Origin of the sequence: Hyphomonas sp. GM-8P, assembly GCF_003263315.1 — a bacterium.
GTDB lineage: Bacteria > Pseudomonadota > Alphaproteobacteria > Caulobacterales > Hyphomonadaceae > Hyphomonas.
Genome location: NZ_AWFE01000065.1, coordinates 1 through 57,671, shown reverse-complemented (window position 1 = coordinate 57,671; position 57,671 = coordinate 1). Strand labels below are relative to the sequence as shown.

General features: G+C 60.6%; 51 protein-coding genes (1 of these 51 running past the window's edge). 33 read left to right on the top strand and 18 right to left on the bottom strand.

Annotation, left to right across the window (positions count from 1 at the left end):
• Positions 1-761 carry the 5' portion of a cyclopropane-fatty-acyl-phospholipid synthase family protein gene (locus tag HY26_RS08500; protein ID WP_051597321.1) on the bottom strand. The gene continues 511 nt to the left of window position 1, outside the view, so only the first 761 of its 1,272 coding nucleotides appear in the window; its start codon is at positions 759-761; the stop codon falls past the left edge of the window.
• Between the two features lie 186 nt (positions 762-947).
• Between HY26_RS08500 and HY26_RS08495 the strand changes: the two genes are divergently transcribed.
• From HY26_RS08495 to HY26_RS08480, 4 genes are all read left to right on the top strand, one after another.
• A complete protein-coding gene (locus tag HY26_RS08495; RefSeq protein WP_158531454.1) occupies positions 948-1,532 on the top strand; it encodes a sigma-70 family RNA polymerase sigma factor in 585 nt (194 codons plus the stop codon).
• 265 nt (positions 1,533-1,797) lie between these two features.
• On the top strand, positions 1,798-3,864 hold the full coding sequence (locus tag HY26_RS08490) for a copper-translocating P-type ATPase (RefSeq protein ID WP_034767306.1): 2,067 nt from the start codon (positions 1,798-1,800) through the stop codon (positions 3,862-3,864).
• An 80-nt stretch (positions 3,865-3,944) separates the two neighbouring features.
• Complete coding sequence (locus HY26_RS19410; RefSeq protein ID WP_081814501.1) at positions 3,945-4,223, top strand: DUF2933 domain-containing protein; 279 nt, start codon at positions 3,945-3,947, stop codon at positions 4,221-4,223.
• On the top strand, positions 4,220-4,891 hold the full coding sequence (locus HY26_RS08480) for an isoprenylcysteine carboxylmethyltransferase family protein (RefSeq protein WP_233351577.1): 672 nt from the start codon (positions 4,220-4,222) through the stop codon (positions 4,889-4,891). The genes HY26_RS19410 and HY26_RS08480 overlap by 4 nt, the downstream gene beginning before the upstream one ends.
• Before the next feature lie 51 nt (positions 4,892-4,942).
• Here HY26_RS08480 and petA read toward each other — a convergent pair whose 3' ends face one another.
• Positions 4,943-5,497: a ubiquinol-cytochrome c reductase iron-sulfur subunit gene (gene petA / locus HY26_RS08475; RefSeq protein WP_112073390.1), complete on the bottom strand. Its 555-nt coding sequence runs from the start codon at positions 5,495-5,497 to the stop codon at positions 4,943-4,945.
• A 267-nt stretch (positions 5,498-5,764) separates the two neighbouring features.
• On the bottom strand, positions 5,765-6,205 hold the full coding sequence (locus HY26_RS08470; protein ID WP_112073389.1) for a hypothetical protein: 441 nt from the start codon (positions 6,203-6,205) through the stop codon (positions 5,765-5,767).
• Positions 6,206-6,342: 137 nt separating this feature from the next.
• Here HY26_RS08470 and HY26_RS08465 point away from each other — a divergent pair, with 137 nt between their 5' ends.
• Positions 6,343-7,245, top strand: coding sequence for a DMT family transporter (locus tag HY26_RS08465; RefSeq protein WP_112073388.1), 903 nt, complete (start codon positions 6,343-6,345; stop codon positions 7,243-7,245).
• Here the strand turns inward: HY26_RS08465 and HY26_RS08460 are convergent.
• The 3 genes from HY26_RS08460 to HY26_RS08450 are packed head-to-tail and all read right to left on the bottom strand — an operon-like array spanning position 7,239 to position 8,576.
• Entirely contained in the window at positions 7,239-7,811 is a 573-nt protein-coding gene (locus HY26_RS08460; RefSeq protein ID WP_112073387.1) for an RNA polymerase sigma factor, read from the bottom strand. The genes HY26_RS08465 and HY26_RS08460 overlap by 7 nt on opposite strands.
• 10 nt (positions 7,812-7,821) lie before the next feature.
• Complete coding sequence (locus HY26_RS08455) at positions 7,822-8,256, bottom strand: Spy/CpxP family protein refolding chaperone (protein ID WP_112073386.1); 435 nt, start codon at positions 8,254-8,256, stop codon at positions 7,822-7,824.
• Positions 8,257-8,264: 8 nt separating this feature from the next.
• Positions 8,265-8,576: a hypothetical protein gene (locus HY26_RS08450; RefSeq protein WP_112073385.1), complete on the bottom strand. Its 312-nt coding sequence runs from the start codon at positions 8,574-8,576 to the stop codon at positions 8,265-8,267.
• A gap of 209 nt (positions 8,577-8,785) precedes the next feature.
• Between HY26_RS08450 and HY26_RS08445 the strand changes: the two genes are divergently transcribed.
• From HY26_RS08445 to hutC, 16 genes are all read left to right on the top strand, one after another.
• Positions 8,786-9,253, top strand: a complete 468-nt coding sequence (locus HY26_RS08445; protein WP_112073384.1) for a hypothetical protein — start codon at positions 8,786-8,788, stop codon at positions 9,251-9,253.
• A gap of 179 nt (positions 9,254-9,432) precedes the next feature.
• Positions 9,433-11,820, top strand: coding sequence for a xylulose 5-phosphate 3-epimerase (locus tag HY26_RS08440; protein WP_112073383.1), 2,388 nt, complete (start codon positions 9,433-9,435; stop codon positions 11,818-11,820).
• Positions 11,817-13,190 (top strand): MBL fold metallo-hydrolase RNA specificity domain-containing protein, encoded by a 1,374-nt coding sequence (locus HY26_RS08435; RefSeq protein WP_112073382.1) that lies wholly within the window; start codon positions 11,817-11,819, stop codon positions 13,188-13,190. The genes HY26_RS08440 and HY26_RS08435 overlap by 4 nt, the downstream gene beginning before the upstream one ends.
• A gap of 2 nt (positions 13,191-13,192) precedes the next feature.
• Positions 13,193-14,719, top strand: coding sequence for a thymidine phosphorylase family protein (locus tag HY26_RS08430; protein WP_112073396.1), 1,527 nt, complete (start codon positions 13,193-13,195; stop codon positions 14,717-14,719).
• Positions 14,716-15,612: a ribose-phosphate pyrophosphokinase gene (locus HY26_RS08425; protein ID WP_112073381.1), complete on the top strand. Its 897-nt coding sequence runs from the start codon at positions 14,716-14,718 to the stop codon at positions 15,610-15,612. The genes HY26_RS08430 and HY26_RS08425 overlap by 4 nt, the downstream gene beginning before the upstream one ends.
• Positions 15,613-15,854: 242 nt before the next feature.
• A complete protein-coding gene (locus HY26_RS08420) occupies positions 15,855-17,198 on the top strand; it encodes a hypothetical protein (protein ID WP_112073380.1) in 1,344 nt (447 codons plus the stop codon).
• Between the two features lie 18 nt (positions 17,199-17,216).
• Positions 17,217-17,546: a cytochrome c gene (locus HY26_RS08415; RefSeq protein WP_112073379.1), complete on the top strand. Its 330-nt coding sequence runs from the start codon at positions 17,217-17,219 to the stop codon at positions 17,544-17,546.
• A 25-nt stretch (positions 17,547-17,571) separates the two neighbouring features.
• A complete protein-coding gene (locus HY26_RS08410; RefSeq protein WP_158531453.1) occupies positions 17,572-17,940 on the top strand; it encodes a cytochrome c5 family protein in 369 nt (122 codons plus the stop codon).
• Positions 17,941-18,085: 145 nt separating this feature from the next.
• Positions 18,086-19,333: a TolC family protein gene (locus HY26_RS08405; RefSeq protein ID WP_112073378.1), complete on the top strand. Its 1,248-nt coding sequence runs from the start codon at positions 18,086-18,088 to the stop codon at positions 19,331-19,333.
• A gap of 1 nt (position 19,334) precedes the next feature.
• Entirely contained in the window at positions 19,335-20,903 is a 1,569-nt protein-coding gene (locus HY26_RS08400) for an efflux RND transporter periplasmic adaptor subunit (protein ID WP_112073377.1), read from the top strand.
• Positions 20,900-24,043 carry an efflux RND transporter permease subunit gene (locus tag HY26_RS08395; RefSeq protein WP_112073376.1) on the top strand — a complete coding sequence of 1,048 codons (3,144 nt, stop codon included), beginning with the start codon at positions 20,900-20,902 and terminating at the stop codon, positions 24,041-24,043. The genes HY26_RS08400 and HY26_RS08395 overlap by 4 nt, the downstream gene beginning before the upstream one ends.
• Positions 24,040-24,171, top strand: a complete 132-nt coding sequence (locus tag HY26_RS19355) for a hypothetical protein (protein ID WP_255567032.1) — start codon at positions 24,040-24,042, stop codon at positions 24,169-24,171. The genes HY26_RS08395 and HY26_RS19355 overlap by 4 nt, the downstream gene beginning before the upstream one ends.
• Before the next feature lie 332 nt (positions 24,172-24,503).
• Positions 24,504-27,239, top strand: a complete 2,736-nt coding sequence (locus tag HY26_RS08390) for a TonB-dependent receptor (protein WP_081813149.1) — start codon at positions 24,504-24,506, stop codon at positions 27,237-27,239.
• Positions 27,240-27,330: 91 nt separating this feature from the next.
• Positions 27,331-28,044 (top strand): PepSY domain-containing protein, encoded by a 714-nt coding sequence (locus HY26_RS08385; protein WP_034767330.1) that lies wholly within the window; start codon positions 27,331-27,333, stop codon positions 28,042-28,044.
• 3 nt (positions 28,045-28,047) lie between these two features.
• Positions 28,048-29,886, top strand: a complete 1,839-nt coding sequence (locus HY26_RS08380; RefSeq protein ID WP_112073375.1) for a PepSY domain-containing protein — start codon at positions 28,048-28,050, stop codon at positions 29,884-29,886.
• A gap of 310 nt (positions 29,887-30,196) precedes the next feature.
• Positions 30,197-30,904: a histidine utilization repressor gene (hutC, locus tag HY26_RS08375; RefSeq protein WP_034767335.1), complete on the top strand. Its 708-nt coding sequence runs from the start codon at positions 30,197-30,199 to the stop codon at positions 30,902-30,904.
• A 115-nt stretch (positions 30,905-31,019) separates the two neighbouring features.
• Here the strand turns inward: hutC and hutU are convergent, their stop codons facing one another.
• The 4 genes from hutU to hutI are packed head-to-tail and all read right to left on the bottom strand — an operon-like array spanning position 31,020 to position 36,208.
• Positions 31,020-32,684: a urocanate hydratase gene (gene hutU, locus HY26_RS08370; RefSeq protein WP_112073374.1), complete on the bottom strand. Its 1,665-nt coding sequence runs from the start codon at positions 32,682-32,684 to the stop codon at positions 31,020-31,022.
• On the bottom strand, positions 32,677-33,480 hold the full coding sequence (hutG, locus tag HY26_RS08365) for an N-formylglutamate deformylase (protein ID WP_112073373.1): 804 nt from the start codon (positions 33,478-33,480) through the stop codon (positions 32,677-32,679). Before hutG ends, hutU begins: the two co-directional genes overlap by 8 nt.
• The gene (gene hutH / locus HY26_RS08360) at positions 33,477-35,015 is read right to left on the bottom strand and encodes a histidine ammonia-lyase (protein WP_112073372.1); all 1,539 of its coding nucleotides are present in this window, start codon (positions 35,013-35,015) and stop codon (positions 33,477-33,479) included. The genes hutG and hutH overlap by 4 nt, the downstream gene beginning before the upstream one ends.
• A complete protein-coding gene (gene hutI / locus HY26_RS08355) occupies positions 35,012-36,208 on the bottom strand; it encodes an imidazolonepropionase (RefSeq protein WP_112073371.1) in 1,197 nt (398 codons plus the stop codon). Before hutI ends, hutH begins: the two co-directional genes overlap by 4 nt.
• A gap of 70 nt (positions 36,209-36,278) precedes the next feature.
• On the opposite strand from hutI, the gene HY26_RS08350 reads away from it, so the two are divergent.
• Together HY26_RS08350 and HY26_RS08345 are read left to right on the top strand one after the other, a co-directional pair.
• Positions 36,279-37,643 (top strand): formimidoylglutamate deiminase, encoded by a 1,365-nt coding sequence (locus tag HY26_RS08350; protein WP_112073370.1) that lies wholly within the window; start codon positions 36,279-36,281, stop codon positions 37,641-37,643.
• On the top strand, positions 37,640-38,341 hold the full coding sequence (locus tag HY26_RS08345; RefSeq protein WP_112073369.1) for a GntR family transcriptional regulator: 702 nt from the start codon (positions 37,640-37,642) through the stop codon (positions 38,339-38,341). The genes HY26_RS08350 and HY26_RS08345 overlap by 4 nt, the downstream gene beginning before the upstream one ends.
• Positions 38,342-38,497: 156 nt before the next feature.
• Here the strand turns inward: HY26_RS08345 and HY26_RS08340 are convergent, their stop codons facing one another.
• Both HY26_RS08340 and HY26_RS08335 read right to left on the bottom strand, forming a co-directional pair.
• On the bottom strand, positions 38,498-41,617 hold the full coding sequence (locus tag HY26_RS08340; protein ID WP_112073368.1) for an efflux RND transporter permease subunit: 3,120 nt from the start codon (positions 41,615-41,617) through the stop codon (positions 38,498-38,500).
• 12 nt (positions 41,618-41,629) lie between these two features.
• On the bottom strand, positions 41,630-42,616 hold the full coding sequence (locus tag HY26_RS08335) for an efflux RND transporter periplasmic adaptor subunit (RefSeq protein ID WP_255567031.1): 987 nt from the start codon (positions 42,614-42,616) through the stop codon (positions 41,630-41,632).
• 174 nt (positions 42,617-42,790) lie between these two features.
• Here HY26_RS08335 and cueR point away from each other — a divergent pair, with 174 nt between their 5' ends.
• Positions 42,791-43,246, top strand: a complete 456-nt coding sequence (cueR, locus tag HY26_RS08330) for a Cu(I)-responsive transcriptional regulator (RefSeq protein WP_034767368.1) — start codon at positions 42,791-42,793, stop codon at positions 43,244-43,246.
• Between the two features lie 35 nt (positions 43,247-43,281).
• Here the strand turns inward: cueR and HY26_RS08325 are convergent, their stop codons facing one another.
• Together HY26_RS08325 and HY26_RS08320 are read right to left on the bottom strand one after the other, a co-directional pair.
• The gene (locus HY26_RS08325) at positions 43,282-43,542 is read right to left on the bottom strand and encodes a glutaredoxin (RefSeq protein WP_034767370.1); all 261 of its coding nucleotides are present in this window, start codon (positions 43,540-43,542) and stop codon (positions 43,282-43,284) included.
• A 68-nt stretch (positions 43,543-43,610) separates the two neighbouring features.
• Positions 43,611-45,896: a heavy metal translocating P-type ATPase gene (locus tag HY26_RS08320; RefSeq protein ID WP_112073366.1), complete on the bottom strand. Its 2,286-nt coding sequence runs from the start codon at positions 45,894-45,896 to the stop codon at positions 43,611-43,613.
• Here HY26_RS08320 and HY26_RS19405 point away from each other — a divergent pair.
• Entirely contained in the window at positions 45,874-46,338 is a 465-nt protein-coding gene (locus HY26_RS19405) for a heavy-metal-associated domain-containing protein (protein WP_370453440.1), read from the top strand. The two genes, HY26_RS08320 and HY26_RS19405, sit on opposite strands and share 23 nt — an antisense overlap.
• A gap of 5 nt (positions 46,339-46,343) precedes the next feature.
• Positions 46,344-47,132 (top strand): TylF/MycF/NovP-related O-methyltransferase, encoded by a 789-nt coding sequence (locus HY26_RS08310; RefSeq protein ID WP_112073364.1) that lies wholly within the window; start codon positions 46,344-46,346, stop codon positions 47,130-47,132.
• Here the strand turns inward: HY26_RS08310 and HY26_RS19400 are convergent.
• Together HY26_RS19400 and HY26_RS08300 are read right to left on the bottom strand one after the other, a co-directional pair.
• Positions 47,067-47,276 carry a hypothetical protein gene (locus HY26_RS19400; RefSeq protein WP_370453439.1) on the bottom strand — a complete coding sequence of 70 codons (210 nt, stop codon included), beginning with the start codon at positions 47,274-47,276 and terminating at the stop codon, positions 47,067-47,069. The genes HY26_RS08310 and HY26_RS19400 overlap by 66 nt on opposite strands.
• On the bottom strand, positions 47,273-47,686 hold the full coding sequence (locus HY26_RS08300) for a helix-turn-helix domain-containing protein (protein ID WP_035578277.1): 414 nt from the start codon (positions 47,684-47,686) through the stop codon (positions 47,273-47,275). Before HY26_RS08300 ends, HY26_RS19400 begins: the two co-directional genes overlap by 4 nt.
• A gap of 107 nt (positions 47,687-47,793) precedes the next feature.
• On the opposite strand from HY26_RS08300, the gene HY26_RS08295 reads away from it, so the two are divergent.
• From HY26_RS08295 to HY26_RS08265, 7 genes are all read left to right on the top strand, one after another.
• Complete coding sequence (locus HY26_RS08295; RefSeq protein ID WP_035578848.1) at positions 47,794-48,162, top strand: mercuric transporter MerT family protein; 369 nt, start codon at positions 47,794-47,796, stop codon at positions 48,160-48,162.
• 23 nt (positions 48,163-48,185) lie between these two features.
• Positions 48,186-48,518 carry a heavy-metal-associated domain-containing protein gene (locus tag HY26_RS08290; protein ID WP_035578274.1) on the top strand — a complete coding sequence of 111 codons (333 nt, stop codon included), beginning with the start codon at positions 48,186-48,188 and terminating at the stop codon, positions 48,516-48,518.
• A gap of 66 nt (positions 48,519-48,584) precedes the next feature.
• Positions 48,585-48,761, top strand: a complete 177-nt coding sequence (locus tag HY26_RS08285; RefSeq protein ID WP_112062212.1) for a mercury resistance system transport protein MerF — start codon at positions 48,585-48,587, stop codon at positions 48,759-48,761.
• Between the two features lies 1 nt (position 48,762).
• The gene (gene merA, locus HY26_RS08280; RefSeq protein WP_035578271.1) at positions 48,763-50,193 is read left to right on the top strand and encodes a mercury(II) reductase; all 1,431 of its coding nucleotides are present in this window, start codon (positions 48,763-48,765) and stop codon (positions 50,191-50,193) included.
• A 209-nt stretch (positions 50,194-50,402) separates the two neighbouring features.
• Entirely contained in the window at positions 50,403-52,532 is a 2,130-nt protein-coding gene (locus HY26_RS08275; protein WP_112073393.1) for a TonB-dependent receptor, read from the top strand.
• A gap of 17 nt (positions 52,533-52,549) precedes the next feature.
• Positions 52,550-53,686, top strand: a complete 1,137-nt coding sequence (locus HY26_RS08270) for a PepSY domain-containing protein (RefSeq protein WP_112073394.1) — start codon at positions 52,550-52,552, stop codon at positions 53,684-53,686.
• Positions 53,683-53,883 carry a hypothetical protein gene (locus HY26_RS08265; protein ID WP_112062215.1) on the top strand — a complete coding sequence of 67 codons (201 nt, stop codon included), beginning with the start codon at positions 53,683-53,685 and terminating at the stop codon, positions 53,881-53,883. The genes HY26_RS08270 and HY26_RS08265 overlap by 4 nt, the downstream gene beginning before the upstream one ends.
• 190 nt (positions 53,884-54,073) lie before the next feature.
• Here the strand turns inward: HY26_RS08265 and HY26_RS08260 are convergent, their stop codons facing one another.
• Together HY26_RS08260 and HY26_RS08255 are read right to left on the bottom strand one after the other, a co-directional pair.
• Complete coding sequence (locus tag HY26_RS08260) at positions 54,074-56,563, bottom strand: S8 family peptidase (protein WP_112073363.1); 2,490 nt, start codon at positions 56,561-56,563, stop codon at positions 54,074-54,076.
• A 12-nt stretch (positions 56,564-56,575) separates the two neighbouring features.
• On the bottom strand, positions 56,576-57,574 hold the full coding sequence (locus tag HY26_RS08255) for an AAA family ATPase (protein ID WP_112073362.1): 999 nt from the start codon (positions 57,572-57,574) through the stop codon (positions 56,576-56,578).
• Positions 57,575-57,671: the final 97 nt, after the last annotated feature.

The following is a 57,671-nucleotide window of genomic DNA, read 5'->3' as shown; positions in this document are numbered from 1 at the left end:
CCGACATGCTCGAACATTCCCACCGAGACGATCCTGTCATACTCATCCGTAAGAGACCGGTAATCCTCGATCCGGAACGTGGCCTGGTCGCCGAGCCCTTGATCCGCTGCACGCTTGCGAGCTAACTCGTATTGCTCGCAGGAAAGCGTCACGCCTTCCACGCGAACGTCCTCCGACCGGCAAAGATGCAGGGCCAGGCCGCCCCAGCCGCAACCGATGTCCAGCACCCGGTCGCCAGGTCTGAGGCAAAGCTTGCGGGCGATATGTTCTTTCTTGAGTTCCTGGGCCTGCTCCAGCGTGACCTCAGCATCCGGGAAATAGGCGCAGGAATATTGCATGTCCTCATCCAGGAAGAGGCGATAGAGATCATTCCCGATGTCATAGTGATGAGCTACATTGCGCGCGGATCGCTCTTGCGGATTGAATTGCGCAATCAATCGGGCGCTCTTCCTGAACAGCGCCGGCAACCGTGCTGCCGGAAGTCCGTCTGCCAGGAAGTTCACCCAGAAGAGATCCAGCAGGTCGTAAAGGTCGCCGAATTCAATGGTCAGGCCGCCTGCCATGTAAGCCTCGCCGACCTGCAGTTCCGGATCCAGAAGGATCCGCCGAAGCCAGGCATTCGAGGCGATAGCGATCCGGACCGGCCGGACGCGATAGGATCCGTATCTCGCTGTTTTTCCATCCGGAAACCTGACCTCGATGCATCCCTTGCGGATCGCCCGTTCCAGCCTGTTTCTTGCGATCGCGCCTATGAGTGCCATGCCAGATCTCCGTTGGAGTCCACCTGCCGGTCGCCAGGCGGAACTTATTGACTGATACGGAGAAGACGCCCCGCTCCCTCAACCGTTACAGTCGGGCGGGCGCCACGGACGCCCGATAAGGGGCATGCCGGCCGGATGCGTATGAATATGCAGACTGCCCGCCGATCCCGCGAAAGGAACCAAGGGATGACATCTGACAAGGCGCCATCAAGGCAGCGCAGGCGGGCCGTTGAAGCCGCTCTGACCGAGTCGCACCAGGACCTTTACCGCTTCCTGAAACGGAAGATCGGCAATGACGCGGATGCCAGGGACGTGTTGCAGGACTTCTACGTGAAAGCCCTGACGCGCTTTTCCGACCTGAAGGATGAAGACCGCTTGCGCGGCTGGCTCTCTCAGGTTCTGCGCTCGACAATCGCGGACCATTTCCGTGACAGGAAACGTACCAGCGATTTGCTGGCCAGCTATGCTGCCAATGCGGAGCTTCTCTTCGGCGAAGAGGAACTGGACTTCGTGATCTGTGCCTGTCTCTATAAGATGCTTCCGACGCTCAGTCCCGGCTATGCAGACCTAATCTGGCGGGCAGATCTCATCGGAGAACAAAGATCCGCCATCGCTGAAGACCTCGGCCTCAGCGAAGCCGCCCTTCGGGTGAAGCTGCACCGGGCCCGCCGGGCTATGCGCGAACGCCTTGAACAGACCTGCCATACCTGCCTCGAACACGGATACTTCCAGTGCGCCTGTCAGGGATCCGGCAGCAAGGTGCACAGGTAGGGCCTCGGCGCCTGGACCGATCATGCGCCTCCCGGTGCTGGCAACCGCCCACAAGTCCGGGCAATCGGCTTTTGAGGGGTCAGCATCGCCGACACGTATTTCTGAAAAGCAATCCGGCAACCGCCCTGCACGGGGAAACAAAGCGCATGCAGCGAAGGAAGACCATGATCATTGATCCTGAGATGTCCACACGCACCAAGCCAGGATGCAGGATTGCAACCCGCGCCTGCCGACCCTGTCCCATTACGGAAAAATAGTCAGAATCATGGACCACTCGACCCACACGCATCAGGCAGCCGCCTCTCCCGAAACGGCTAATCCTCACAGCCATCACGCTCACAATGGCGCAGGGCATGCCCATGAGGGTCACAATCACGAGGGCATGATCGCCGATTACCGCCGCAGGTTCTGGATCGTCCTGATCCTGACCGTGCCGATACTGGCTCTGGCTCCGATGATACAGACCTGGCTCGGTCTTCAGGACAGTTTACGCTTTTCCGGTGACCGGATCCTTCTCGCCGCGCTCTCAAGCCTTGTCTTCTTCATCGGCGGCTGGCCCTTCCTGAAAGGATTCTGGCAGGAAATAACCGGGCGCGGGATCGGAATGATGACCCTGATTTCGGTCGCGATCACCACCGCTTATGCCTATTCAGTCGGCATGGTCGCGATCGGCAGCGACGAGACCTTTTTCTGGGAACTTGCCACGCTGATCGCTGTCATGCTGCTGGGGCACTGGATCGAAATGAAATCGGTTCTCGGTGCCGGGCGCGCGCTCGAGAAGCTCGCCAGCCTCATGCCGGATGAAGCCCACCTCCTCGCCGACGACGGCTCTGTCAGGGACGTGTCCGTGTCGACACTGCGCGGCGGCGAACAGCTGCTGATCAAGCCTGGCGAAAAGGTTCCGGCGGACGGCATCATCGTTCATGGCGACTCTTCGCTGAACGAATCCATGCTGACGGGCGAATCGAAGCCTGTATCCAAGAGCATTGATGACCGGGTGATTGGCGGGTCCATCAATGGAGAAGGCTCGCTGACCATCCGGGTCGACAAGACCGGAGACGAGACATTCCTGTCGAGCGTGATCAAGCTCGTCAAGGAAGCCCAGGCCAGCAAGTCCCGGACACAGGACCTCGCCAACTCGGCAGCGAAATGGCTCACCTTCATCGCACTCGGCGGAGGCCTGTCGACCTTCCTGTTCTGGACATTTTTTACCGGACAGGGTTTCGGGTTCGCCATGGCCCGCGCTGTCACGGTCATGGTGATTGCCTGTCCGCACGCGCTCGGCCTTGCTGTGCCGCTGGTCGTCGCGCGCTCGACGGCCATCGCAGCAGGCAATGGGCTGCTCATCCGTGACCGGACGGCGTTCGAGGAGGCCCGCAACATAGATGCCATCATATTCGACAAGACAGGCACACTGACCCGGGGCGAGTTCGGAATCACCGATACGCTCGTCTTCGATACCACCCATTCCGAAGAAGAAATCGTCGCCTATGCCGCTTCGATCGAGGCGCATTCCGAGCACCCGATCGCCCAGGGGATTGTCCGCGACTCAAAACAGGCCTGGCCGGTCGAAAAATTCCGGGCGATCCCCGGCAAGGGGGCCTCCGGCGAGGTGAAAGGACACGAGGTAAAAGTCGTCAGTCCCGGCTACCTGCGTGACCAGGGCATCGGCATGGAAGACCCGCGCTTTGAGGAACTGAGCCGGCAGGGAAAGACCGTCGTCTTTGTCCTGATTGACGACCGGCTCGCCGGGGCCATCGCGCTGGCCGATATCGTTCGCGAGGAATCCCGCGAGGCCATCCGGCACCTTCGGGACATGGGCATCAGATGTATCATGCTGACAGGGGACAACCGGCAGGTGGCTGAATGGGTTGGCCGCGAGATCGGGCTGGACGAAGTCATTGCCGAAGTCCTGCCGGAAGAAAAAGCCGCAAAGGTCCGGGAAGTTCAGTCGCGTGGCCTGATCGTGGCCATGACGGGTGATGGGGTCAACGACGCCCCTGCCCTCGCTCAGGCAAATGTCGGCATTGCAATCGGCGCCGGAACAGACGTTGCCATCGAGACGGCAGACATCATTCTCGTGCGTTCAAGTCCTGCAGACGTCGTCGCCATCATCGAACTTGCACGGGCGACCTATAGGAAAATGATGCAGAACCTCGCCTGGGCAACCGGATACAATACGTTCGCCATTCCGGCAGCCGCAGGCCTTTTCTTCCCGTGGGGCGTGATCCTGACCCCGGCAATCGGCGCCGTGTTCATGTCCGCCAGCACGGTAATCTGCGCCGTCAATGCCCAGCTCCTCAAACTGAACCGGCAGCGGGCAGGCACATGACCCAATTATTCCAGGCGATATCGCGTCGAACCGGCCGCACGCGGTCCAGTGCGCAGTCCTGATGGCAGAGGAGAAACGCCATGCAGAAGGATAATAGATCATTTCGGAACCATCACCCCCGGGGCGGACGCCTCTGGTTGCCGATTATCGCCTTTGGCGGCCTGATCGCCTTCTTCCTGCTCTATGAACACCGGGCGCACATCCCGGCCAACGCGGTCTTCTTTCTGGGGTTCCTGCTCTTCTGCGGCGTGATGCACATGTTCATGCATGGCGGACACGCCGGGCACGGAGCCGGCCATGGCCGGCATGAAGATCGTTTCCTGCCCCCATCAGACAACCAGGAAGGACCCGGCCAATGAACCCGTCCATGGCACAGTCCGAATACGGGCTCTGGTTTCTCGCCGTCCTGAACTCTTTGGTCTTCATTATCTTCGCTTTCAGTTTCGCCAAACCGTCGAGATCCAGGGACTGGACCTCTTTCGGCGCCTTCAGTGCCTTCATCATCGCGCTGTTTACGGAAATGTACGGCTTCCCGCTTTCGATCTACTTTCTTGCGCCCTGGCTTGAATCGAAATTTCCCGACATCAACTGGTTCGCCCACGAGTCCGGACATTTCTGGGAGATGATATTTGGCTGGAAGAGCAATCCGCACTTCGGCCCATTCCACTGGGCGAGCCTCGGTCTCATATTTCTGGGCTTTAGCGTCCTGTCTGCCGCATGGCCTGTCCTGCACGGCGCGCTGCGCTCTGGCACACTCGCGCAAACAGGTATCTATGCCCGTATGCGGCACCCGCAATATGCAGGCTTCGTGCTGATCATGTTCGGTTTCCTCCTGCAGTGGCCAACCGTCCTGACCCTGATCATGTTCCCCATTCTCGTATTCATGTATGTCCGCCTGGCATTGAGGGAAGAACGCGATGCCGAAGCGCAATTCGGAGAGATGTACAGCGCCTATGCGGCTGTTACACCCCGCTTCTGGCCACGCTGGGGACACCTGCAGGACATCGAGCGTGCCCCGCACGAATAAGTGTTGATCACGGCAGGCGCGAATTCATGCTTTTCGCGAAGGGACGGCGTATCAAATGGAGATCGTGACGATATTGCCGTTTTGATAGATATATTCCGGAACGGGAAGGTTGAGAGGCGCCGGTCCCTTCCGGACCCGGCCGGACGTATCATAATGTGACCCATGACAGGGACAATACCATCCGCCATAGTCTCCGACATTTCCCTGATTGGGACCAAGCGGAACGCAGCCAAGATGCGTGCAGACGCCAGAAGTTATCAGAATGGCGGGATTGAGGCCCCCATCCTGATTGGGACGCAGGCGCTCTTCGTCGGTCTCCGGGTCGCGAAGCCGCGAAATATTGACCGCACGGGCTTCGGCGATTTCAACTTCCGTCCTGTGCCGGACGAAAAATGGCTTGCCGCCGATCAGGACCCTCAGCTCGCTACCGACCCTTATCTTTGAAATATCGACATCCAGGGAACTGGAGGCTCGCGTATCCCCGGCGGGGTTCATCTGGTCGACCAGCGGCCAGGCCGCCATCGCGGCCCCACCAAACGCGACAGCACCGGTCGCTACAAAAATGAAGTTCCGCCGCTCGTCGCTTGCAGACATCTCGTCGGTCATTCGGACCACTCCCTTATCCGGCCCGCAGCCCCCTTTGCGGTGGCAGGCCTCAGGTCTTCACGATCCCGATCTCGGTTATGCTTTGCCCCGGAGGGGCGGTCCTGCAATGCACCGGGATCGTGGGGGGAAGGACGCACGGGAACATTGCAGGACCTGACGGCAATGTGTGGGACCATTGCCGCTGTCTCTGTTTTTGCGCCAAACGGTGCCTCATCTATTGAGGACGAGGTCCGGAGCGGACGCAAGATTGCGGTCTGTTGGCCGGGCCTATTGAGTCCCGTCACCGCCCCCCTGACCCTCAGTCTTCGGACAGTGATCGGCGGGGTCATGTTCCTTTGCTTCATGCTTGGCATCGCAATCATCGGCGCCTATCTGGTTCATCTTCGTACCATCCTGGCCCATCATCATGCCATCGCCGTCCATTTTCATGCCGTCATGGTCCATCATCATGCCGTCGCCGCCCATTTTCATGGCGCCGTGATCCATCATGTTGCCGCCTTGCGTCATCATCTGGCCACCGGTCATCTGGCTCTCCATACCGGCCTTGCAATCAGGCATGCCTTCATGGCCCGTCATGCAGGAAGCTCCGCCAGCAGCACCGGATTCGGCGGCGGGCTTGTCGCCATGATCGTGAGAATCGTGACCGCCCTGAGCCAGTGCCACGGGCGATAGGGCGAGCATTGCAACCGCTATCCAGACAGGTTTCATGAGTAAACTCCTTTTCAAACCTCGGGAACGCAAGGGGATGTGCGCTCCTGAAACGTATTACGTCGCATGTGCGTGCGCCCCTCAGGCAGACAGCCTTGCGCACTGCAAATATGTTTCCTGACCGACCAAGGGGTTCCATGACCGGCCCGCACGCGCTTGCCATCCTCGTTATGCTCCTCTGGGCCGGTTGTTATCCGTTTATTGCAATGGGCCTGTCTGATGCGCCTCATCTGACGTTCGCCGCCTTGCGCGCCCTTCTTGCAGGAGGCGGCCTTCTTGCCATTGCCGGTGCACGGAAATGCCGCCTTCCTTCCAGCGCGGCGGAATGGGGGTGGATCTGCCTGACGGGGCTCAGCATGACCAGTCTTGGCTATTTCGGCATGTTCCACGCTTCCGAATTCGTGTCTCCGGGGCTGGCCACCATGATCGAAAGCCTCCAGCCCATGATGACGGCCCTGCTTGCCTTCCTGTTTCTCGGGGAGCGCCCCCGCCTCGTGAACTGGACGGGCCTCGTTCTGGGGGCTGTCGGTGTTTCCCTGGTCGCTGCCCCGAAAATCCTTGCTGCAGGGGGTGACCAGGCCCTGAACGGCATGGGCTTCGTCATGATTGCCACAGGCGGTGTGGCGGCAGGCAATATCGCGATCAAGAATGTGTCCGCCAGCGTCGATGCATCCATGGCCATGGGATTGCAGCTCGTGATTGGCGCCGTGCCTCTGGCCCTGCTTGCAGCATTCGGCCCGGACCCGCTCGCCATCACCTGGTCCGCACGCTTCGCGCTCTCCCTGACAGTCCTGGCACTTCCCGGTACCGCACTGGCCTACTGGCTCTGGCAGAAGGTCCTGCAATCGCTGGACGTCTCAGAAGCGGCCAGCTTCAGCTTCCTGGTACCGCTGATCGGCGTCAGCGCCGGCGCCGCCTTCTTCGGGGAAATCATCGGAGGAAATGTCGCGCTTGGTGCGATGCTGGCCGCGCTTGGACTATATCTCGCGTCCAGCCGGATCCCCCGGACGTCACCCTTACCTGGGCGGCGCGATCACTGATCGGCGGACTCGACCTGCGCCTGGAGGATTTTTCTTGCCCGGTAGACGCGCGTCTCGACGGTTTTGACCGATACGCCGAGAATATCTGCGACCTCGATCTGCGGCAGGTCCTGCAGGACCTGCAGCGTGAACGCCACCCTCAGCTTCTCCGGCAATTCGTCGATCATGGCGGACACGCGTCTCAGCTCATCGTGAATTTCAAAATCGCCCGGGATGTCCGTCCCGTGGTCCGCGATATCCGGACGGTCCGGAACGTCGAGCGGCGCGGCCTGGAAGAAGAAACTCCTTACCGCACGTTTCCTTCCGTGATCGCGCACCTTGTTGAGGGCGATATGATAGATCCATGTCGAAAACTTGCGTGACGGATCATAGCGGTCGATTGACCGCCAGGCGGCCGTGAATGCGTCCTGGAGCACGTCATACGCGTCCTCATCCCCTCGCATGGACCGGTGAATGTAGCGATAGAGCGGCTCCTTGTAGCGGCGCATAAGCTCGGTGAAGGCGCGCTCCTCGCCTCCCGCCGCCGCAATGGCAAGTTCCGCGTCTGTTCGCTCACTATGGGCCACGCGACTATGTCTATTGCTCCTTCAGTGCCCGAACGATTTCCTTGTCGAATGCCTTTGCCTGCTCCTCATCCAGTATCTCGCGCATCTCGAACACATGCTCGATGGTAAGCTTCTGCAGCTCCCCCATGGCCTCGTGAAAATCATCAATCGCCGCCTGGACAGCGGGGGAATTCGCCTTGTCGGTCTCGATCGCGTCGGCGAGCGCGAGATTGGCCGCTCGCAACCTTGCTTCAAGCGCCTTCTTGCGCGCCGCGAACTTGCGTTCAATGACTGCAAGGCGCTGCTCCTGTGCGTCGGAGAGCTCGAGGTCCTTGTGGATCAGGTCATGTAAACTGGAAGCCCGCTGGACCTCCGGCGCCGGGGACCAGTTTCCGGCAAGAAAAACGCCGGTCATGCCTGCGCACAGCGCAACAAAGGAAACGATGATCCAGTGTTCAAGCCGCATAAGCTTTCCTAGCGCAATAAACCGGAAGGCCCGTACGGCGCCTCAATCGAAAACACCGAAAGCTCGTTCGGTCCGGAAGTTCTGGGAACAGAGATGACCCCGACGAAGAGACCGACCGCAAGCGCAACGGCAATGCTGCGGGAGAGCACAGGCATGGCGGAAACCTGGCCATTGGTTGCAACGCCGAAAAGGCCTCCCCTTTGTGTTTCCGTGGCCCGTGCATCGACCCGGGCCCAGACTTCGGGCTCGATATGGCTGAGGTCGCGATCGGCCGGCAGGGCCTTGATCCCCGCGATGAGGGCGTCGAGATCCTTGTTCATGGCGCTCTCCTTTCAGATAGCAAGATTAGGGAGGATTACGTATTGCCCTGTACGCGGCAGTTTCAACACCCCCTCATGAATCTACTGCTAATAATTGGTATGCATCGACAAGCGTCCTTGCAATCAGCTGACTGCACGGGCTGTACCGAACCGCCAGATTGCCTGTTTGCAGGAATTTCGTCGCTTGGCGAGAGGGAGACATGACGCAAATGAGGAAAAAAATCACAGAACTCGACCCGGCCCGCAGGCCACTGCGATTTGCCCTCTCCTATGTCCTCGTCCTGACTGTCGTCAATCTCGTCTGGGAAATCGCGCAATTGCCGCTTTATACCCTCTGGACCGAAGCCTCGTTGGCCGAAAAGACTTTCGCGATCCTTCATTGCACGATCGGGGACGGGCTGATCGGGTCAGCAACGCTTGCCCTGGCTCGGCTTGCCTTCGGCGGGCGGCACTGGCCCGCGCAGCACTACTGGCGCGTTGCGCTGGCAGCGACGCTTCTGGGGATTGCCTATCTCATTTTTAGTGAGTGGCTGAATGTCAGCCTGCGCGGCAGCTGGGCCTATCGGGACGCCATGCCGACAGTCGGTCCCCTGGCCACAGGCCTTGCCCCGCTCCTGCAATGGGTCATCCTGCCACCATTGGTTTTCCTGCTGACGCGCAAGGCGCGGCTTTTCTGAACGACTGACGGTCTGCACAAGCGGCTGTTGCCTGGGAATTGCCCTGTTTTGGTCCGGTACGGGCGGGATCTGGTCCGGAAGCCTTTTGCTACCCGGCATGAGGGGAAGAGGGAGGCACGGCGTATGTGTGATTGTTGGCGGCGCATGAGGCGCACAAGGCAATTGGAACCCGGCGAATCATGACAGCACATTGGCAGGACGGATATGGCGTGATCGTCCACACGGAAGAAACCCGTCTGCGCCTTGAAGACATTCTGCATTCGGCCCGGCGCGGCGAGCTGGCCCTGACCGAGCCGCAGGCAGAAAGCGTGCTGGCAGCAACCGACCGGCTGGCAAATGCGGCGATGTGGCTCGTCGCGCACATGACTTACGCCCGCCGGGTCGATCTGTCCGGAAACCCTCTTTCAGCCGAGGATTTCAAGCCGTCTCCCGAAGGCCACACCGGCGGCTCGCTGAACATGGCGATCGCCTTTGCGGGCTACCTTGCAGCCAACGCCCTGAGCGGACACACACGCGCCTGGACACTTGGCCAGGGCCATTGCGTGGCCGCGATCGAAGCGGTCAACACACTCACGGGCGATGTATCCGCTTCGCAGCGCGGCCGGTATGACCGCAGCGAAGCCGGACTGACCCGGCTCGTCCGCGATTTTTACAGCTATGCCATGACGTCCGATGGAAAGCCGGCCGTTCCCCTTGGAAGCCACGTTAATCCAAATACGGCCGGCGGCCTCTCGGAAGGCGGGTACCTCGGCTTTGCAAGCCTGCAATATATCCATATGCCGTTGCCTGGGGAACGCCTGGTGGCATTTCTGAGCGATGGCGCGTTCGAGGAGCAGCGCGGATCCGACTGGGCACCGAGATGGTGGCGCGCCTCCGACAGCGGCTTTGCCATTCCGGCGATGGTCCTCAATGGGAGGCGGATCGAACAACGAACGGAAATCTCCCAGGAAGGCGGTCTCGACTGGCTGGTTCGCCACCTTGAACTGGGCGGGTTTGACCCGATCATCCTGGATGGTCACGATCCCCTGTCCTATGCCTGGGGCATCCTTGAAGCCGAAAAGCGGCTGGCCGGACTTGCAGGCGCCGATGGCCCCTATCCAGCAAGGCTCCCCTATCTCATAGCACCTTGCGTAAAGGGTTACGGTTTCCCGGGCGCCGGGACCAACCGGGCCCATAACCTCCCTCTCGCCGGCAACCCCCATACCGACCCCGCAGCGCGAGCGGCCTTCAATGAAGGGGCAAGGGCGCTCTTCACACCACATGATGTTCTGGATGACGCAATCCGCTCACTGAGCACCCACAAGGCGCAAGAGCGAGCGCCGGAAAGCCGGAACGCCTGCGCCGTTCGAAATGTACCGGGCCCGCACCTTCCTCCACACGCGGCGGCAGGGTCCGGAAGCGAGCCCCCGGCCTGCGCCATGGACGGCATCGACCGGTGTTTCGCCGGCATTGCGGGCGCCAATCCGCACCTGCGCATCCGGGTTGCGAACCCCGACGAGCTTCGCTCGAATCACATGCCGCTCACGCTGGAACTGCTGAAACACCGGGTCAACGTCCCCGAACCTGGCACGCCGGAAGACATCAATGGCTCGATCATTACCGCGTTGAACGAAGAAGCCGTCATCTCGGCTGTGCTCGGCAACAAGGCCGGACTGAACCTGGCGGTCAGTTATGAAGCCTTCGCCATGAAAATGCTGGGCGCCCTGCGGCAGGAAATCATCTTTGCGCGCCGCCAGAAGGAACTCGGCCAGCCCCCCGGCTGGATCAGTGTCCCCCTGATCGCGACATCCCACACCTGGGAGAACGCCAAGAACGAGCAATCTCATCAGGATCCGACCCTGCCCGAAGCCCTGCTCGGCGAGATGTCCGATACGGCGCGTGTCATCTTTCCGGTCGACGCAAACAGCGCCGCGGAAGCCCTCCACAGTGTCTATCGCGGACGTGGCGAAATCGCCTGTCTTGTCATTCCCAAACGGCAGGTCGGCGATCTGCTCTCTCAGGAACAGGCCGCCGATGCTCTCAGGATCGGCGCCATCCGGATTGCCGGAGACCTCGAATCCGCACGCGTCCAGTTCGTCGCCATCGGCGCCTACCAGGCGGTCGAGGCGCTTGCGGCCCATGACCGGCTGGCCGGGCGCGGCGTGGCCTCCTGCGTCACCCTGGTGCTTGAACCCGGTCGGTTCCGTTCCGGCCGGGACCCGATCGAAACGGGCAGCACCGCACCGGATCATATTGTCCGCGCCCTGTTCCCGACCGGCCTGCCCCGCATACTCCTGACCCATACCCGGCCGGAACCCATGACCGGCCTGCTCAGACGTATCGACGAAGGCCCCGGCCGGCTGCGGGCGCTCGGATATCTCTCACGAGGCGGTACACTGGATGTACCAGGAATGCTGTTTGCCAATCGCTGTACCTGGGCCCACGCGGTCGACGCGGCCATGACGATCGCCGGTCTCCGGCAGACCGGCCTGCTCACGGAAGATGAGCGCCGCGCCATTGAAGGTAACGGCGACCCGTCCGTGCTGAAACAGGTTTTACCCATCCACCGAACGGAGACCGTGCAATGACTCTGACCCTGACGAGCCTTGGGGGAGCGGGAACCGTTACAGGTTCGCGCCACCTTCTCGAACATGACGGACAGCGCCTGCTGATCGATTGCGGCCTGTTCCAGGGATTCAAGGGCTTGCGGGAGCGCAACTGGGCGCCCTTCCCCGTCGACCCGTCCTCGATCGACGCCATTGTCCTGACGCACGCCCATATCGACCATAGCGGCTATCTGCCAAAACTGGTCAGGGAAGGCTATCGTGGCCCGATCTACTGTTCCGGGGCGACGAAGGACCTTTGCGAAATTCTTCTGCGCGACAGCGCATATATATCCGAGCGGGACGCCGAACGCGCAAACCGCTATCGCTACACAAAGCATGAGCCGGCAAAGCCGCTTTACACGGTGGCGGATGCCGAAGCTGCAATCGCGCAATTGGTGCCGGTTGCGTTCCATACAGATATCGCGCTCGACATCGGAGCCCGCGTCTACATGCGGCGCGCAGGCCATATTCTCGGCGCCTCCACGCTGGAAGTGAAATGGGGCGGGAAGACGATTGTCTTTTCCGGGGACCTCGGACGATATGATGACCCGTTCATGTTCGATCCCGAACCCGTCCGCAAGGCCGACTATGCCGTTATCGAGTCCACCTATGGGGACCGGACCCACCCGAAGACCGACCCCATGGAGCAGCTTGGCGAGGTCATCGGCCGTACCGTCGGCCGCGGCGGGACGGTCGTCATTCCGGCTTTTGCCGTCGGACGCGCCCAGCTGCTTCTCTATCATATCTGGATGCTGAAGAAGGCCGGACGCTTTGCAAACGTCGCGATCTATCTCGACAGCCCCATGGCCATCAACGCGACCGAGCTTCTTTGCGCCCACCTCGATGATCACAGATTTACACCCGATGTGTGCATGGAGACCTGCAACATTGCCAGTTATGCGCGTGACGTCGAAGCCTCCAAGGCGATCACAAGCGACCGCATGCCAAAGGTGGTGATCGCAGCGAGCGGCATGATGACCGGCGGCCGGGTCCTGCATCATGTCGAAGCCTTTGGCGGGGACCGGAAGAACACGATCCTGTTCGCGGGCTACCAGGCGGCCGGGACGCGCGGCGCAAAGATCCTCGAAGGTGCCAGGTCAGTTCGCATGTTCGGCAAGGAAGTTGAGATTAGAGCGGAAATCGCCAGCCTCCCCGCCTTGTCAGCCCATGCCGATGCCGATGAACTGATAAAATGGCTGGATGGCTTTGCGGCCCCGCCAGCCAGGACATTTATCGTTCACGGGGAACCGGAAGCCTCCAGCCATTTCCATGACAGGATACAGGAGGACCTGGGCTGGCCCAGCGATGTTGTCCGCATAGATCATACCTACGATCTCGCAGGAGGTGCTTGATCGTGCCCGGCGATCATGTTCCCGGCGGCCAGCCCCTGAAGGCCCGGCGCCTGAAATGGCACACCCAGGACGATGCCATCATCCTCATGCGCACCGACTGTCCGGTCTGCCGCGCCGAGGGCCTGACATCACGTTCCAGAATCCTTGTCACCTGTGGCACAAGATCGGTGATCGCCACGCTGCACCAGATCGAGGACGACTGGCTGCCCCTTTCTGAGGCGGGACTTTCGGAAGCCGCCTGGAAGCGGCTTGGCGCTGTCCCGGGTGCAGACCTCGGCATTGCCCACGCACCGACGCTCCCATCCCTGTCCGATGTCCGCCAGCGGATGACCGGAAGACGGCTTGGCGCGGACGCTTTCGACAGGATCATTTCGGATATCGCATCGGGGAAATATTCCGATGTGCACCTAGCCGCTTTCATATCCGCCTGCTCCACCCTGAAGCTCGATCTCGGGGAAATGAAAGCCCTGACACATGCCATGGTCGGGGCGGGCGAACGGCTGAGCTGGGATGCGGACCTGGTAATCGACAAGCATTGCATCGGAGGCCTGCCCGGCAATCGGACAACGCCGATCGTTGTGGCGATCCTTGCCAGTCAGGGCCTGACAATACCGAAGACCTCTTCGAGAGCCATCACGTCTCCAGCCGGAACCGCCGACACAATGGAAACTCTCACTCGCGTCGATCTGTCGATGTCCGAGATCCGCCGGGTTGTCGAAGCAGAGGGTGGATGCCTTGCCTGGGGCGGCGCCGTCCAGCTGAGCCCCGCCGACGACGTGCTTATCCGGATCGAGAGAGCTCTCGATATCGATGCCGAAGGCCAGCTGATCGCGTCCGTCCTGTCGAAGAAGATCGCTGCGGGCGCAACCCATGTCGTACTCGACCTGCCGGTTGGGCCGACCGCCAAATTGAGAAGCCGGCCGGATGCTGAAGCATTGATCGAACACATGACGGCGGTCGCCGGGGGGTTCGGCCTGCAGACCCGGTTTGTATTGAGCGACGGCAACCAGCCCGTCGGCCGCGGGATCGGTCCGGCCTTGGAAGCATGGGATGTCCTGCACGTCCTCCAGCGGCAACCGGCCGCGCCTCTCGACCTGCGGGCGCGCGCGATTACCCTTGCCGGGGCAGCGCTTGAACTTGCAGGCCGCGTGGCGGAAGGCCAGGGCGGAGACGTAGCCCGCGAGGCGCTTGATGACGGATCGGCCTGGTCGAAATTCCAGGCCATATGCGAAGCGCAGGGCGGGCTTCGGGTCCCCCCTGTCGCGGACCACTCAGCCCCTCTCCTCCCCCGCCTTGCTGGCAGGCTGACGCGCATCGACAACCGCAAGCTTGCAAGACTCGCAAAACTTGCCGGCGCGCCGGAACGTCCTGCCGCCGGCGTTACCCTTCACAAGCGCCTTGGAGACTGGCTGAACCGGGACGAACCCATTGCCACCATCCATGCCGAGGCGCCGGGCGAACTTGGCTATGCCAGGGATTATGCCCGCAGCCACACCGACATGTTCACCATTGAAAGCTCTCCAGAATGACGCTCTATATTCCCCTTCCAGGCAACACCGCCATGGCCAGCGAGCTCGCCCGGCTGACGGGGGGTGAACTGGGCACTCTTGCGGTCCGCCGGTTTCCCGATGAAGAAACCTATGTCCGCATTGAAACCGATGTCAGAGGAAAGCATGTCGATCTGGTCTGCACGCTTGCGCGCCCCGACCCTCAGTTGACCAGGCTCCTCTTTGCCGCCGCGACGGCCCGCGAGCTCGGCGCAGAATCCGTCGGACTGATTGCCCCCTATCTCGCTTACATGCGCCAGGACCGGCGATTTTCCGAAGGAGAGTCCGTGTCAGCACGGCATTTTGCCCGGATGCTGTCGAGCGTTTTCGACCGGCTGGTCACCGTCGATCCGCATTTGCACCGGATACATGATCTGGGAGAAATCTTCCCGATCGCCACACGGGTTATCCATGCAGCACCTGCCCTTGCCGACTGGATCTGGCAGAATGTTGAAAACCCCCTCGTGATCGGACCCGATTCCGAAAGCGAGCAATGGGTGTCCGATGTGGCCTCCCGGGCGGGCGCGCCTTACCTGGTCCTTTCCAAGACACGCCACGGAGACCGTGATGTCGAAATCGCGGCGCCTGGCCTCGCTGATTGGGCCGGACGGCAACCAGTCCTGATCGATGACATCGTCTCTTCCGGACGGACGATGATCGAGGCTGCCCGGCATTTCCAGTCAGCTGGCTTCCCGAAGCCCGTCTGCGTCGTGGTACATGCAATCTTCGCCGATCAATCCTATGCGAGCCTTCAAACCGTCGCCTCCCGGATCGTCTCCACCAACAGCGTCCGTCATCCGTCTGCTGAAATATCCATCGCGCCCCTCCTGGTTGAGACTGGCAAGGCAAACACAGGCGCCTTCGGGTCGCACTGAAGACCGGCAGGAATTGCTGGCGGTGTCCCCCAAGGGAACGAAGCCTCGCATATGTGGAAGCTCCAGAGAGGGCGAGACGGTCCGCCTGAACGGCAAGGCGGACCCTACCCGCCATCCCGGCCGTTCGGCCTCCGCGGGCCGGGCTCTTCCGGTGGAAGGCTCTCGGCACTTTTTTTGAGGGGTCATGCTACCAAGTGCGTAGTGGAGGCAGATGATAAATACCTGAATCGAGGGGGTGAACCATGACCTGCGCCAAATATCGATCTGTGGCCCTTGCGACAGTGGCCCTGATCGGACTGCCGGCACTTGCCCAGGAGACACAGGAACAATCCCCTCCCGATCCGCAGACAGCCGCGCTTCTGGAACGGATCGAACAGCTGGAGGCCGAACTGGCGGATCTTCGCGGTGTGGTCCTGCAATCAACCGAAACGGCCAGCAAGGCGGAAGCCGCGGCCCAGGACGCAGTCGACCGGATTGCTGAGGTACAGGATCAGACATCTCCCGCTCCGTCCTATGCCGTCTCGCCCGGCATGCCCGACACGAAGTGGCACCTTGCCGGGTATGCCGATGTCGGGTTCGTCGGCGGTGACACGCCCGGACCGGATAGCTTCGTCAGCGGCAAGTTCAATCCCGCCCTACATTTCCAGTACAAGGATTTCCTCATCTTTGAAGGAGAATTCGAATACGCGACGACTGGTGATGGCAAAACGGAATCGGAACTCGAGTACTCTCAGATCGATCTTGTATTGAATGACCATGCCGTCCTGGTCGTTGGGAAATATCTGAGCCCGATCGGCCAGTTTCAGGAACGGCTTCATCCAAGCTGGATCAACAAGGTACAAGGCGCACCCGCCGGGTTCGGTCATGATGGCGTTCAGCCGACGAGCGACACCGGTGTCCAGCTGCGGGGCTCGATCCCGGCCGGCTCCACCCGCCTGACCTACGCTCTGGCTGTCGGCAACGGCCCCCGCACAACGTCTGAGGGCGGTGTCGAACTCATGGGGATGGGGAGCGACGACAATTCAAATAAGTCTGTCGGAGGACGGGTAGGATTTTTCCCGATGCCGGCCCTGGAGGTCGGCGGCTCCTACCTGACCGCACGCGTCGATGGCATCATGAACCCCGACATGCCTGTTCCTTCCGGCTCCGGACTTCCGCTCGATGCCCGCTTTCAATTGTGGGGCGTTGACGCGGCCTATACGAAGGGACCGCTTGCAGCCCGTTTCGAATACCTGAAATCCGAACGCGGCAAACTCTTCACGGCAACAGATGAAGAGCCTGACGGTGTCCTGTTGCCGGATCTGGAAATGGAGGCCTGGTATGGGCAAGTGTCATACCGACTGTCCGGCTTCAGTGACTCCGAAATCATCCACAGGCTGGAACCTGTCGTCCGGTACGGGGAATTCAGCATCAGCGGGCACCCCGAACTTGAAGAAGAAAACGCCCAGAACCGCCTGAACGCCGGACTGAACTACTGGCTGGCACCGACCATTGTCGCCAAAGCGGGCCTGGAGTGGCGGGATTACACGGTGCCCGGCGTCCCGGACGAAACGCTCATCCAGTTTCAGCTTGGTTACGGGTTCTGATCCCGAAGAAAGGAGGACATGATGAAGTCCTGCATAATACCGGCATTTACCCTGGCAGCCATCCTCCTGACAGGCGGGTCAGCGGCCATTGCCCAATCAGTGAGCCAGTCAGCGCCTGAAGAAACGCCCGCAACTGAGAGTGCGGCCGAGACCGATCCGATGCAGGTCGTACGCGGAGCGAAAGCCTGGAACGAAACCTGTTCGCGTTGCCACAATCTCCGCTCACCCAGTGAGCTGACGGACGAGGAATGGGACGTTTCGGTCACGCATATGCGGGTGCGCGGCAACCTTCCCGCCTCCGACGTGCGGGACATCCTGGCCTTTCTGCAAGCCAGCAACAATCAATAATCCCTTCTCTTAAAGGATGCGTCTCATGCCTTTCCCCAAAAAGACCGCACGTTTCGGCCTGTCCGCCCTGATGGCTGTCATGGTCCTTGCGGCGCAAGCAAGCGCGCAGGAAGACCCCGATCCCGCGCGTGGCAAGAGGGTCTATCGCGGGACATGTATTGCCTGCCACGGCCCGACGGGCAAGGGCGGCATCCCGGGAACCCCCGACTTCACGAAGGGCAATGGCGTCCTGTCACAGGATGACAGTGTTCTGACCGATCACATCCGGAACGGATTCCGGAGCAAGGGGTCGACCATGCCCATGCCGGCAAAGGGCGGAAATCCGAAACTGACCGATCAGGATATCCAGAATGTCCTGGCTTACCTGCACGAGGAGTTCGGCGAGGAGAATTGATATGCGCCGGCGCGGCCTTTCCAGCGGCAAGCCGATCGCATCCGCGGCCCCGGATCTCCGGGTCCTGTCGCCGACCGGACCCATCCTCTGCCTCTGACGCTCGAGATCGTCCGTACAGAAACCCGAAAACCGGAGAAAAGGCCCCGTGAAATATAGACACCTGCTTGCAGCGCTCCTTCTGGGCAGTGCGATAGCCTTTCCATCGGGCGGCCTTGCACTTGCGCAGGCGCCCCTGACCCTGCCGGAAGCTGTCGACATCGCGCTCGGTGCCGATGATCCGAGCGTCGCAAGGCTGGAACAGGAAGCGCTTGCCTTTGACGACAAGGCGGTCGCCGAGAGCCAGTTGCCCGATCCGGTTGTCAGCGCCCAGATCGCCAATGTCCCGTTTCCCAGCCTCGACTATGACCGGGAACCGATGACGCAGCTGAAATTCGGCGTGCGCCAGGCGCTTCCAAAAGGTGAGACGCTTGCCCTGGCGCGTGAAAAACAGACGGCTCAGGCACAAAGCGCACGGTTTCACAAATCCCTGCAGGAACAGCAAATTGCTCTTGAAGCGCGCCAGACCTGGCTTGAGCTCTCCTATTGGCGCGATGCGCGAAGGCTCACGCTTGAAAGTCAGCGCAAGGTCAGTGAACTTGGCGGCGTCGCCCAGGCCGACTATGCCAGCGGCCGGTCTTCCCTACAGAATGTCCTGCGCATTGATCTGGAAACCTCTTCGCTGGACGCGCGGCTTGTCGACATCCAGCGCAATGAGGACCGGGCCAGGGCAGACCTGATCCGGCTGATCGGCCCCCTGGAAGGGGCGAGGCCGCTTGCATCAGGCGCCCCCATTCTCCCCCCGGTCACCGGTGAAGATCTCATTCGGGAACGCCTTGCCAGCCATCCCTCGCTCCGGGCTCTTGATGCCAGCGTCACATCGAAGAGCCGGGACGTCGACATTGCTGCGGAACAATACAAGCCGGGTATCAGTTTCGATGCCCAATACGGCATCCGGGACTCGCGGTCGGACTTCGGATCCGTCGGGGTCGCCGTCTCGCTCCCCCTCTTTTCGAAAAAGAACAAGGATTATGCCCTGCGCGCGACAAAGCGGCTGCGCGAAGCGGAGAGACTGGCGCGGGACACACAGGCCCTGGAACTCGAACGTGCGCTGCGCCGGGACTGGGCGCAATATACGCGCCTGGGCGAACAGATAGAGGTCTATGAAACCGATGTCCTCGATCGTGCCCGGGACACCCGCGAAGCAGCCATGGCCGCCTACGGCAACAATCTTGCCGATTTTGCCGAACTCGTCCGCGCAGAACTCGCCGTTCTGGATACGGAACTGACTCTCAGCCGGCTGAGAGTCGACCGGCTGCAGGCGCAGGCAAACCTTCTGTTCCTGAGTGGAGACTAGCATGCGTAACACAAAGCTTATCCTGCTCGCGGCCGCATTCGGTCTCGGGCTTGGCGCCGGGGCCGTGGTCATGAGCCTGGTCAGCGGTAGCGCCGATCAGGCATCCGGGAAGCAGCCTTCAGCAGAAAGGAAGCCCCTCTACTGGGCCGCGCCAATGGACAAGAGTTACCGCAGCGACTCTCCCGGCCTGTCGCCCATGGGGATGGAGCTTATTCCGGTTTATGCCGATGACGAGAGTGAGGGCGACGATCGCAACCTCGTCAGGATCAATCCGGCAGTCGAGAACAATATCGGGGTCAGGACAGCGATTGTCGCCACCAGCGAAGCGCTTCCCGCCGTCGAAACCGTCGGCACGGTCCAGATCGACGACGACAATACCTCGGTTGTGGACGTTCGGACCGAAGGCTGGATCGAAAACATGCCCGTCAAGGCGATCGGCGACGAGGTGAGAAAGGGACAATTGCTGTTCCAGATCTATTCGCGCCCCCTCGTCAGTGCGCAGGACGAGTATCTGCAGGCGACGCGCATGGGCAACCAGAACCTGATCACGGCCACAAAATCACGGCTGGTTTCCCTCGGCATGAGTAACCGCGCCATCGAGAGCCTGAAGGAGAGCGGCCAGTCCGAGCGCCTGCTGAATGTCTATTCTCCGAGAAGCGGCATCGTCACGCAGATGGGCGCTGGCGAAGGTGCGTTCGTCAAACCCGGCATGAACGTGCTCAAGATCGCCGACCTCAGAACGGTCTGGGCAATTGCCGATGTCTATGAAGACCAGGTCCACCAGGTCCGTCCCGGTCAGGAAGTCACCATGCGGATGAGTGGGATGCCCGGCCGCGAATGGAAAGGCCTCGTTGAATATATTTACCCGACCGTCAACGCCCGGGCGCGGACCGTTCAGGTCCGGATCAGCTTTGACAACAAGGACGGGCTGCTGAGACCGGACATGTTTGTGCGTCTCAGGATCGAAACCAGCTCCGACGTTCCGTCCGCAGACGCATCGGACAAGGTCGTCATTCCGCGCGAAGCGCTCATCCGGACCGGACGCACCGAACGCGTCATCCTGGCGCTGGGAGATGGCAGGTACCAACCGGCCCAGGTGGTGTCCGGCCGTGAAATCGGGGACGATATCGAAATCTTGTCCGGTCTGGCCGCCGGGGAAAGAATTGTCGTCTCATCGCAATTCCTGCTCGACTCCGAAGCGAGCCTGCGCGGAACCATGCTGAGGCTGACGGCCGGCCAGGACGAAGATGCGCCCATGAATATGGGTTCGTCATCCGAAATGCGGCAGGAAGGCGCGCCAGAAACACAGCCCGCCGATACGGCGCAGACTCGCGGCATGGTCGTATCTGTCATGCAGGCGCATGGCATGGTGACCATCGAGCACGCCCCGGTCGAAGCCCTCGGCTGGCCATCCATGACCATGGCGTTTGTGACGGATCCGGCTCTGCTGAAAGACATCGGCAAGGGAGACAATGTCGACATTACAGTCAGGGCCGCGCCGGACGACAATGGAAATTACGTCCTCTCGGACATCCGCAAGATCTCGCCGGCCCGGGTGGACGCACAATGATTGCAAGTCTTGTCCGCTGGTCCATCGGGAACCGGGTCCTGATCCTCCTGCTCGCCGCACTCCTGGCCGTCTGGGGCGGGTACACCCTTAAAAAGACGCCCCTGGATGCCATTCCGGACCTCTCTGATGTTCAGGTCATTATCAAGACCACCTATCCGGGCCAGGCGCCCCAGGTCGTGGAAGACCAGGTGACCTATCCGCTGACGACGGCCATGCTGGCCGTGCCCGGCGCGGTCACGGTCCGCGGGTACTCGTTCTTCAATGACAGTTTCGTCTATGTCATCTTCGAGGACGGAACCGATCTCTACTGGGCCCGCTCGCGGGTTCTTGAATACCTCTCCCAGGTCGCACCGACATTGCCAGCGGCCTCCCGCTCCGCGCTGGGTCCGGACGCAACCGGGGTCGGCTGGGTCTATCAGTATGCGCTGGTCGACCGGACCGGCCGGCACGACCTCTCCCAGCTCCGCTCCATACAGGACTGGTTCCTGAAATACGAATTGCAGACGATCGACGGGGTATCCGAAGTCGCAACGATCGGGGGCATGGTCAAACAATACCAAGTCGTCGTTGACCCGGAAAAACTCCGCACGTACGGCATTCCGCTGGACAAGGTCCGTTCCGAGATCGTACGCGGCAACCAGGAAACGGGTGGCCGCGTCATCGAAATGGCCGAAGCCGAGTACATGGTTCGCGCGTCCGGCTACATCAAGGGCATCAAGGACCTCGAATCCATTCCCCTGTCGGTGACTGACAAGGGCACGCCGATCCTTCTGCGGGATGTTGCCCAGATCCGCCTCGGCCCGGAACTCAGGCGCGGAATCGGCGAACTCAATGGTGAGGGCGAAGCGGTCGGCGGCGTGATAATCATGCGCTACGGCGAAAACGCCATGCGCACGATCGACCTCGTGAAAGAGAAACTGGAAACCCTGAAGGAGAGCCTGCCTGAAGGTGTCGAGATCGTGACGACCTATGACCGGTCTTCCCTGATCGAGCGGGCGGTCGATACGTTGAAGGAGAAGCTCGTCGAGGAATTTATCGTCGTGCTCCTGGTCTGCGCCCTGTTCCTGTTCCACGTTCGCAGCGCGGTTGTCATCCTGCTCAGCCTGCCGCTCGGAATACTGGCGGCGTTCATCGTGATGGACGCTCAGGGCATTAATGCCAACATCATGTCGCTCGGAGGGATCGCCATCGCCATCGGTGCTATGGTCGATGCCGCGATCGTCATGATCGAGAACATGCACAAGCACATCGAGCGAACGCCTCTGACGAATGAAAACCGCTGGGCGGTCGTGACCCAGGCGGCAATCGAGGTCGGCCCTGCGCTTTTCTTCTCCCTGCTGATCATTACATTCAGCTTTCTCCCGATCTTTGCACTGGAGGCTCAGGAAGGACGGCTCTTCCATCCACTGGCTTTCACAAAGACCTATGCGATGGCCGGCGCGGCGATCCTGTCCGTTACGCTTGTGCCGGTACTCATGGGTTACTTCATCCGGGGCCGGGTTCTGCCCGAACACAAGAACCCGGTGAACCGTCTGTTGATGGGGATCTACCAGCCCTTCATCAACATGGTTCTCAGAGCGCCGGTTCTGATGATCGTGATCGCATTCGCGGTCATGGCCAGCGCGATCATCCCCCTCAGCCGGATGGGGTCGGAGTTCATGCCGGATCTCGACGAAGGCGATCTGCTCTATATGCCGAGCGCATTCCCGGCGGTCTCGGCCGGGAAAATGTCCCAGATATTACAGCAAACCGACAAGCTGATCATGACTGTTCCGGAAGTCGAGACAGTCTACGCCAAGGCGGGACGGGCAGAGACGGCGACCGACCCTGCACCGCTCACCATGGTCGAGACCACGATCCGCCTGAAGCCAAAGGAAGACTGGCGTCCCGGCATGACAACCGCCAAGCTGAAAAAGGAGCTGGATTCGATCGTCCAGGTTCCCAGTCTCACCAATGTCTGGATCATGCCGATCAAGAACCGGATCGACATGCTTGCCACCGGCATCAAGACCCCGATCGGGATCAAGGTTGCCGGTCCTGATCTCCAGGTCATCGGCGATGTCGCCCAGCAGATTGAAACGGTGATCAAGGACGTTCCCGGAACATCTTCGGTTTATGCCGAACGGGTGACCGGCGGACGCTTCGTGGATGTTGATATCGAGCGTGAGGAAGCGGCCCGGTTCGGGCTGAATGTGGCAGATGTGCAGGACCTGGTGAAGACCGCCATCGGCGGCATGACCGTCACCCAGTCCGTCGAGGGACTGGAGCGCTATCCTGTGAATGTGCGCTATCCCCGGGAATATCGTGACTCTCTGGAACGGCTGGAAAACCTCCCGGTCGTGACGAAGACCGGAGCACAGATACCCCTCTCGCGCCTTGTCGACATTTCCATTTCCGGCGGGCCGGGCGTCATCAGGAGCGAGAATGCCCGCCTGAACGGATGGATCTATGTGGACATATCCGATGTCGACATCGGAACCTATGTCAGGAATGCCAAGAAGGCGGTCGAACAAATCGACCTGCCCGCAGGTTATTCCCTGTCCTGGTCGGGCCAGTATGAATACATGCAGCGCGCCAAGCAGCGCCTCAGCCTCGTCGTTCCGCTGACCCTGGTCATTATCCTTCTGCTGCTCTTCCTCAATTTCAGGCGGCTTGTGCCAGTCTTCATCATCATGGGGACCCTGCCCCTGGCGCTCGTCGGCGGGCTCTGGTTCCTGGACATGCTGGGTTACAACATGTCGGTTGCAGTCGGTGTCGGATTCATTGCGCTCGCCGGGGTATCCGTCGAGATCGGCGTTCTGATGATGGTGTATCTGGAGCATGCTCTGGAGGCCAGAATCGAGCAGGCGCGGGCCGAAAAGCGCGATCTGACCAGGTCTGACCTTCGCGCGGCGGTCATTGAGGGAGCATTGCTTCGCGTCCGCCCCATCATGATGACGGTCGCGGTCGTGATTGCCGGCCTCCTCCCGATCATGCTGGGTTCCGGAACCGGCTCTGAAGTCATGCGCCGCATTGCCGCCCCGATGGTCGGCGGAATGACCAGCGCAACCGTACTGACATTGCTCGTCATCCCCGCCGCATTCCTGATCTGGCAGACACTTGCCCTTAAACTCCCGAAAGAGACATTGGGGACAGAATGAACCTGGGCCATCTGCCACATTGGCCGGTCAAAGGCCTGGAAGAGGTTCTGGGCGGCCACCTTGAGCTCCCGGCCCTCGCCGTCGGTCATATCGCCCTGCACCTGCGAGGGAGGCGCCAGCAGACATAATCTTCTCGCCCCTCCCGCCTCGCCGCGCATTCTCGCCGCTACTGCGCCCTCATGCGCAATATATTGCCATGACAAGCAGCGTTCCGGGTTTGTCCGTGCCCAGATGTATGGTCAGCCCGATACCTGGCCGTTCGTGGTCGTTTTGACCTTGAGCCATCCGGCCCTGAACGCCCTTCTGCGCTGAATTCTTGGGCAATTCGCACGGCGCAGCGCACCAGTTTTTGGCAGGGACAATTTCGAGACAAAAAAATCCAAATCCCGGACTTGCAAGCTGTATAGACAGGTCTATAGTTTTCGAACAAGGTCCAAGAAACGGGGAAAGGGAATAATCAATGTCTCCAGCAAAAAATCGCATTCTGATGGGTGCCGCCATCGCGCCGATCGTTTTGTGGCTCTATGCCCAGCCTGCCGCTGCACAGGAGTCCTCCGGCGAGGACGGCGCGAAAGTCGAAGAAACAGTCACAGTCACCGGCAGCCGCATCAAACGAAAAGACCTGACCAGCGTCGGCCCTGTCACGGTCCTCGACAGCGTCCAGATCGAACAGACCGGCATTTCGAACCTCGAAACGCTGCTTCAGCGTCTTCCGTCCTCTGCCGGATTTGGAGGTAACTCCAACAGCGCCTATTGGGTCTCCAATGGCTGGGGCACGCCCCAGATCAACCTGCGCGGCCTTGGCGTCAACAGGACCCTGGTCCTTCTGAATGGCCGCAGGCTTGTCTATGGCGGAACCGGGGCGAACAGCGCGGTGGATCTCTCCATGATACCCATGTCGCTCGTATCCCGCGTCGAAGTGCTGAAGGACGGCGCGTCGGCAACCTATGGCGCAGACGCCGTTGCCGGCGTGATCAACTTGATCACCAAGGAAGGGTATGACGGGTTCGAAGCATCGGCCAAGTATGGCATGACCGATGAAGGGGACGGCGAGGAAACCCTCCTGGAAATGAGCTGGGGCAACTCAACGCCCGCCGGCGACATCATGTTCAATGTCAGCTATCAGGACAATGGAGCCGCCCCTCTCTGGGACAAGAGCCGCGCGCCTTGCCCCGGTACGCCGACGCCAAACGGCTTTGTATGCGACGGGCTAAGCTCGTCGACGATCGGCGGCCGCGGTACAGTTCCGGCCGGATATGTCATGCCGGATGGCACGGTCCTGACCGGACCGACACGGATCAATTTCAACCAGGACCCGAATGGAGATGGCGACTCTTTCCATATCTATGACGGTGCGCTGGACGGGTTCAACTACAACCGCTACTTCAATGCGTCCAATCCGCTGGAACGCCTGAGCTTTGCGACCTTTGGCACCTATCACCTGACCGAGCATGCCGACCTGTTTGCCGAACTGCTCTATACGAAGCGCTGGTCAAGCCAGCCGGCCTCTCCGGCGACGCTGGTGAATGTTGCATTCGATGCCTCTCACCCGACCAATCCAACCGGGATCGATTTTGTTCTCGAACGCCGCCGTCTGCTCGAAAATGGCGCGCGGACGTTCGAGCAGGAAACCGATACGTTCCGTATCGTTACAGGTGTCAGGGGCTCGCTCGGTGGCTCCTGGAGCTATGAGGCCGCCCTGAACTGGGGCCGCAATACCGGTTCGGACTCCATTCTCAACAATATCAATACCGGCAGACTCGCCCAGACACTCGATCCCGCAACCTGCGGAACCGGGGGCATTCCGTGTGCTGACCTGTTCGGATACGGAGACGTCACCCAGGACGTGCTGGACTATATCGTGTTCACCCAAACTGGTCTTGGCGGAAATGAGCAAAAAGCAATCAGCGCGAGCATGAGCGGCGAGGCCTTCCAGCTTCCGGCCGGACCTGTCGGCGTCGCGTTCGGTGCTGACTGGCGGGAAGACAAGGGTTGGCGCAATCCCGACTCTCTCGCGGTTGCCGGCCTGGCGCTCGGAAATCAGGAGGACCCCATCTCCGGATCCACCAAGGCAACCGAGGTCTTCGCCGAAATCGACGTGCCCCTGTTGAAGGACAAACCCTTCATCGAGGCGCTCGATTTTGACGGTGCGATCCGCTACTCCGACTATGACCTGTTCGGAAGCGACACCAATTACAAGGCCGGATTGAACTGGCGGATCAATCCCGCGCTCAAGTTCCGCGGCACCTATACAACTGCCTTCCGCATCCCCAACATACCGGAACTCTTTGGCGGGGTTTCCGAAGGCAACCTGACGACGGTCGATCCGTGCTCGAACTGGTCATCCCTGTCTCCGTCAAGCAACATTTACCAGAACTGCCAGGCTGCCGGGGTACCGACCAATTATGTCCAGCTCGGCAATACGGTCCTGACAGATGCCGGCGGCAACCCGGATCTCCAGCCGGAGTCGGCAGAATCCTTCACCCTGGGGACGGTCTTCCAGCCAATCGAAGGTCTGTCTCTGACACTCGACTATTTTGACATCCAGATCGACAATGCGATCCGGACCACGCCAGGTTCCACCAAGCTCCTGTTGTGCTACGAATCCGTCAACCTGTCGCACGAGTTCTGTGGCCCGCAGCATCACACCCGCAACCCGCTCAATGGTGACGTCAATTATCTCTCCACGCAGAACGCCAATACCGGTAGCGAGACGATGAAGGGCCTGGACATTGGCGTCGTCTACTCTTTCGAGAAGTTTGGCCTCGACCACGCGCTTGATCTGAAAGCGACCTATCTCTCCGAATATGAGACGGTCGCGTTTGATGGCGACACACCGACGGTCATCGACGGCCATATCGGCGGCGGGAATGGCGGCTATCCGAACTGGCGCGCTGTCGGATCGTGGACGACCACGGCCCGGAAATGGAGCGGAACCTATTCCGTTCAGATGATCGGCGAAGGCGATGATTTCTATGCCACCTCCGGTCCGGGCTCCAGTATTCCCGCCCAGTTCTACCACAATGCACAGCTGTCATATGATCTCAGCGACGCGCTTCGCCTGAGTGTCGGGATTGACAATATCTTCCAGAATGACCCGCCCTTCGTGGCCAGCTGGACGGACGGCAATACCGATACGATGACCTATGACCTGCTCGGTCGGCGCGGTTATCTGCGTGTGACCTACAGACGATAGCGCAGGCTTTCAGGACCCCCATCGGCAGGCTGCCTACCGATGGGGGTCCGGTTTTCCCCTTCCCATACCGGATCAATGTGAGGTGCCGGCCATGGCCAGAGCAATCGCCTTCAATGTACGCCAGTGGCACAAGTGGGTTTCGCTGTTTGTCGGAATACAGGCCATGCTCTGGCTGGCATCCGGCCTCTACATGGTGATCATCAACCTGAACTTCATTCATGGTGATCATCTCGTCCGCAACATGTCCGATACGCTACCGCCGGGCTACACGCCGGGCTTCGGATTCGAAGAGGTCATGTCAAGCTATCCGCAAGCTGAACTGATTTCCCTCGAAACATGGCTCGGCAAGCCGTATTACCGTGTCCAGACGATTGATGGCCGGGTCCTTGTTGATGCGCAGACCGGAATCCAGCGGTCTCCTCTCGACCGGACCGACGCGATCGCCGTTGCCCAATACCACTATGCCCGCCCGGGCGAGGCAAAATCCGCGCAGTTGCTCGTGGATCAGGCCAATGCGCCAAGCGAAATACAGGGCCGAAAGCTGCCTCTGTGGAGAATCGATTTCGAGGACCCGGGCAGGACGTCCTTCTACGTCTCACCGGACGATGGGGCGCTTGTTACCCGGCGGCACGATTATTGGCGGATTTTCGATTTCGTATGGATGCTGCACATCATGGACTACAAGGACAGGGCCGATGTGAACAACACACTCCTGCGCGCATTTGCCGGTCTTGGACTCATCCTCTCGATTGCAGGTATCTGGTTGCTCTGGTTCAGCTTCAAACACCGCCGCGGAGTCCGTTGACCCATGACAATCATTCGGGAAGTTCATAAATGGATTGGCCTTCTGCTCGGACTGCAGTTGCTGCTGTGGATGTTCAGTGGTCTGGGCATGGCCATTCTGCCGCACGCGAAGGTCGCCGGCGACCATCACAGGGTGGATTCAGAACCAGGACTGCTTCTGGCGGAGGTTACTGAGCAGATCGCTCCGCCACTATCCGGGAGTGCTTCGGATGTCCGCCGGGTCGAATTGCGCCTCCTCTCAGATCGAGCCGTCTTCCAGGTCGATACCGGAGGGGGGGCATACCTTTTGGACGCAGCAAGTGGATCCCCGATTGCGATCGATGAAAGCGGTGCCCGGCAAATTGCGGCGCGCGATTATTCCGGCGATGCAGGAATTTCGACCGTCAGACATCTCGAACATCCGACGCTGGAGATCAGGGACCATGCCGGCCCCGCCTGGCAGGTCAACTTCAGTGATCCGGAACGTACAAGCCTCTATGTGTCTGCCGAAACGGGCGACATACTTGAAAGGCGGAACAATTACTGGCGAACATTCGATACGCTCTGGATGCTCCACATCATGGACTATTCCAATAGGTCGAACTTCAACAATCCACTCGTCATCCTGTCGGCCCTTATCCTTTTCTGGCTCGGCCTGAGCGGCCTTGTGCTCTGGTGGGACAGCTTCCACCGGGAGGATTTCCGCGCCATCGTCTCCCGCTTGACCGGCAAGAAACCGGTCCTCCTGTCCGTGGCAAGCCCGAGCGGGGACCTGCTGAAGACTGTCCGAACCCCGGGACACCAGACCCTTTACGCCGCACTGGAGGCTGAAGGCTATGCACTTCCCTCTTCGTGTGGAGGGGGCGGGTCCTGCGGGCTCTGCAAGATCAAGACGAGTCCTGATTCGCCGGCAACAGCCGCCGATCGCAGGCAGATACCGGAAGCGGATCTTGACCGGGGTGTCCGGCTGGCCTGCCAGCATCGTCTGTCATCTGACGTGTCCGTCACGCTTCCCGACGGCCTGCTTGACGCGAGACGCCTTGACGGCGAAGTCGTCTCTTCCAGACGTCTCACGCCGGACATGTTTGAAATTCGCATCGCCCTTCCGGCGCCCCTGGGATTTCGCTCTGGCAGCTATATCGAAGTGGAAATTCCGCCCTACAGTACGGACCTGGACCAGATCAACCTTCCGGATTCGGTCAAATCGCTGTGGCGGACATCCGGAACAGGCGAGCGCATCCAGTCCGCTCGTCCGCTCGTTCGCACCTATTCCCTTGCCAATGCGCCAGGCGAGACCGGCAGCGAAGTGACGCTGATTGTCCGCCTCGTTCTGGCAGGTCCCGAACATGCCGGAGCGCCCGTCGGTCTCGGATCGGCCTATATGACCTCGCGCCGACCGGGCGATACCCTTTCCCTGAGGGGCCCGCTCGGAGATTTCCATGTGGGCGAGCACGAGGAAGAGCGTGTCTTTATCGGCGGCGGTGCCGGCATTGCCCCCCTGCGCTCGATGATCCGGGACCAGTTGCTCAACAAGGGTTCGACGTCCCGGATGTGGCTCTGGTACGGCGCAAGAACCCCGGAGGCGCTGGCATACCGGGAGGAATTCGAGCAATTGGCCACGGACTTCGACAATTTTTCATGGCAAGCCGCACTCTCGCATCTGGAGCCTCACCAGGAATGGGAAGGGCACAAGGGGTGGATCCACGAGATCTTCCGGGACAATTTTCTCGCCACACACCCGGACCCCGGGCGCTGCAGCTTCTACGTATGCGGACCGCCGCCTATGCTGGAGGCCGTTCTCAACCTGCTGCGAGGAGCGGGAATCAGGGAAGAAAAGATTGCATTTGATGATTTTGGCATCTGATCCGGCTCACTCTCCAGCCCGGGGCGGCAATATTTCGGCCCTGCAACTCCCGCAGCCCGCAGCGCCGGATTAGCCCGGCCCGACAACACATGACAGATAGCCCTGGCCTCTTCCGCGCGTGCGACCATGGCGCCTTGTGCCTGAAAGCACTTGAATCCTGACGCTCTTGGATGGAAAGGACACCTGCACTGGACACCGCGGAGGCTGTACTTGTCACATTCTTTGCTCCTGCCTGCCACCCGAAGTGTTCCCTGTCACCCGCACGCCGACGTCGATCAGCCGGCCCTTTTGAAGAACCTGGATAATACAGATGTCACCTGCCCCACTTTATGAACAGATCAAGCAGCATATCACTGATCTGATCGAAACCGGTGAACTGGGCCCGAATGACCGCCTGCCGTCCGAGACGGATCTGGCAGCGGAATTTCAGGTCGCCCGGATGACCGTTCACCGCGCCATCAAGGAACTCAAGGATTCAGGGGTCGTGACCCGAATCGCAGGTGTGGGCACATTTGTCGCTGAAACCCAGTCGAGCGGGCAATTGATTGCGGTCAACAACATTGCCGATGAGATCCGCTCACGGAACAGCGCCTACTCAGCCGTGATGGTTCAGAATGCAAGAGAGCGGGCCTCTAGAGCCGTTGCGCAACAACTGGAGATCGACCCGGGCTCACCGGTATTCCACTCGATCGTTGTCCACATGGAGAACGGGACTCCCCTTCAGCTGGAAGAGCGTTTCGTGCCGCAATGCCTGTTGCCAGGATATGGCGATGTGGATTTCAGCCGGACAACGCCAAACGAATATCTGATGAAACATGCCCCGCTCCAGAAATTCGAGCACAGGGTCAAATCCGTACTAGCCGAACCGGACGTGCGCAAACTTCTGAGGATCAACAAGGATGAACCCTGCCTAGTCCTGTTGCGCCGTACATGGAGCCGTCGGCGAGTCGTCTCCTTTGCCCGCATGACGTATCCAGGTTCGCGCTACGAATTTCTCGATCGTGTCGCCTCCGCCTGAAAGGGCTGAAGGCGATCCATCGCCGTCGTTGAGGGACCGAACCGGGCAGGCCTGCCGGGCCCGTTCAGCCCCTCCTTGCATGCCGCTTCCCGACCTGGCCGCCAAGAGTGATTGCCTACAGGATGCCAGGAAGGTCCAGCTCATACTCGCGCGCGCAGTCGAGGGCGGACTGGTAACCGGCATCGGCATGACGCATCACGCCGGTCGCCGGGTCGTTCCACAGGACGCGGGCAATCCGCCGGTCGGCGCTTTCCGTGCCGTCGCAACAGACCACCATGCCCGCATGTTGCGAAAAGCCCATGCCCACACCGCCGCCATGATGCAGCGAGACCCAGGTCGCCCCGGATGCGGTATTGAGGAGCGCATTCAGAAGCGGCCAGTCGGATACAGCATCCGATCCATCCCGCATGCCTTCCGTTTCCCGGTTCGGTGACGCGACAGAGCCGGAATCCAGATGGTCGCGGCCGATAACGATGGGGGCGGACAATTCTCCCTTTCGCACCATCTCGTTGAAGGCAAGACCTAGTCTGTGCCTGACCCCAAGCCCGACCCAGCAGATCCGCGCTGGCAGCCCCTGGAACGAAATGCGGCTTCGCGCCATGTCGAGCCAGTTGTGCAGGTGCGGATCATTGACAAGTTCCCGAACTTTCGCGTCGGTCTTGTAGATATCTTCCGGATCCCCCGACAGGGCGCACCAGCGGAAGGGCCCGATGCCACGGCAGAAGAGAGGCCGGATATAGGCAGGTACAAATCCGGGGAAGTCGAATGCAGTGGAAAGCCCCTCTTCCTTTGCGACCTGCCGGATATTGTTGCCATAGTCGAACGTCGGGACACCGGCATCCCAGAAATTCACCATGGCCTCCACATGTGCCTTCATACTCGCACGTGCGGCAAGTTCGACGGCCTTCGGGTCGCTTTCCTGACGTTCACGCCACTCGGCAACACTCCATCCCTGCGGCAGATAGCCATGAACCGGATCATGCGCGCTGGTCTGATCGGTTACCATGTCCGGCCGGACACCGCGGTCGAATATTTCCTGGAATATGTCGGCGGCGTTACCAATCAGGCCGACCGACTTCGCTTCATCGGCCGCTGTCCATTTCGCAATCAGGTCGAGCGCCTCATCGAGCGAATGAGTCTTGTGGTCGACATACCCCGTTCTCAGGCGAAAATCGACACGCGTCTCATCGCATTCCACAGCCAGGCAAGAGGCGCCCGCCATGACCGCGGCCAGGGGTTGGGCGCCCCCCATGCCTCCAAGACCGCCCGTCAGGATCCAGCGTCCCGACAGCTCGCCGTCGTAATGCTGGCGGCCCGCCTCCATGAAGGTTTCGTACGTACCCTGTATGATCCCCTGGGACCCGATATAGATCCACGAGCCAGCCGTCATCTGGCCGTACATGGCCAGCCCCTTTCGGTCCAGTTCGTTGAAATGATCCCAATTGGCCCAGTGGGGCACCAGGTTCGAATTCGCGATCAAGACGCGCGGTGCGTCCTCATGCGTCCGAAAAACGCCGACAGGCTTGCCGGACTGAACAAGGAGCGTTTCATTGCCTTCAAGACGCTGGAGCGTCTCGACAATGCGGTCAAAATCCTTCCATGTCCGGGCAGCCCGCCCAATCCCGCCATAGACGACAAGTTCGTGCGGGTTTTCTGCCACATCGGGATGAAGATTGTTCATCAGCATGCGCATTGGTGCTTCCGTCTGCCAGCTTCTTGCGGTGATCTCCTTTCCCGTGGGCGGAAATACATCGCGTTGATTGTGCCGGTTATTATTCATGGCTTTGTCCCATTTCGGTCGTTGCATCTTCAATGGCTCTGAGTATCCCTCTCAGATGACTGCGCAGGCGTTCCGCCTTGGCAGAGTCATATTCAAATGGCACACACTCGCTTGCGAGATAGTTTGCCTGGGCCAGTTCGATCTGGATCGCATGGACCCCATTGCCGGGGCGGCCATAATAGCGGGTTGTCCACCCCCCTCGGAACCGCCCGTCGCGAACAAATGTGTAATCCCCCCCGTTCCGGCACGCGTTCACGGCGGCTTCCGCAATGCGCTCGTCGCACGAAGTTCCGAGATTGGTACCAAGATTGATGTCCGGAAGCACCCCATCGAACAGGAAAGGGATCCGGGATCGGATCGAGTGACAGTCCACCAGGACGGCGAGACCATGCTTGCGATGCACCCGCTCCAGTTCCCCGGCCAGCGCGGCATGATAGGGATGGTGCCAGGCTGCAAGACGGGCTTCGATATCTGTGCGCCCGGGCGCCTCCGCCCAGATTGCGTTCCCGTCAAAATCCGTCATCGGAACAAGGTCGGTCGTGTTCGCGCCGTCATAGAGCGGGCTTCCGTCCGGATCCCTGTTCGCGTCGATCAGGTATCTGTGAAAGTTTGCCCTGACGACGGTCGCATCCGGCAATAAATCAGCATACAGCCTGTCCGCATGCCAATCGGTATCGGCAAGGGAACGGGCCGGCGGCCGCAGGTTTGCGTAAATATCGGGCGGCAGGTATGTCCCGCTGTGCGGAACGCCAAGGACGATCGCGCCCTCTCTGGACTTGATATCGACGGGTCTCATGCAGCAACCCCGTCGACACTTTCGGGCAGTCCTGCTGCCCGCGACAGGGCTGCGTCCCGCACAAGGGTATTCATTTCTGCAAGATCCGGCGCCAGAAACCGGTCTTCGTCCAGTCTCGGAACCCTCGCCCGGATTGCAGCGAGAACATCCCTCAATGCGGGGCTGGTCCTCAGCGGTTCGCGAAACTCCACGCTTTGCGCCGCGCAAAGAAATTCCACCGACAGGATCATGCTGAGATTCCGGTTCATCCTGCCAAGCCGGCGCGCGCCATGGGCCGCCATGGACACGTGGTCCTCCTGGTTTGCGGAAGTGGGCGTGGAATCGGTCGAACACGGATTTGCGATGTGCTTGTTTTCGCTCATGAGAGCTGCTGACGTGACCTCGGCGATCATCATGCCGGAATTCAGCCCGGGAGCCCGGGTCAGGAATGGCGGCAAGTGGAAGGACAGGGCCGGGTCGACCATGACTGCGATCCGCCGCTGCGCGATGGCGCCGATTTCGGCGATCGCCAATGCGATCATGTCCGCCGCGAACGCGACCGGTTCGGCATGGAAGTTTCCGCCCGAAACGATTTCGTTCCGCTCGACCAGGACAAGCGGATTGTCGGATACGGCGTTGGCTTCGATCTCCAGCGTCCGTCCCGCCATATCGAGAAGGTCCAGCGCGGCGCCAGTCACCTGCGGCTGGCATCGGATGCAATAGGGATCCTGGACTCGTCCATCCCCTTCGCGATGGCTGTCCCGGATTTCCGACCCCTCAATGATGTCACGGATCGCCCGCGCAACGCGCTTTTGTCCGGGATGGCCCCGCAACTCGTGTATTTCCGCAAGGAATGGCGCTGTCGACCCCATGACCGCATCTGTCGAGAGCGCGGAGGAAACAAGGGATTGCAGCAGGTTCCGTTTGGCATCGAACAATCCCGCAAGCGCGCAGGCCGTTGAAAACTGCGTTCCATTGATCAGGCCCAGGCCTTCCTTGGCACCGAATTCCACGGGCGACAGGCCCGCTGCCTCCAGGCCCACCCTGGCCGGCATCCGGCGCCCCTGAAAGAAGACTTCCCCCTCTCCCATCATCGCCGCCGCCATATGCGCCAGCGGCGCCAGATCACCAGATGCCCCGACAGAGCCCTGCTCGGGGATGATGGGCAGGACGCCTTCGCTGACCATTCTCTCGATCAGCACCGCGACCTGCCAGGATACACCAGACGCACCGCGGCCGATCGACAGGAGTTTCAGCACCATCATGAGCCTCACGGTGGCAGGCTCCAGCGGGTCACCAACACCACAGCAATGGGACAGGACAAGGTTGCGCTGCAGCCTGGCCGTGTCGGCCGGTGCAATCTTGATGCTGGCAAGTTTTCCAAAGCCGGTGTTCACACCATAAATCGCCTGCTCGCCTTCAGCTGCCCGCGCGACCACGTCTGCGGCCCGGTCGACATCCTTGCGGGCCCGCTCAGCCAGCCTGACAGGCACGTCCGAGCGCCAGATATTTTCCAGCGCCGCCAGACCCGTGGCGCCAGGTTCCAGGACAATCATGTGACCTCTCCGCAAAAAATGCGCTTGTACAATGGATTGAAACCGATCCGGCAGGACAGTTCCGCAGGATGATCCACATCCCAGACCGCGAGATCTGCAGACTGCCCTGCATGCATGCGCCCGACATCCTCCAGGCCAAGCGCCATCGCGCCATTCCGGGTGACGCCGCGCAGCGCTTCTTCAGGCGTCAGACGAAACAGGACGCAGGCCATGTTCATCGCGCTCAGAATCGAGGTCATCGGTGAGGAACCCGGATTGCAGTCCGTCGCAATCGCCATGGGGACGTCATTTTCGCGGAATGCCGATACGGGCGGCGGCCGCGTTTCCTGGAGGAAGTAAAATGCGCCCGGAAGCAGGACCGCTATGCTCCCATGACGCTGCATCGCCTCGGCATCTTCCGGCGTTGCATATTCCAGATGATCACACGAGAGCGCGGCATATTCCGCGGCAATGCGTGCGCCGCCCAACCAGGACAATTGCTCGGCGTGCAGCTTCACGGGCAAGCCGAGCGTCCGAGCTTTTTCGAACACGGTCCGGATGTCTTGCGGCGAAAAGGCAATGGTCTCGCAGAACCCATCCACCGCATCGGCCAGACCCTCGGCCTTTGCGCCTTCCATTGCCGGAAGGCAGACATCCGAAAGGTAATCGTCCGGGCGCCCCGCATATTCGCGAGGCAGCGTATGGGCTCCGAGGAAAGTTGTACGGACCCGGAGGGGCCGCACCTTTTCCACCTGCCGCGCCACGCGAAGCATCTTCATCTCGGTCTCTATGTCCAGCCCGTAACCGGACTTGATCTCGAGCGTTGTCACCCCTTCCGCAATCAGGGCGTCCACACGCAACAGGGCCGATCTCAGAAGATCCTCCTCGCTTGCAGCCCGGGTCGCCTCCACGGTCGAGACGATGCCGCCTCCGGACCGGGAAATTTCCTCATAGGATGCCCCGTTCAGACGCGCCTCGAATTCGGCGGACCGGTTTCCTGCGTGAACGATATGGGTATGGCAATCCACAAGGCCTGACGTAACAAGGCGCCCTTCCAGATCCAGGCGCTCGTCGTTCCGGGCAGCTTCAGGAATATCCGCGCACGTTCCGACCCAACGCAACCGCCCGTCTTTCATCCAGACGGCCCCATCCGGAACGAGTCCGTACGGCTCATTTCCTTCAAACGTCGCGAGCTTTGCGTGCGTCAGTAACATGATTTCCTGTTGCCTGAGGGTACGGTCTGCTGCATATGTATATACATATTATTAGACTAGGAAAGATGTAATGACGGTCATCTGGGCGAAAAAAGCGCTCCTGTCGGATGGGTGGTCCGATGCGGTCCGCGTGGAAACGAGCCCGGAGGGCACCATCCTGTCCGTACGCTCAGGGCACCCCCCGGAAGGCACCCGGACCGGCCTGCTTCTCTCCTCCCCGGCCAACGTTCATTCGCATGCTTTCCAGCGTACCATGGCCGGACTTACCGAGGGTCGCGGACCTGATGGAAAGGACAATTTCTGGACGTGGCGCAAACTGATGTTCCGGTTCCTGGAACGCCTGGCACCTCGTCACATCGAAGACATCGCAGCATTTGTTCAGATGGAAATGCTCGAAGCTGGTTATGCAGCAAGTGTCGAATTCCACTATCTCCATCACCAACCTGACGGGACGCCATACGAAAACCTCGCGGAAACTTCCGAACGGATCGCGGCAGCGGCCACGACAAGTGGCATCGGCCTTACGCTGCTCCCTGTGCTCTACCAGTACGGAGGATGCGATAAGCGCCCCCTTGATCGAGGCCAGGTCAGATTTGGCAACACTTTCGACCGGTTCGCACGGCTTGTCGAAAAGGCACAGGGCGCCTTGGGAAGTCTTCCGGCGGATTGCAGGCTGGGCGTAGCCCCTCACAGCCTGCGGGCTGTTGCTGACAATGACATAGCACGGGTCGAACAGCTCCTGCCTTCCGGCCCGGTCCACATGCACCTGGCGGAGCAGCAGGAAGAAGTTGACGAAGTCCTGGAACGCTATGGTACCCGTCCGGTCACCTGGTTCCTGGACAATTGCAATGCCGGCCCCAGATGGTGTCTCATTCACTGCACCCGGATGGAGAAAACTGAAACCATCCGTCTGGCGGGCTCAGGGGCCGTCGCAGGCGTCTGCCCCTCTACCGAGGCCAATCTCGGAGATGGGATATTTCAGGCAGACACCTGGCTCGAACATGACGGGCCAATTGCAATCGGTTCGGATTCAAACATTCGCATCTCTCTGGCAGAAGAATTGAGGGCCCTGGAATACTCCCAGCGCCTGAGAGACCATGCCCGCGCCGTGTTGTCGCGGTCCGGCCATTCAACGGGGCGAACAGTCTTCGAAGCTATTTCGAAAGGCGGCGCAACGGCCGCCGGACGCAACAGCGGCCGGATAGAGGAAGGCGCTCTGGCAGACCTTTTCGCGCTTGACATTGACAGCATCTGCCTGGCTGGGCTTGAAGGCGACACGCTTCTGGATAGCTATGTTTTCGCCGGCGATGATGGTCTTGTTACGGATGTCTGGTCCGCCGGACGCCACCTTGTCAGAGAAGGTCGCCACGTCGGCCGGGACATGATCTTGGAGAAATATCGCAGGACGATGAGTGAACTCAGGGACGCGTTATGACAGACCCGCCGTTCAATAGCTGGCAGTCAGTCCAGGAGGAAGTGTTGGCCCGAATTCATTCGCGGCAATGGAAACCCGGCGACCTCATCCCGAACGAGGCGGATCTTGCCCAGGAGTTTGGTTGCGCCCGGGCAACAGTGAACCGCGCCCTGCAGAATCTGGCGGATGAAGGCCTGCTGGACCGGCGCCGCAAGGCCGGCACCCGTGTTGCGACACACCCGGTCCGCAAGGCGACCATGTACATTCCCGTCATACGCCAGGAAATAGCAGATAAGGGACATGAATACGGCTATGAACTGATCTGCTCTGAAAGAGTCCTTCCACCTACGGAAGTCAGCAATATCATGGAATTCGGCAGGCGCGCCCGCGCTCAACATATCGTCTGCATACATACAGCTGACGGCCGCCCCTATGTGATCGAAGATCGCTGGCTGAACCCGAAATGGGTTTCGGCGAAGGAAATATCGATCTTCAACGAAATCAGCCCGAACGAGTGGCTCGTTACACATGTTCCGTTTACGGAAGGTGAAATCATGTTTTCCGCCATGTCAGCCGGCAAGACAGAAGCGGGATTGCTTTCCTGCAAGGAAGGCGAAGCATTGTTTGTCATTGACCGCACGACCCGCAACAAGCAGGAGGCGATTACCTCCGTCCGGCTGATCTTTGCTCCGGGCTATCAGATCGAAACTGTCCTGTAGGTTGGTATTCGGGGGACAATTCTGCCGCCCCGTCCTTCATTTCACCGGCCTTTCACAGGAGTTCAAACACTTTATTGGAGAATGCATCAGTGCTCGTCAGCCATGCCCATGCCGTGATTCAGGCACAGACATGGCCGGAAACCAAGCGGTAAGCGCTCATCCTCGAAGTGGATGCGCGTGTGTAGTTTCCAACATGGAATGGTGCGCGTCCGGTTTCGGCGAGAACCAGCGGTGAAGTGCTGGCAAAACAAGCAATGTCAGCACGGTCGAAGAGACAAGCCCTCCCATGACAACCGTGGCAAGTGGACGTTGAACCTCGGCGCCAACGCCAGTCGCGAAAAGCAAGGGCGCAAGGCCGAGCGCCGTGGTCAGGGCCGTCATGAGGACAGGCCGGGCTCTCAGTCCAGCTGCCTCGATGGCCAGTTCATCCAGATTCCGGCCAGCCCTGGCAAAATCGTCCATGAAACTGACAAGCACCATACCGTTGCCAAGCGCGATCCCGAACAAGGCAATGAATCCGACTGTCGCTGGCACTGACACAGGCAAGCCGCTGACCCAGAGCGCCATCGTGCCGCCTGTCAGGGCGAGCGGGATGTTGAGCAAGATCAGAATGGCAGATTTCATTCGGCCGAAGGTCAGCAACAGGATAAGGAACACGATAGCGAGCGTGATCGGGATCACGACCGCAAAGCGCTGATTGGCCTCCTGCTGCAGTTCAAACTGACCGCCCCACTCAACCCGGTAGCCCGCAGGTAGATCGAGTTCCGCCCCGACATCCTCCTGTGCTTCGCTGACATAGCTGCCGATATCCCGGCCCCGGACATTCAGCTGGACAGTGATGAACCGCTCGCCATTCTCGCGCGTGATCTGCCGTGGCCCGACAATCTCGCGAATGTCGGCGACACTCTCCAGCGGAATGCGTGCACCGCTCTCCGATTCCAGAATGATCCGCCCGATCGCCGCCGGTGTGTTGCGGTCCTCCTCTGCAAAGCGAACGACCACCGGGAACTGGCGTACACCTTCGAAGACCGCACCTGCCTCCGCGCCGCCAACGCCTGACTGAAGGGCATCCAGCGCCTCTTCGATGCTGAGACCATACCGGCCGAGCGCTGTCCGGTTGAGTGACACGACAAGCTGCGGCGCGCCGGTGATCTGGTCGGCCTGGACGTCACTTGCACCCGGAACATCCTGAAGGATGGACTGCAGTTCTTGTGAACTTTCCAGCAGGACAATGGTGTCCGGCCCGAAGATCTTGACCGCGAGCTGCGCCTTGGTGCCGGTCAGCAATTCGTCCACAGACATCGCAATCGGCTGGCCGACATTGGCCCGGATACCCGGGAAGGAACCGAGGCTGTCAGAGATTGCAGCCCGAAGGTCATCTGGGCTCATACCGTCCCGCCAGTCCTCTCTGGGCTTCAGGGCCACAAAGGCCTCGATACTGTTGACAGGGTCGGCATGGGCACCGACTTCTCCGCGCCCGATACGGCTGACAATCGAGTCGATTTCCGGAAAGGAACGCAGCAGCCGACTTTCGATGCGGGTTGAAATGGCCTTGGCTTCCGTCAGTGAAATTGACGGCGCCATTGTGACCCGCAGCAGGACATCGCCTTCCTCAAGCGCCGGCGTGAACTCCGACCCAAGCCGCGTCGCTGCAAGACCGCCAGCCAGAAGTAACAGTCCTGCAAGGCAGATTGCAGCCATCCGTCGGCGAACAAAAAAGGCTGCGAGTGGCTTCATGAACCGCGTCAACCGGCCTTTCTCAGCGGTCTCTGTCTTGCCCGATGGACGCATCAGGCCAAGCGCCATGGCAGGCGCAATCAGCGCCGCATAGATCAGCGAACCGGTCATGGCGAGCGCAGCTGACGCTGCCAGGGGCCGGAACGTCTTGCCTTCGGTTCCCTGCAGCGAAAAGAGCGGCAGGAACACGATGATGACAACAGCCACCGCCGCGATCAAGGGCGCGATCACTTCCGTACTGGCCCGCGCGACCGTCGTGCGCGCATCCTCGCCCTCTGATCGTTCCCTGAATCCCCGATCGACATTCTCAGCGATCACGATTGCCCCATCGACCATCATGCCAATCGCGATGACAACTCCGCCGAGCGTCATGAGGTTCGCGCCGATGCCAAGTGCGTTCATCGCGATGAAGGCAAACCCGACCGAGAACGGGACCGACAAAACCACAACTAGGCTCGGCCGCCATCCACCGAGAAACGCAAACACGATGATTGCGACAAGCAAGGCCCCCTGCCAGAGCGCGGTCGTAACCGTTGCCACCGCTTTCTGGACAAGCGTGCCCTGATCATAATAGGGGATCGCCTTCACACCATCGGGAAGCGAGGCGTTGATTTCTTCAAAACGCGACTTCGCGTTCTCGATGACGTCTGACGTATTCGACCCATAGAGCTTTAGCACAAGACCGGCGACCGCCTCGCCTTCTCCATTGGCTGTTGCAAGACCTTGCCGGACGCCGCCGCCAATTTCTACTTCACCAAGGTCGCGGACGCGGATGGTGCGTCCATCAATGGTTCTGACCGGCGTGTCGCGAAGATCGTCTAGTGTTCTCGCCAGGCCAACACCGCGGACGGTGTATTGTTCAGCGCCGACTTCGATGAATTGAGCCCCCGCCGTCCGGTTAGCCGCTTCAAGGGCGTCGATCACGTCTGCAACACCCAGATGGTAGGAGGTCAGCTGGTCCGGATCGAGGCGCACCTGGTATTGTTTCTCAAATCCGCCGAGCGAGAGCACTTCGGTCACCCCCTCCACAGACTGAAGGGGGTACTTGATCATCCAGTCCGCAATCTCTCGCAGTTCGACGAGCGATCGTTCGCCCGTCTCATCGACAAGGCGGTAATACATGATGATTCCGAGACCGGTTGAGATGGGCCCCATTATCGGAGTCCCGAACCCTTGCGGGATGGCGTCTGCCGCTTCGCCGAGACGCTCGCCGACGACCTGCCGGGCGAAATAGACATCGGTGCCGTCTTCAAAATAGATGTTGACGACGGAAAGCCCGAAGTTCGAAGTCGAACGGATTTCCTCAACCTTGGGAAGTCCGGACATGGCCGTTTCAATCGGATAGGTGACATACCGCTCCACTTCTTCGGGGGAAAGACCTTCGGTCTCGGTGAATACCTGAACCAGTGACGGCGAGGGATCGGGGAACGCATCGACCGGAAGGCTCCGGAACGCGAACAGTCCGCCGATTGCAAGGGCAATAACCGCAATGACCGCAAGCAGCTGGCCACCGGCAAGGCGGTGCATGAGATTGAACATTTCTACCGTCTCCTAGTGCGCGTGGCCGTCGCCAAAGGCGTCTTTTTCGAGCTGGGCCTTGAGGGTGAAGGCCCCGTCTGTCACGAGTGCATCGCCGGCTTCGAGGCCGGAAAGAACCTGCGTGAATCCATTCGCGCTTCCGCCTGCCATCACTTCTGTGGGCTTGAAGCCGTCGTCTGTTGGCACAAAGACAGATTGCCTGCCCTCGACCTCGACAATCGCGCCAGACGGAACCCGGACGGATGTCTCAGACCCGCCTGTTTCGATATGTGCGGTAAGAAACTGGCCGGGCTTCAGGCGATGATCAGCATTGTCGACGATAACCCGGGCCGTCGCCGTCCGTGATGTCTCGTCAATGATCGGCAGCACAGTCGCAATGGTCCCTTCGGCCAGACTTTCGCCGGTTTCCCGCCGGAGCGAAACTGCCAGACCCGCATCAACCTTACCAAGGTCATCCTTGTACACAGCAATGTCGGCCCAGACGACGCTATCGTCGATGACAACAAACATCGGCTCGCCTCCAGCCGAAACGGTTTCGCCCAGCGAAACCGTGCGGCGGATGATTTTTCCGGCGATCGGCGACGTCACATAGGCTTGCGACAGCGCACCGTCCTTCGCACCGTCAAGACGGTCCAGAACTTCATGTCCGATACCGACAGCATGCAACCTGTTCTCAGCAGCCTCCCGTTGGGCATTGGCCGCTGCGAAAGCGGCCCTGGCTGACTGCACATCAGCCTTCGCGGTAATTTTCTGCTGGAAAAGACGCTCTGCCTGCTGAACAGACGCAACGCATCTCCCATACCCTGCGAAGGGATGGCGAACTGACTGACCTGTTCTTCGGATTGCGGATCCGCAAATGCTGTATACGGAGCCAGAACTGGCGCGAATGAAAGTGCCGCTGCGCTGAGTAGCGCGCGTTTGAAAGATTCCTTGATTTGCATGATCCCCTCTGGAATTGACCGTGAGTCCGGCCGCGACCGTGAAGTCCGCGCGGCTCAACAGGATCAACAAGTCAGTTGTCGGATCGGGTGGAAATTATCCGGAGATGCCCCGTAAACGAAGCCTGCCGACTTACATGGGCATCCCGATCCGGGTTGTGATGAGCCAGCTCTTGACCCTCCAGCAATGGGAAGGTTTAGAAGGAATGCGTCAGACCAGGAAAGGAGCCAGGCCATGAATATTGGCGAAGCCTCGAAAGCCACCGGCATTTCCGTCAAGATGCTGCGCTACTATGAAGAGATCGGCCTCGTCCAGCCCGCGCAACGGACAGAATCGGGCTACCGCATCTATTCAGACAAGAATATTGCAACGCTCCGCTTCGTGCGGCGCGCCCGCGATCTCGGTTTCCAGGTCAAACAGATCGGCGCGCTGCTCGATCTCTGGGAAAACGGCAGCCGGGCAAGCGCGGACGTGAAATCGCTGGCGCTTGCCCATGTCAGCGAACTCGAACAGCGCCGGCGTGAACTTGATGAGATGATCGCCACACTGAACCATCTGGCGCGGAACTGCCATGGGGATGACCGCCCGGACTGTCCGATCCTGACCAGCCTCGGCGCGGACAGCGATGCTCCGGCGCCCCGCACCCCGCGCAAAAAGCGGTCCCGGAAGGGATTTGCCTCAGCGAGGTAGGCCCGGCGGGCGCTCCCGGCAGCCGGGCACCGCGCTCACCCCGGCCAGAGTCCCATCTCCCGCAGCTTCGCTTCGATGCGAGGCTTCTGATCCTCGAACGTCCCATAGGCAAACCAGTCGCCGATCTCGGTGATGGGGGCAATGCGGACGCCGAAACGCCGGCGCGCGTCTTCCATGACCGCCTCATCAGTCAGGTCCCGTTCGGTATAGGCGATGCCCTCCCGCTTCAGCCATGACTTCAGGCTGCGGCAATCCGGGCAGGTTGGCGTCGAATAGATGGTGACCGCCGCTTTCATTTAAGCACTCCCTGGTCAGATGAAGAAAAGGGCCGGGAGGCCCGGCGTAGCCGGACCTGCGGCAGGGATCAGGTCGCCGGACCGGCGCGCTCGGTCATTGGGGCCGCGAAGCGGCGCAGCCTCAGTGCATTGCCGAGCACGAAGACAGAGGAAAGCGCCATCGCGCCGGCCGCAAAGACTGGAGAGAGCAGAACCCCCGACACCGGCCAGAGCACACCGGCGGCAACCGGGATGAGGGCCGCATTGTAGGCAAAGGCCCAGAAGAGATTCTGGCGGATGTTCCGCATGGTGGCCCGGCTGAGCGCAATCGCGTTCGGCACCGCTTTCAGGTTGCCAGACATGAGGACCACATCCGCCGCCTCGATCGCCACGTCCGTGCCGGTGCCGATCGCCAGGCCGACATCCGCCTCCGCCAGCGCCGGCGCATCATTGATACCATCTCCGACAAAGGCGACCGGACCGATCTCCTTCAGGCGCCGGACCGCAGCCACCTTGCCGTCCGGCAACACTTCCGCAATCACCTCATCGATCCCCAGAGGCCGGGCAATCGCCTCGGCTGTGCGCCGGTTGTCTCCCGTGATCATCGCCACCTTCAGCCCCAGGCGATGCAGGGCGGCGATGGCCTCCGGCGTCGTCTCCTTGACCGGATCCGCCACGGCGATGATGGCAGCAAGCCTGCCACCGACGGCCGCATAGATCGGGGATTTTCCTTCACCGGCGAGACGTTCGGCCGTGCCGCTCAGGGCTTCCAGGTCATGGCCAAGCTGCGCCATGAACCGATCGGCCCCGATCTGAACAAGATCGCCGCCCGCCACCGCGCTCACGCCAAAGCCGGTGACGCTTCCGAAATCGCGAACCTCGGGCAGGACCAGGCCTTCAGCCTCAGCCGCCGCAACGATCGCGCGGGCGACCGGGTGTTCGGACTTCGCCTCGACAGCGGCGACCCGGGCAAGGACTTCGTCCCGTTCGTAACCGGGAACGGTCACCAGGTCGGTCAGGCGCGGCCGTCCTTCCGTCAGGGTGCCGGTCTTGTCCAGCGCAACGACGCGGGCATCCTGCAGGGCCTGGAGCGCATCGCCCTTGCGGAACAGGACGCCGAGTTCTGCGCCCCGTCCCGTTCCCACCATGATCGAGGTTGGCGTCGCGAGCCCCATCGCGCAGGGACAGGCGATGATCAGGACCGCCACGGCGTTGACCAGGCCGAATGTCAGGGCCGGGTCCGGCCCGAACAGGAACCACACTCCGAACGTCAGAGCGGCCAGTATCATCACGACCGGTACGAACCACATGGTGATCCGGTCCACGAGCCCCTGGATTGGCAGTTTCGATCCCTGCGCCTCCTCGACCATCCGGATGATCTGCGAGAGCATCGTATCGCTGCCGACCGCAGTGGCGCGGAAGGCAAAGGCGCCCGTCTGGTTGATCGTGCCGCCTGTGACGGCCACACCGATTGCTTTCGCGACCGGCAGCGGTTCGCCGGTGATCATGCTCTCATCGATCCAGCTTTCACCCTCGATGACCTCGCCATCCACCGGAATGCGCTCGCCCGGCCGGACCTCGACAATGTCGCCTTCAATGACATTCGCAACGTCGATCTCGGCAAGGGCGGCGCCGCGCCGCACACGGGCTGTCTTCGGCCGCAGGCCAATGAGACGCTGAATCGCCTCCGAGGTCCTGCCCTTGGCCCGGGCTTCGAGCACGCGTCCGAGAATGATCAGGGTAATGATGACAGCCGCCGCCTCGTAATAGACGTTGACAGCGCCCTCCGGCAACAGGGCCGGGGCGAATGTCGCGACCAGGGAATAAGTATAGGCTGCAAGCGTGCCCACCGCGACAAGACTGTTCATATCAGGTGCCCCACGCAGGAGCGCGGGTATGCCCTTCCGGTAGAACCTTGCCCCGGGGATGACCAGAACAAGCGTTGTCAGCACGAACTGGAGAAGCCAGCTCGCAGTCATGCCGATGGTCGATGCGATCAGCTCATGAAATCCCGGAATGAGATGGCTTCCCATTTCGAGCCCGAAAACCGGCAATGTAAGGCCGGCCGCCAGCAGCAGGTCGCGGACCAGGACGCGGCGTTCCTGTTCCTTGCGCAGATCGGCCCCGGCCGATGCATGACGGCCCGGATCTACCGCATGGGCCTGATAACCTGCCTCGCTGACAGCCGTGACCAGGTCCGCAATGTCGGCGCGGCCCGTGATCGTCGCGCGTTCGGTGGCGAGATTGACAGACGCACCGGTTACGCCAGGGACCGCTTTCAGAGCACGCTCCACGCGTCCCACGCAGGAGGCGCAGCTCATCCCCTCAATCGGAAGCGAGAGGGCAAAAGGAATGGGTCCGGGGTGCGCAGTCATGGCAGGATTCCTTCGAATTCAGTCTGATGCGCCAGGATATGGGATCTCCCATCATGGGAGGGTCAAGCGCTGCTGTTCCGAAAATTCAGTAAGGCTTTCTTCCCTTTTAGAAACCTGCCGGCAAAGACCGGTAATTTCCGGTCGTTCAGATGGGCGCGCGGAAGATTTAATCTCTGGCACACTTGACCCTCCAACGCTGGGAGAGACCATCTCTCTGACTGCCACACATGAAAAGGAGGGCAGAATGCAATTGCACATCGAAAACATGACCTGCTCCGGCTGCGTCCGGACCGTGACCCGGGCGATCCACTCAGTTGACCCCGGTGCAACGGTCCATGCAGACCCCGAGCACCACACGGTCGAGGTCGGGACATCTGCGCCGCGAGCAGGCATTGAGGCAGCGCTTGCAGCAGCAGGTTATCCTGCTAACAGAGAGGGGTGACAAATATGCGCTTTCTCTCACGAGTGAATAAAGGCATTCGCTGGCGTATCTCGAATGCGCGAGAACGGCTACGCCGGTTTGCATTTCCGAAACGGATACGGGATGCTTGGGGGCAAATACGCGCCGAAAACATTTCGTACACAACGGACCCGCAATTGTATCAACTGCTAGCTCAAGTGAGAAAAACATCGAATACCAATGCGCTGATAATAGAAGCAGGCTGCGCCCGCGGAGGGTCGGCGATCCTCATGTGCGCAGCCAAAGCAACAGAACGCCCGATGCATGTCTATGACATGTTCGATATGATTCCGCCGCCCTCAGAAAAGGACGGAGCCGATATGAAAGCCCGTTACCAAGAAATTGCCTCTGGTAGCGCAACAGGCATTGGTGGCAGCCAATACTATCTGTACGAAGACGATCTAAAAGCGGTCGTAGAATCAAATTTTGTTCGTTATGGGTATCCTACAACTTCTAATTCGGTCACCCTAATAAAGGGCGATATCTCAGAGACTCTCGTTGTATCCGAGCCTATCGCCCTCGCTCACATTGACGTTGATTGGTACAAACCAGTCAGCACCGCCCTCGAACGGATTGTACCTCACCTGATTCTTGGCGGCGCGGTTGTCCTGCATGCCTATTTCGACTGGTCAGGATGCCGCAAAGCGACCGACGAATATTTTGATCGTATTGGCCGGGACGGGTTTGAGTTTGACAGTTCTGCGGGTCATTTAATGGTGACGCGTAGTGCATCGTACAGTCCGCGTGCCCGCATAGTCGCCGTCGATACGGATTAACAGGAAGGCTGATACCATCAGGCTGACAATTCCGGGGACGAACCAAAATATACTGCGGCCAAGACGGAAATACGCCCAGAACGCAAAGCAACCGCCGATCTCGGCGATAGCCGCACCGATGTATACCGCGACCGTAGAGATCACGATGCCAGCGTCTCCAGCACGGGGCACTCCGGCACCTCTCCGCCCGAGCACTGTGCTGCCGTGGCGGCAAGCACCTTCTCGATTTGCTTGAGATCTGCGATCTTGGTCCGCACCTCCGCAAGATGCTGCTCCGTCATGGTTTTGACTTCCGCGCAGGTCTGGGTGCCCCGATCAACGAGACGCAGCAATTCGCGCAGCTCGTCGAGGGAAAAGCCGAGTTCCCGGCCACGCAGGATGAAGCGCAAGCGGGCGACGTGCCGCTCGTCATAGACGCGATAGCGGGACGCGGTGCGCGGCGGCTCCGGCATGATGCCGATCTTTTCGTAGTAACGGATGGTTTCCAGATTGCAGCCCGTCCGCCGCGCCAGGTCCGCGCGCTTCAATCCCTTCCCGGAAACGTGATCGCCCATAACGTCATAAATCCTTTGAGTCTGTAGTTACTACAGACCTTATCACAAGGTGAGAACGAAATCGAGGATGATGGCGTATGAGCCCAACCGAAGCAGAAACCCAGCCAATGCAGGCCGTGGACGGCGCGGACGACCGGAAGCGGAAACTCTTTGCGGCAGGCGGCGTGATCGGCGCCATTCTGGCCTCGACCTGCTGCGTGGTGCCGCTGCTGTTCGTCACGCTCGGGATTTCAGGGGCGTGGATCGGCAACCTGACCGCCCTTGAGCCCTACAAGCCGTATTTCACAGGCATTGCGCTCATCTTCATCGGCCTCGGCTTCCGGCAGGTCTACTTCAAGGCCAAGCCCGCCTGCGTGGAGGGCAGCTACTGCGCCAAGCCGCAGTCGGCCGTCATCGCCAAAACTGCGCTTTGGCTTTCCACTGTCATCGTCCTGCTCGCGCTGACCATCAGCTGGTGGGCGCCGCTTTTCTATTGAACCCGAACACAGGAGCAACCGTTATGAAACGACCCCTTATCCTCGCCGCTGCCCTGCTGGCACTCAGTGGACTCGGCTGGGCAATCGCACCCGCTGTGACCCCGGCCGTCGCGCAGTCCGCTTCTCAACAGGTGGCATCCGCCCAGACCCGGACCTTCGTCATCCAGAACATGACCTGCGCCTTGTGCCCCGTCACGGTGAAGAAAGCGATGGAAGGCGTTGCGGGCGTCACATCGGTGGCGGTGAATTTCGACGCCAAGACGGCGACGGTTATCTTCGATCCGGCGGTGACGAATGCGGACGCCGTTGCCGCGGCCTCCACCAATGCGGGTTATCCGGCCTCGGTTAAAGGCTGAGCCAGACGAAGGACGGCACGATCCTGAAGACCGGCACCGTTCGCTGCCGTATGCTGCGCGCCGCCCGTGCTGGTCATTGCCCTCGGTACGCCCGGCCTGTCGGCCTGGGTCGATGGGCTGGACTACGTGCTGCTGCGCGGGCTCGCCGTCTTCCTCGGCCTGACAGACTACGCCTTGTGGCGGCGGAACCGCGCGGCGGCCTGTTGCGGTATGAGCATTCAGACAAACAAGGAAAGAGACTGACATGGCGGACTGCTGCGCCCCGACCAAATCATCGAAAACGACCTTCGACGTCGCCGTTATTGGCGCTGGCTCGGCGGGCTTCTCCGCCGCCATCACGGCCGCCGAACAAGGCGCAAACGTGGCGCTGATCGGCCATGGGACCATTGGCGGCACTTGCGTCAATGTCGGCTGCGTGCCGTCCAAGACCATGATCCGGGCCGCCGAGGCACTACATGGTGCTCGCGCAGCTGATCGCTTCCCGGGTCTGACGGGCGAAGCGCAAGTGAACGACTGGCGGCGCCTGAGCGCCGCCAAGGATGACCTTGTCTCGACGCTCAGGCAGAAGAAATACGCGAATCTCCTGCCCGAATACGACACCGTCGCCTATCTGGAAGGTGAGGCCCGACTAAACGGGGCGGGTGTCATCGTGAATGGCACCGCCATCGCCGCCGGCAAGACCATCATCGCCACGGGCGGGCGGCCCGCCGTGACGCCGATTCCCGGAATCGATAGCGTGCACTACCTGACGAGCACAACGCTTCTGGAACTGGAAGACCTGCCCGAAAGTCTGATCGTCATCGGTGGCGGTTATATAGGGGCCGAGCTCGCGCAGATGATGGCCCGCATGGGTGTCAGGGTGACGGTGGTCTGCCGCTCCCGGTTATTGCCGCAGATCGAGCCGGAAGTTTCAGCAGCCCTGGCGGAAGTGTTCCGCAACGAGGGCATCACCCTCCATTGCGGCATCGCCTATGATGCCTGCCGTGAAGATGAGACGGGTGTAACCGTCTGCGTCAGGGAAGAGGGCAGACTGATCGAGCTGAAGGCCGAGCGGCTGCTGGTCGCGACAGGGCGCACGCCCAATACCGAAGCGCTGGGCCTCGCCGACGCCGGCATCGAACAGGACAGTCGCGGCGCCATCGTCATCGATGACCGGATGCGCACGTCGATGTCCGGCGTCTACGCCGCCGGTGACGTGACCGACCGCGACCAATTCGTCTACATGGCGGCCTATGGGGCCAAACTCGCCGCCCTCAATGCGCTCAATGGCGACAGTCTCGCCTACGACAATAGCGCCATGCCGTGGGTCGTGTTCACCGACCCGCAGGTGGCGGGCGTGGGCCTGACCGAAGCGGCGGCGAAGGCTGCCGGTCATACGGTCAAGACCTCCGTCCTGCTGCTTGATGCCGTACCACGAGCGCTGGCTGCCCGCGACACGCGGGGGCTGATCAAGCTGGTGGCCGACGCCAGCACCGACCGCCTACTCGGCGGCCAGATACTCGCACCGGAGGGCGCGGACAGCATCCAGACACTGGCCATGGCGCTCAAATTCGGCATGACCACCAAGGCACTCGGCGAAACCATTTTTCCCTACCTGACAACGGTCGAAGGGCTGAAGCTAGCGGCACAAACCTTCGACAAGGATGTTGCAAAGCTCTCGTGTTGTGCAGGTTGATCACACCTGACCACCCCTCCCGAACAGATGGAAAATTGCCCGCCGCCCCTTTGGGCACGGAACCAGTCCAAAATGCAGCGGCGTGGCAACTTGCCGCTTGTTATGAGAATGACTTGCAGTTACACGCATGATTGATAATCATTCTCAACAAGGACAGAACCTTGAAGACTTCAACCCGCCTGTTTCTCGCTGCCGGACTGACCGCCGGTATGGCCGCCCCCTGCACCCTCGCCCAGACACCTCCCCCCGGCGAGGAAGAACGCGTCCTCGACACGGTCATCGTCAAGGATTCCTCCCAGGTCGAGCTGACACGTGAATATGCGGGCGGCCAGGTGGCGCGGGGCGGACGGGCGGGCCTGCTCGGTAATCTCGACTTCCTGGATGCACCGTTCTCTGGCACGGCCTATACATCGGACCTGATCCTCACCCAGCAATCCGACAGCGTCGGCGATGTCCTGCAGAACGACCCGGTGGTTCGTGTGGCCAAGGGATTCGGAAACTTCCAGGAAGTCTATGTCCTGCGCGGATTTCCCGTCTATTCCGACGACATAACGCTGAACGGCGTCTATGGCATCCTGCCCCGCCAGTTTGTCGCGGCCGAGCTGCTTGAGCGGGTCGAAGTCTTCCGGGGCGCAAACGCCTTCATCAACGGCGCCGCGCCGGGCGGAAGCGGTGTCGGCGGAACCATCAACCTGGTCCCCAAGCGCGCGCCGGCTGATGGCGTACGCCGGGCAACCCTCGGCTATGAAACTTCCGGCCAGGCCTATGGCGTACTGGATATCGGGGACCGGTTCGGTCCGGCACAGGAATGGGGTGTCCGCTTCAATGCCGTGCTCCGCGATGGCGAGACGGCTGTCGAGGACCAGGACCGCGCCTTGTCGGTGTTTTCGCTCGGAACGGACTATGCCGGCGAACGGTTCCGTTTCTCCGCAGACATCGGCTACCAGGACAACCGGATCGATGCGCCCCGTCCGCAGGTGACCCCGCTCGCGGGCGTGCCTGCAGCGCCTGACAGTGACGCGAATTTCGCCCAGCCCTGGACCTATACCGACGAGAAACAGCTCTTCGGCGTGGTGCGCGGCGAATTTGATTTCAATGAGGCTGTCACCGTCTGGCTGGGCGCCGGTGCCCGCAATGGCGAAGAAGCAAACGTGCTCGCCAACCCGAGCGCGGCCGGAGACGGAAGCCTGACCGCCTACCGCTTCGACAATACGCGCGAGGATGATGTCATCTCCTTCGATACCGGCATCAGTGCTGAATTCCGCACCGGCCCGGTCGGCCACCGTGTCGTCGCATCGGCCTCTTCTGTCAGCCTGGAATCGAAGAATGCCTACGCCTTTTCCAGCTTCTTCTCTCCTTTTGCGACTGATCTTTATAATCCAATCGACGTGGCCGCCCCGGCGGCGGATTTCTTTATCGGCGGCAATCTCGCCAGTCCGCTGAAAACCGAAGAAGTCACCAACACTTCTTTTGCTATTGCCGACACATTGTCCTTCATCGACGGCCGACTTCTCGCGACGGTCGGCCTGCGCCAGCAGGAGATCGACACGGCGAGCTTTGACTATAATACCGGCGCGAAACTCTCCGGATATGAAGACGACAAGATCACCCCGGCCTTCGGTCTCGTCTACAAGGCGACGGGCGAGGTCTCCCTCTACGCCAATTATGCCGAAAGCCTTCAGCCGGGCCAGATCGCTCCGGCGACCAGCGGCGGCGTGACCATCCTCAATGCCGGCGAGGTGCTCGAACCCTTCACCGGTGAACAGGTCGAAGCCGGTGTCAAATATGATGGCGGCGATTTTGGCGCTACGGCCGCAATATTTCACCTGACCCGCCCCAATGCGATTGTTGCGGCCCAAGTGTTTTCTGCATCCGGCAAGCAGGAAAATACGGGCCTGGAGCTCACCCTCTTCGGAGAACCTGTGGAAGGTCTGCGCCTGATCGGTGGCGCAACCTTCCTTGATTCTGAGCTCGCAAAGACGCAAGGCGCCCTCGACCAGGGCAACACCCCGATCGGCGTGCCCGAGATCCAGGCCAATCTCAACGCGGAATGGGATGTCGCAGCAATCGACGGACTGACCCTCGACGGACGGATTGTCTATACAGGCGAGCAATATGTGAACACGGCCAATACGACCGAGCTCGACAGCTGGACGCGTCTCGATATCGGCGCCCGCTACACGCTCGATATTTCCGACCGCCCCGTCACCCTGCGGGCGCGGGTCGAAAACCTCACCGATGAATCCTACTGGGCTTCGACAGGGGGCTTCCCGGGGGCGAACTATCTGATCCTTGGCAATCCCCGGACGTTCAGCGTCTCGGCTTCGATCGACTTCTAGGAACCCGGCGCAAGATGATGCAGGCAGGAACAATCAGGGCGTGGAGCTGGGTCCATAAATGGACAAGCCTCATCTCGACCCTGTTCCTGCTCATGCTCTGCCTGACCGGGCTGCCGCTCATCTTCCATGACGAGATCGACAGCGCGCTCAATCCGGAGAGCTGGCAGCCGGCACACCCCGGTGGGGCGCACCTGACGCTTGACGAAATCCTCGACATCTCGCTCGAACACCGCCCGGGCGAAGTGCCAATCTTCATGAGTTTCGACATTGACCGGCCGGTCGTGAACGTCACCACAGGCCCCGCCGCAGACGCGCCGGGGCCTGACATGCATTTTGCCTCCTTCGATTTGACGAGCGGTGATCTCGTGCCGCCCGCAGACCGTGGCGAGAGCGTCATGGAATTCATTCTCCAGCTGCATACGGACATGTTCCTCGGATTGCCGGGCATGCTGTTCCTTGGCGCAATGGGATGCCTTTTCGTTGCCGCGATCATCTCGGGCGTCGTCCTTTATGCGCCCTTCATGCGCAAGCTCGATTTCGGCACGGTCCGCCGGCGCCAGTCCCCGCGCCTCAAATGGCTCGACTACCACAATCTCCTCGGCATCGTGACGCTCGCCTGGGTCCTGGTCGTGGGCATTACGGGTGTCATCAACACACTCGAAACACCCATTATAGATACGTGGCGCACGAATGAACTGGCTGACCTTGTTGCCGGCAATGAAGCGGCTTTTCTTGCAGGACCGCGTGCCTCACTTGATGATGCCGTCCGGGAAGCGGTCAGACTGGCACCGGATATGGAACTTCAGTTTGTGGCCTTTCCCGGCAGCGGCTTTTCGACAGGCGCGCACTATGCCGTGTTCCTTCATGGTGACACGCCCCTGACGGAGAACATCATCACGCCTGTTCTGATCCATGCCGGCACGAGCGAGGTCACCGGGCTCCGGCAGATGCCCTGGTATACAAAGGCCCTCTCCCTTTCCCGGCCATTGCATTTCGGGGATTATGGCGGCCTGCTCCTGAAGCTCGTCTGGCTGGTCCTCGACCTCGTCACGATCATCGTTCTGGCAAGCGGGCTCTATCTCTGGCTCACCAAGCGGGAATCGCCGCGCCGCAGGACGACCATGTCTCATGCATCCGGCGCAGGCTCCGCATGACCGGGCGGGGTTCAAACAGGGAGCGGCAGCGCGGCCTTGCCGCCATGTTCGCCGTGCCGGCCGCGCTCTTTGTGGTTAGCCTCACGGGCCTGGTTGCAGCGCTCCTGCTGGATGGCGGACTGGATACCCTGTTCGGACTGGCAGCCGGCTCCGGCATTCTGGCGCTCGCATGGGCCATGTTCGGGAAACGCAACTGAGCGAGAGTTCCGCGGCGCTGAATAGCGCGCGTTTGAACGCATTGGTGATTTGCATGATCCCCTCTGGTGTTGCGCCCGGGCCTCGCCGCGGCTTCAACGCCGTGGTGCTCCAAAAGGGCAACAAGTCAGTTGCCGGACCGGCCGGAATTTGTTTTCACGCATCAGACAACGCAGGAAGACACCCGCTCGGCTACACGGCGATCTCAATGCCAATACCCGCTTCAACGCTGGTCCGGATCGGTGTGTGGAGATCAACTTCCACATCTGGCGCACTCAGCGTAACGACCAGCGCATAGCGTCCCGTCCTGCTGCAATTCTTCGCGGAATCTCTCCACCAGCCCATGACCGGCTTTACACAGACGACATTCCGCGCGGCAAGCTGGACGGCCGGACCGACCCATTCGTCGCAATGCAGGGACCCGGAAGACATGCTGTTGGATCCGAACGTCCAGCCGGAATTGTCACCCCCATCGGGTCCGCCGGCTAATGGATCGTCCCGCTCCAGGGCATTCACACGCTCCACGAAATTCTGTTCGGTCTCCGCACGGCGCTTCAGATCGAACCTCAGGCCGAAAGACTGGTATCGCTGTGGGTCGATCGCGGCGAACCGGCCCGGATTTGGCTCGATGAAGTATGACAACGTGAGCTTGAGCCGCACATCCTGCTCGCCCAGTCCTTCAAGGACATCTGTCGGCCAGGGCAGCTTGTAATAGTGGCAATCGCCGAACTTCTTGTGCTTCTTCCCGTTTTCATCCCTGACCATTCGAAATGGTTGAATTTCATTCTCTGCAATCAGCGCCAGGTGGTTGTTGGCGGACGCAGAGGCGCGCGCAAAATCCGGGACCCCGTGTCCAAACCGCCTCAGGAGAGGATACCGGGCCGTTTTCCCATTGGCCGCCTGCAACTGTGCTTTCATGTGCGGGGTCCATTCGGCACTATGGACAATGAGTGCGCGAATTGTTTCGGGCCAGAGACCGGAATGGGCAGCGCCTATCTGCGCCGCAAGCCGCGCGGCCTGGGCAGCCGCAGCGCTCGTCGCGGCAAATGGCACCAGTGGGTGCGTTGCCACGTCATCTCCGGTAGAAAGGGGGGCAAGCGAATCGAGGCTCAGGACTTCGGTCCCCAATGGGCTCGACGCCCTGTTTCCGGCCTCCATCACGATGTCGGGCTTGATCGGTGCCCGCCCCTGAGGCCAGGTCACCGAAGTCCGCGTGAACGGGCTGATATCTCCGGCTGCCTTGAGCGGCGTCCAGTCCTCATACCCCACGTCACCGATAGCTGTCTTGTTCGTGTAACCCCCGACCGTCAGGGCGTTCCATGCCTGGGCCGGATCCTCGACAGGCAGCTCATCGGCATCCAGAATATTGGCAGGCTCGATTTCAGGCGGTGCATTCCCCGCAGAGATCACAAACAACCGGCGAGGTGCATCGTTCTCGTCGCCAGCCATCTTTCCGATGGCCGCCTGGTCGATGGCGGCGCTCCAGGTCGTGGCCCGCGCCCCCGATACATTCTCATTGGTGACGGCCAGGCAGAAGAAGCGGTCGCGCTCGGAATTATTGATCTCGCTGATGGCGACGCCGGACTGCGTAATGGAACCATATGATTCCGGCTGGTTTGCGGGAAAGCCATTCGGGGGAAGGATCTTGACCGACTCCAGGCGGTGCGACAGGTCAATCTCGCCCGCATCTTCGAGCCTGGGTGTGAGGTCTCCGAACAGCGCCAGTCCGGCCATGCCGGTCCCGTGCCCGTGATGATCATCGCCGCCCCAATCCGGATTGATCATCAGGAGGTCGCCGGCCGAGAGAGACGGCTCAATGAGCATATGGGCCCGGTTGACACCCGTATCCAGCAGGCAGACGGCGGGCGCGTCGCCCGCCGGCCAGCGTACGCGCTCCGCCAGGTCTTCAGTCCATGCCAATTGTTCTTCCGCGTCCTGGTCCAGGAAAAAAGCGGGCGTCGTGCTAGCCCGCCTGAGTTCCGAAACGCCCGCTGTCGCGAACAGGAGGAGTTCAATCGTCGCGCGCGTGGTTTTGACCGGGATGACGACGGCTTCCGGAAAGCTCAGCCAGTAATGCGCCTCGGCAATCAGGCAACCGAGCCTGCCAGCTGCGTCTGCGACCCGGTTGTCCATGCCGGGGAAGCACCAGGTCTCCCACCAGATTGTGTCCTGGGCTCCCTGCGGCATGGCCTCCGCATTGTCCGTCCAGAAGGTCTCTAAGCGCGCCCGGCGAATGGCCTCGATCGGTTCAATCTTTTTATGGTTGGGCGCCGCGCCATTGTTGTTAAGATTGCCTTCGCGGTAATCGCGAACGATTTCCTCGAGGACCGGCCGTGCCTCATCGGGAACATAGAGGGCGATCCGGAGGTCGCCATTTTCCTGCGGTTTTGCCGCCCCTGGCAGGACGCCGTCCCGCTTCCGCTGCAGCACTTTTTCGGGATTGCTGCCTCTCCTGAGATCGACCTCGATATAGACGCCCTCAGCCGCACCGACACGGTCGTCTTCCGGGCGGTTTTCATCGGCGTCCCTGAAGGCTGCCTCGAATTGCGCCGCAATCATGGCACCGTGTTCGGCACGGATCCGGGGCGCGCCGCCCGCTCCGATATTCTGTCTTGGGGCCTGGTACTGGGTTCTGTTTACACGCGCGCTGATGTCGATATGCGGCTTGTCGAATTCAGGCATTGCGGATCAACCCTATTTCGCCGCCTGCGAAAAGACTTCCCGCATTTCCCTTCGGCCATCCAGGTAGCGAAGCACATCATCCGTCTTCAGCGTGTCCCGCTCGTCCAGGATGGCGCATTTCACAGCGTCTTCTGCGGCTCTCACGATTTCAGACTGGCTAAGGCCATGGGCCGCCTTGATGATTTTCTGCCAGCCGAGCCTCGGGAATTTCAGTGGGCGCAAATTCTTCGAGATCAGGTCCCTGATCTGGTCGTCGGAAGGCGGGTCAAATTGCAGGACGAGGTCAAACCGGCGCAACAAGGCTCGGTCCAGGATTTCCGAATGGTTGGTCGCACCGAGGAGCACGCTGTCCGTGGCATTCGGTTCCTCCATCAGCTGCAGGAATGAATTCAGTACACGGCGCATTTCGGCAACATCATTGGTTGCCGCCCGCTGACCGCCGATCGCGTCGAACTCGTCGAACAGGTAGACGCCGCGGCGCTTCAGGGTCTCATCGAAAACCAGGCGGAGCTTGGCGGCCGTCTCGCCCATGAACCTCGTGATCAGGGATTCCAGGCGGATCACGAACAAGGGCAGATGAAGCTCGCCCGCGAGCGCTTCAGCTGACATCGTCTTTCCGGATCCCGGAGGACCAATAAACAGCACGCAGCGATTTGGCGTTTTTCCGTGTTCCCGCAGCCAGTCCCGCTTCCTTTGCTGGCGGATGAGGTCTTCGAGTTTCTCCCGCACGCCGTCGTGAAGCACGACGTCCTTGAGTTTCAGCTTCGGTTCGCGAAGATCGATCAGGGCTTCAAGTTCGCCGCGCGGCTGTGAGAACTGTATCGGGACGGCAGCCCCGCGTGATTTCGTGCTTCGTGCCTGGTCGACGGCACTGCGGAGCTCTTCGGCAGTGGATCGATGTCCGCGGCGCGCTTCTGCAGCGGCGACTTGCAGGGCGATGGAGTAGAATTGCTCATCATCCCCAGCCGCCTTGCTCTTCAGCATCGCCAGAATTTGTTTCGTGTTGGACATCCCGGTTCCGTATCGCTCGCCTCTCGGGCAACGTTTAGTTGATTGCCCTAAGAATTGGTATACCCGCCCTTCTTTGCCTTGTTTTTGTTTCTGAATA

What these genes read in the sequence shown, in the direction of transcription:
- hutH (WP_112073372.1), bottom strand. Translation starts at nt 35,015, where the DNA reads ATGATTGTCCTGGAACCTGGCGCCACGGGTCTGGCGGCGCTGGAAAAT.
- hutG (WP_112073373.1), bottom strand. Translation starts at nt 33,480, where the DNA reads ATGAGACCCGTCGATATCAAGTCCAGAGAGGGCGCGATCGTCCTTGGC.
- HY26_RS08265 (WP_112062215.1), top strand. Translation starts at nt 53,683, where the DNA reads ATGACCGGGCGGGGTTCAAACAGGGAGCGGCAGCGCGGCCTTGCCGCC.
- HY26_RS08345 (WP_112073369.1), top strand. Translation starts at nt 37,640, where the DNA reads ATGACAGACCCGCCGTTCAATAGCTGGCAGTCAGTCCAGGAGGAAGTG.
- HY26_RS08325 (WP_034767370.1), bottom strand. Translation starts at nt 43,542, where the DNA reads ATGAAAGCGGCGGTCACCATCTATTCGACGCCAACCTGCCCGGATTGC.
- HY26_RS08300 (WP_035578277.1), bottom strand. Translation starts at nt 47,686, where the DNA reads ATGGGCGATCACGTTTCCGGGAAGGGATTGAAGCGCGCGGACCTGGCG.
- HY26_RS08480 (WP_233351577.1), top strand. Translation starts at nt 4,220, where the DNA reads ATGAACCCGTCCATGGCACAGTCCGAATACGGGCTCTGGTTTCTCGCC.
- HY26_RS08410 (WP_158531453.1), top strand. Translation starts at nt 17,572, where the DNA reads ATGCCTTTCCCCAAAAAGACCGCACGTTTCGGCCTGTCCGCCCTGATG.
- HY26_RS08310 (WP_112073364.1), top strand. Translation starts at nt 46,344, where the DNA reads ATGCGCTTTCTCTCACGAGTGAATAAAGGCATTCGCTGGCGTATCTCG.
- HY26_RS08260 (WP_112073363.1), bottom strand. Translation starts at nt 56,563, where the DNA reads ATGCCTGAATTCGACAAGCCGCATATCGACATCAGCGCGCGTGTAAAC.
- petA (WP_112073390.1), bottom strand. Translation starts at nt 5,497, where the DNA reads ATGACCGACGAGATGTCTGCAAGCGACGAGCGGCGGAACTTCATTTTT.
- HY26_RS08320 (WP_112073366.1), bottom strand. Translation starts at nt 45,896, where the DNA reads ATGACTGCGCACCCCGGACCCATTCCTTTTGCCCTCTCGCTTCCGATT.
- HY26_RS19405 (WP_370453440.1), top strand. Translation starts at nt 45,874, where the DNA reads ATGGGTCCGGGGTGCGCAGTCATGGCAGGATTCCTTCGAATTCAGTCT.
- HY26_RS08340 (WP_112073368.1), bottom strand. Translation starts at nt 41,617, where the DNA reads ATGTTCAATCTCATGCACCGCCTTGCCGGTGGCCAGCTGCTTGCGGTC.
- HY26_RS08290 (WP_035578274.1), top strand. Translation starts at nt 48,186, where the DNA reads ATGAAACGACCCCTTATCCTCGCCGCTGCCCTGCTGGCACTCAGTGGA.
- HY26_RS08390 (WP_081813149.1), top strand. Translation starts at nt 24,504, where the DNA reads ATGTCTCCAGCAAAAAATCGCATTCTGATGGGTGCCGCCATCGCGCCG.
- HY26_RS08380 (WP_112073375.1), top strand. Translation starts at nt 28,048, where the DNA reads ATGACAATCATTCGGGAAGTTCATAAATGGATTGGCCTTCTGCTCGGA.
- HY26_RS08395 (WP_112073376.1), top strand. Translation starts at nt 20,900, where the DNA reads ATGATTGCAAGTCTTGTCCGCTGGTCCATCGGGAACCGGGTCCTGATC.
- HY26_RS08465 (WP_112073388.1), top strand. Translation starts at nt 6,343, where the DNA reads ATGACCGGCCCGCACGCGCTTGCCATCCTCGTTATGCTCCTCTGGGCC.
- HY26_RS08400 (WP_112073377.1), top strand. Translation starts at nt 19,335, where the DNA reads ATGCGTAACACAAAGCTTATCCTGCTCGCGGCCGCATTCGGTCTCGGG.
- merA (WP_035578271.1), top strand. Translation starts at nt 48,763, where the DNA reads ATGGCGGACTGCTGCGCCCCGACCAAATCATCGAAAACGACCTTCGAC.
- HY26_RS08255 (WP_112073362.1), bottom strand. Translation starts at nt 57,574, where the DNA reads ATGTCCAACACGAAACAAATTCTGGCGATGCTGAAGAGCAAGGCGGCT.
- HY26_RS19355 (WP_255567032.1), top strand. Translation starts at nt 24,040, where the DNA reads ATGAACCTGGGCCATCTGCCACATTGGCCGGTCAAAGGCCTGGAAGAG.
- HY26_RS08435 (WP_112073382.1), top strand. Translation starts at nt 11,817, where the DNA reads ATGACTCTGACCCTGACGAGCCTTGGGGGAGCGGGAACCGTTACAGGT.
- HY26_RS08270 (WP_112073394.1), top strand. Translation starts at nt 52,550, where the DNA reads ATGCAGGCAGGAACAATCAGGGCGTGGAGCTGGGTCCATAAATGGACA.
- HY26_RS08495 (WP_158531454.1), top strand. Translation starts at nt 948, where the DNA reads ATGACATCTGACAAGGCGCCATCAAGGCAGCGCAGGCGGGCCGTTGAA.
- hutU (WP_112073374.1), bottom strand. Translation starts at nt 32,684, where the DNA reads ATGAATAATAACCGGCACAATCAACGCGATGTATTTCCGCCCACGGGA.
- hutC (WP_034767335.1), top strand. Translation starts at nt 30,197, where the DNA reads ATGTCACCTGCCCCACTTTATGAACAGATCAAGCAGCATATCACTGAT.
- HY26_RS08275 (WP_112073393.1), top strand. Translation starts at nt 50,403, where the DNA reads ATGGCCGCCCCCTGCACCCTCGCCCAGACACCTCCCCCCGGCGAGGAA.
- hutI (WP_112073371.1), bottom strand. Translation starts at nt 36,208, where the DNA reads ATGTTACTGACGCACGCAAAGCTCGCGACGTTTGAAGGAAATGAGCCG.
- HY26_RS08450 (WP_112073385.1), bottom strand. Translation starts at nt 8,576, where the DNA reads ATGAACAAGGATCTCGACGCCCTCATCGCGGGGATCAAGGCCCTGCCG.
- HY26_RS08455 (WP_112073386.1), bottom strand. Translation starts at nt 8,256, where the DNA reads ATGCGGCTTGAACACTGGATCATCGTTTCCTTTGTTGCGCTGTGCGCA.
- HY26_RS19410 (WP_081814501.1), top strand. Translation starts at nt 3,945, where the DNA reads ATGCAGAAGGATAATAGATCATTTCGGAACCATCACCCCCGGGGCGGA.
- HY26_RS08295 (WP_035578848.1), top strand. Translation starts at nt 47,794, where the DNA reads ATGCAGGCCGTGGACGGCGCGGACGACCGGAAGCGGAAACTCTTTGCG.
- HY26_RS08420 (WP_112073380.1), top strand. Translation starts at nt 15,855, where the DNA reads ATGACCTGCGCCAAATATCGATCTGTGGCCCTTGCGACAGTGGCCCTG.
- cueR (WP_034767368.1), top strand. Translation starts at nt 42,791, where the DNA reads ATGAATATTGGCGAAGCCTCGAAAGCCACCGGCATTTCCGTCAAGATG.
- HY26_RS08445 (WP_112073384.1), top strand. Translation starts at nt 8,786, where the DNA reads ATGAGGAAAAAAATCACAGAACTCGACCCGGCCCGCAGGCCACTGCGA.
- HY26_RS08350 (WP_112073370.1), top strand. Translation starts at nt 36,279, where the DNA reads ATGACGGTCATCTGGGCGAAAAAAGCGCTCCTGTCGGATGGGTGGTCC.
- HY26_RS08470 (WP_112073389.1), bottom strand. Translation starts at nt 6,205, where the DNA reads ATGAAACCTGTCTGGATAGCGGTTGCAATGCTCGCCCTATCGCCCGTG.
- HY26_RS08425 (WP_112073381.1), top strand. Translation starts at nt 14,716, where the DNA reads ATGACGCTCTATATTCCCCTTCCAGGCAACACCGCCATGGCCAGCGAG.
- HY26_RS08490 (WP_034767306.1), top strand. Translation starts at nt 1,798, where the DNA reads ATGGACCACTCGACCCACACGCATCAGGCAGCCGCCTCTCCCGAAACG.
- HY26_RS08415 (WP_112073379.1), top strand. Translation starts at nt 17,217, where the DNA reads ATGATGAAGTCCTGCATAATACCGGCATTTACCCTGGCAGCCATCCTC.
- HY26_RS08440 (WP_112073383.1), top strand. Translation starts at nt 9,433, where the DNA reads ATGACAGCACATTGGCAGGACGGATATGGCGTGATCGTCCACACGGAA.
- HY26_RS08385 (WP_034767330.1), top strand. Translation starts at nt 27,331, where the DNA reads ATGGCCAGAGCAATCGCCTTCAATGTACGCCAGTGGCACAAGTGGGTT.